Annotated in this window: 50 protein-coding genes and 1 tRNA gene (2 of these 51 only partly in view); 26 read left to right on the forward strand and 25 right to left on the reverse strand. The window is 71.9% G+C overall.

Features of this window, described 5'->3' with window-relative positions; genetic code table 11:
- The 8 genes from BM127_RS12530 to BM127_RS12565 all read right to left on the reverse strand — a co-directional run.
- Window positions 1–492: the beginning of a sodium/solute symporter gene (locus tag BM127_RS12530; protein WP_231263425.1), read on the reverse strand. Its footprint begins 1,023 nt before the window's first position; 492 of the gene's 1,515 nt are visible here — the first part of the coding sequence; the start codon lies at window positions 490–492; its stop codon lies beyond the left edge, outside the window.
- Complete coding sequence (locus tag BM127_RS12535; protein ID WP_175507391.1) at window positions 489–923, reverse strand: hypothetical protein; 435 nt, start codon at window positions 921–923, stop codon at window positions 489–491. Before BM127_RS12535 ends, BM127_RS12530 begins: the two co-directional genes overlap by 4 nt.
- A 10-nt stretch (window positions 924–933) precedes the next feature.
- A complete protein-coding gene (locus BM127_RS12540) occupies window positions 934–1,662 on the reverse strand; it encodes a LytR/AlgR family response regulator transcription factor (RefSeq protein WP_091199007.1) in 729 nt (242 codons plus the stop codon).
- Window positions 1,659–2,786, reverse strand: a complete 1,128-nt coding sequence (locus BM127_RS12545; RefSeq protein ID WP_091199008.1) for a sensor histidine kinase — start codon at window positions 2,784–2,786, stop codon at window positions 1,659–1,661. The genes BM127_RS12540 and BM127_RS12545 overlap by 4 nt, the downstream gene beginning before the upstream one ends.
- 16 nt (window positions 2,787–2,802) lie before the next feature.
- Complete coding sequence (locus BM127_RS12550; protein ID WP_139227726.1) at window positions 2,803–3,747, reverse strand: calcium-binding protein; 945 nt, start codon at window positions 3,745–3,747, stop codon at window positions 2,803–2,805.
- Window positions 3,744–5,216, reverse strand: a complete 1,473-nt coding sequence (locus BM127_RS12555; RefSeq protein WP_091199010.1) for a calcium-binding protein — start codon at window positions 5,214–5,216, stop codon at window positions 3,744–3,746. The genes BM127_RS12550 and BM127_RS12555 overlap by 4 nt, the downstream gene beginning before the upstream one ends.
- A gap of 68 nt (window positions 5,217–5,284) precedes the next feature.
- Entirely contained in the window at window positions 5,285–6,136 is an 852-nt protein-coding gene (locus BM127_RS12560; RefSeq protein ID WP_091199011.1) for a class I SAM-dependent methyltransferase, read from the reverse strand.
- A 36-nt stretch (window positions 6,137–6,172) separates the two neighbouring features.
- A complete protein-coding gene (locus BM127_RS12565) occupies window positions 6,173–7,447 on the reverse strand; it encodes a hypothetical protein (RefSeq protein ID WP_091199012.1) in 1,275 nt (424 codons plus the stop codon).
- 92 nt (window positions 7,448–7,539) lie between these two features.
- Between BM127_RS12565 and BM127_RS12570 the strand changes: the two genes are divergently transcribed.
- Window positions 7,540–8,256 (forward strand): Fic family protein, encoded by a 717-nt coding sequence (locus tag BM127_RS12570; RefSeq protein ID WP_091199013.1) that lies wholly within the window; start codon window positions 7,540–7,542, stop codon window positions 8,254–8,256.
- A gap of 277 nt (window positions 8,257–8,533) precedes the next feature.
- Here the strand turns inward: BM127_RS12570 and BM127_RS12575 are convergent, their stop codons facing one another.
- Window positions 8,534–9,331, reverse strand: a complete 798-nt coding sequence (locus BM127_RS12575) for an HAD family hydrolase (protein WP_091199014.1) — start codon at window positions 9,329–9,331, stop codon at window positions 8,534–8,536.
- A 134-nt stretch (window positions 9,332–9,465) separates the two neighbouring features.
- Here BM127_RS12575 and ssd point away from each other — a divergent pair, with 134 nt between their 5' ends.
- From ssd to BM127_RS12610, 7 genes are all read left to right on the forward strand, one after another.
- Window positions 9,466–10,479, forward strand: a complete 1,014-nt coding sequence (ssd, locus tag BM127_RS12580; protein WP_091199198.1) for a septum site-determining protein Ssd — start codon at window positions 9,466–9,468, stop codon at window positions 10,477–10,479.
- The gene (locus BM127_RS12585) at window positions 10,476–11,639 is read left to right on the forward strand and encodes a TadA family conjugal transfer-associated ATPase (RefSeq protein ID WP_091199015.1); all 1,164 of its coding nucleotides are present in this window, start codon (window positions 10,476–10,478) and stop codon (window positions 11,637–11,639) included. Before ssd ends, BM127_RS12585 begins: the two co-directional genes overlap by 4 nt.
- On the forward strand, window positions 11,636–12,307 hold the full coding sequence (locus tag BM127_RS12590) for a type II secretion system F family protein (RefSeq protein WP_139227727.1): 672 nt from the start codon (window positions 11,636–11,638) through the stop codon (window positions 12,305–12,307). The genes BM127_RS12585 and BM127_RS12590 overlap by 4 nt, the downstream gene beginning before the upstream one ends.
- Window positions 12,304–12,990, forward strand: coding sequence for a type II secretion system F family protein (locus tag BM127_RS12595; RefSeq protein ID WP_091199017.1), 687 nt, complete (start codon window positions 12,304–12,306; stop codon window positions 12,988–12,990). The genes BM127_RS12590 and BM127_RS12595 overlap by 4 nt, the downstream gene beginning before the upstream one ends.
- A 140-nt stretch (window positions 12,991–13,130) precedes the next feature.
- Window positions 13,131–13,307: a DUF4244 domain-containing protein gene (locus BM127_RS12600; protein ID WP_091199018.1), complete on the forward strand. Its 177-nt coding sequence runs from the start codon at window positions 13,131–13,133 to the stop codon at window positions 13,305–13,307.
- 5 nt (window positions 13,308–13,312) lie between these two features.
- Window positions 13,313–13,729 carry a TadE family protein gene (locus BM127_RS12605; RefSeq protein WP_231263424.1) on the forward strand — a complete coding sequence of 139 codons (417 nt, stop codon included), beginning with the start codon at window positions 13,313–13,315 and terminating at the stop codon, window positions 13,727–13,729.
- The gene (locus BM127_RS12610; protein WP_091199019.1) at window positions 13,726–14,079 is read left to right on the forward strand and encodes an Rv3654c family TadE-like protein; all 354 of its coding nucleotides are present in this window, start codon (window positions 13,726–13,728) and stop codon (window positions 14,077–14,079) included. Before BM127_RS12605 ends, BM127_RS12610 begins: the two co-directional genes overlap by 4 nt.
- Window positions 14,080–14,098: 19 nt before the next feature.
- Here the strand turns inward: BM127_RS12610 and BM127_RS12615 are convergent, their stop codons facing one another.
- Together BM127_RS12615 and BM127_RS12620 are read right to left on the reverse strand one after the other, a co-directional pair.
- Window positions 14,099–14,407 (reverse strand): hypothetical protein, encoded by a 309-nt coding sequence (locus BM127_RS12615; protein ID WP_091199020.1) that lies wholly within the window; start codon window positions 14,405–14,407, stop codon window positions 14,099–14,101.
- 18 nt (window positions 14,408–14,425) lie between these two features.
- Window positions 14,426–16,765: a DEAD/DEAH box helicase gene (locus BM127_RS12620; RefSeq protein ID WP_231263423.1), complete on the reverse strand. Its 2,340-nt coding sequence runs from the start codon at window positions 16,763–16,765 to the stop codon at window positions 14,426–14,428.
- Between the two features lie 181 nt (window positions 16,766–16,946).
- Between BM127_RS12620 and BM127_RS12625 the strand changes: the two genes are divergently transcribed.
- Window positions 16,947–17,282: an STAS domain-containing protein gene (locus BM127_RS12625; protein WP_091199022.1), complete on the forward strand. Its 336-nt coding sequence runs from the start codon at window positions 16,947–16,949 to the stop codon at window positions 17,280–17,282.
- A 184-nt stretch (window positions 17,283–17,466) separates the two neighbouring features.
- Window positions 17,467–19,806, forward strand: coding sequence for a sodium-translocating pyrophosphatase (locus tag BM127_RS12630; protein ID WP_091199023.1), 2,340 nt, complete (start codon window positions 17,467–17,469; stop codon window positions 19,804–19,806).
- 324 nt (window positions 19,807–20,130) lie between these two features.
- Here BM127_RS12630 and BM127_RS12635 read toward each other — a convergent pair whose 3' ends face one another.
- The gene (locus BM127_RS12635; protein ID WP_091199024.1) at window positions 20,131–21,456 is read right to left on the reverse strand and encodes a sensor histidine kinase; all 1,326 of its coding nucleotides are present in this window, start codon (window positions 21,454–21,456) and stop codon (window positions 20,131–20,133) included.
- Window positions 21,453–22,136 (reverse strand): response regulator transcription factor, encoded by a 684-nt coding sequence (locus tag BM127_RS12640; RefSeq protein WP_091199025.1) that lies wholly within the window; start codon window positions 22,134–22,136, stop codon window positions 21,453–21,455. Before BM127_RS12640 ends, BM127_RS12635 begins: the two co-directional genes overlap by 4 nt.
- A gap of 92 nt (window positions 22,137–22,228) precedes the next feature.
- Here BM127_RS12640 and BM127_RS12645 point away from each other — a divergent pair, with 92 nt between their 5' ends.
- A complete protein-coding gene (locus BM127_RS12645; RefSeq protein ID WP_091199026.1) occupies window positions 22,229–22,768 on the forward strand; it encodes a hypothetical protein in 540 nt (179 codons plus the stop codon).
- A 127-nt stretch (window positions 22,769–22,895) separates the two neighbouring features.
- Here BM127_RS12645 and BM127_RS12650 read toward each other — a convergent pair whose 3' ends face one another.
- Complete coding sequence (locus tag BM127_RS12650; protein ID WP_091199027.1) at window positions 22,896–25,034, reverse strand: MMPL family transporter; 2,139 nt, start codon at window positions 25,032–25,034, stop codon at window positions 22,896–22,898.
- Between the two features lie 61 nt (window positions 25,035–25,095).
- Between BM127_RS12650 and BM127_RS12655 the strand changes: the two genes are divergently transcribed.
- Window positions 25,096–26,577: a DUF7059 domain-containing protein gene (locus BM127_RS12655; RefSeq protein WP_091199028.1), complete on the forward strand. Its 1,482-nt coding sequence runs from the start codon at window positions 25,096–25,098 to the stop codon at window positions 26,575–26,577.
- Here the strand turns inward: BM127_RS12655 and BM127_RS12660 are convergent.
- A complete protein-coding gene (locus tag BM127_RS12660) occupies window positions 26,564–27,361 on the reverse strand; it encodes a hypothetical protein (RefSeq protein ID WP_091199029.1) in 798 nt (265 codons plus the stop codon). The genes BM127_RS12655 and BM127_RS12660 overlap by 14 nt on opposite strands.
- 274 nt (window positions 27,362–27,635) lie before the next feature.
- Between BM127_RS12660 and BM127_RS12665 the strand changes: the two genes are divergently transcribed.
- The 7 genes from BM127_RS12665 to BM127_RS12695 all read left to right on the forward strand — a co-directional run bounded on the left by BM127_RS12665 (window position 27,636) and on the right by BM127_RS12695 (window position 38,039).
- Window positions 27,636–29,762 (forward strand): PQQ-dependent sugar dehydrogenase, encoded by a 2,127-nt coding sequence (locus BM127_RS12665; RefSeq protein WP_198554376.1) that lies wholly within the window; start codon window positions 27,636–27,638, stop codon window positions 29,760–29,762.
- An 89-nt stretch (window positions 29,763–29,851) separates the two neighbouring features.
- Window positions 29,852–30,886: a sugar phosphate isomerase/epimerase family protein gene (locus BM127_RS12670; RefSeq protein WP_091199030.1), complete on the forward strand. Its 1,035-nt coding sequence runs from the start codon at window positions 29,852–29,854 to the stop codon at window positions 30,884–30,886.
- A 167-nt stretch (window positions 30,887–31,053) separates the two neighbouring features.
- Window positions 31,054–33,795, forward strand: coding sequence for a type I DNA topoisomerase (gene topA, locus BM127_RS12675; protein WP_091199031.1), 2,742 nt, complete (start codon window positions 31,054–31,056; stop codon window positions 33,793–33,795).
- Window positions 33,796–33,849: 54 nt separating this feature from the next.
- Window positions 33,850–34,545, forward strand: coding sequence for a hypothetical protein (locus tag BM127_RS12680; RefSeq protein ID WP_091199032.1), 696 nt, complete (start codon window positions 33,850–33,852; stop codon window positions 34,543–34,545).
- A 148-nt stretch (window positions 34,546–34,693) separates the two neighbouring features.
- Window positions 34,694–35,332 carry a dTMP kinase gene (gene tmk, locus BM127_RS12685; RefSeq protein WP_231263422.1) on the forward strand — a complete coding sequence of 213 codons (639 nt, stop codon included), beginning with the start codon at window positions 34,694–34,696 and terminating at the stop codon, window positions 35,330–35,332.
- Window positions 35,329–36,486, forward strand: coding sequence for a DNA polymerase III subunit delta' (locus tag BM127_RS12690; protein WP_091199034.1), 1,158 nt, complete (start codon window positions 35,329–35,331; stop codon window positions 36,484–36,486). The genes tmk and BM127_RS12690 overlap by 4 nt, the downstream gene beginning before the upstream one ends.
- Window positions 36,483–38,039 (forward strand): alpha/beta hydrolase, encoded by a 1,557-nt coding sequence (locus BM127_RS12695; protein WP_091199035.1) that lies wholly within the window; start codon window positions 36,483–36,485, stop codon window positions 38,037–38,039. The genes BM127_RS12690 and BM127_RS12695 overlap by 4 nt, the downstream gene beginning before the upstream one ends.
- A 196-nt stretch (window positions 38,040–38,235) precedes the next feature.
- Here BM127_RS12695 and BM127_RS12700 read toward each other — a convergent pair whose 3' ends face one another.
- Window positions 38,236–38,679, reverse strand: a complete 444-nt coding sequence (locus tag BM127_RS12700; RefSeq protein ID WP_091199036.1) for an OsmC family peroxiredoxin — start codon at window positions 38,677–38,679, stop codon at window positions 38,236–38,238.
- A gap of 132 nt (window positions 38,680–38,811) precedes the next feature.
- On the opposite strand from BM127_RS12700, the gene BM127_RS12705 reads away from it, so the two are divergent.
- A tRNA-Thr gene (locus tag BM127_RS12705) sits at window positions 38,812–38,884 on the forward strand.
- A gap of 110 nt (window positions 38,885–38,994) precedes the next feature.
- Here the strand turns inward: BM127_RS12705 and BM127_RS12710 are convergent.
- From BM127_RS12710 to BM127_RS12720, 3 genes are all read right to left on the reverse strand, one after another.
- On the reverse strand, window positions 38,995–40,218 hold the full coding sequence (locus tag BM127_RS12710; RefSeq protein ID WP_091199037.1) for an MFS transporter: 1,224 nt from the start codon (window positions 40,216–40,218) through the stop codon (window positions 38,995–38,997).
- Window positions 40,215–41,237 carry a LacI family DNA-binding transcriptional regulator gene (locus BM127_RS12715; RefSeq protein ID WP_091199206.1) on the reverse strand — a complete coding sequence of 341 codons (1,023 nt, stop codon included), beginning with the start codon at window positions 41,235–41,237 and terminating at the stop codon, window positions 40,215–40,217. The genes BM127_RS12710 and BM127_RS12715 overlap by 4 nt, the downstream gene beginning before the upstream one ends.
- A 117-nt stretch (window positions 41,238–41,354) precedes the next feature.
- On the reverse strand, window positions 41,355–44,093 hold the full coding sequence (locus tag BM127_RS12720) for an alpha-L-rhamnosidase C-terminal domain-containing protein (RefSeq protein ID WP_175507393.1): 2,739 nt from the start codon (window positions 44,091–44,093) through the stop codon (window positions 41,355–41,357).
- 227 nt (window positions 44,094–44,320) lie between these two features.
- On the opposite strand from BM127_RS12720, the gene BM127_RS12725 reads away from it, so the two are divergent.
- The gene (locus tag BM127_RS12725; protein WP_231263421.1) at window positions 44,321–45,388 is read left to right on the forward strand and encodes a LacI family DNA-binding transcriptional regulator; all 1,068 of its coding nucleotides are present in this window, start codon (window positions 44,321–44,323) and stop codon (window positions 45,386–45,388) included.
- Between the two features lie 69 nt (window positions 45,389–45,457).
- On the opposite strand, the gene BM127_RS12730 is transcribed toward BM127_RS12725, so the two are convergent.
- The 4 genes from BM127_RS12730 to BM127_RS12745 all read right to left on the reverse strand — a co-directional run bounded on the left by BM127_RS12730 (window position 45,458) and on the right by BM127_RS12745 (window position 51,237).
- Window positions 45,458–48,358, reverse strand: coding sequence for an amidase family protein (locus tag BM127_RS12730; RefSeq protein WP_091199040.1), 2,901 nt, complete (start codon window positions 48,356–48,358; stop codon window positions 45,458–45,460).
- Between the two features lie 154 nt (window positions 48,359–48,512).
- Window positions 48,513–48,860: a MarR family transcriptional regulator gene (locus tag BM127_RS12735; protein WP_091199208.1), complete on the reverse strand. Its 348-nt coding sequence runs from the start codon at window positions 48,858–48,860 to the stop codon at window positions 48,513–48,515.
- The gene (locus BM127_RS12740; RefSeq protein ID WP_091199043.1) at window positions 48,850–50,319 is read right to left on the reverse strand and encodes an APC family permease; all 1,470 of its coding nucleotides are present in this window, start codon (window positions 50,317–50,319) and stop codon (window positions 48,850–48,852) included. Before BM127_RS12740 ends, BM127_RS12735 begins: the two co-directional genes overlap by 11 nt.
- A 102-nt stretch (window positions 50,320–50,421) precedes the next feature.
- A complete protein-coding gene (locus BM127_RS12745; RefSeq protein WP_091199210.1) occupies window positions 50,422–51,237 on the reverse strand; it encodes a MerR family transcriptional regulator in 816 nt (271 codons plus the stop codon).
- Between the two features lie 78 nt (window positions 51,238–51,315).
- On the opposite strand from BM127_RS12745, the gene BM127_RS12750 reads away from it, so the two are divergent.
- Both BM127_RS12750 and BM127_RS12755 read left to right on the forward strand, forming a co-directional pair.
- Window positions 51,316–51,672: a nuclear transport factor 2 family protein gene (locus tag BM127_RS12750; RefSeq protein ID WP_091199045.1), complete on the forward strand. Its 357-nt coding sequence runs from the start codon at window positions 51,316–51,318 to the stop codon at window positions 51,670–51,672.
- 76 nt (window positions 51,673–51,748) lie between these two features.
- Window positions 51,749–52,441 carry a GAF and ANTAR domain-containing protein gene (locus BM127_RS12755; protein WP_091199046.1) on the forward strand — a complete coding sequence of 231 codons (693 nt, stop codon included), beginning with the start codon at window positions 51,749–51,751 and terminating at the stop codon, window positions 52,439–52,441.
- Between the two features lie 506 nt (window positions 52,442–52,947).
- On the opposite strand, the gene BM127_RS12760 is transcribed toward BM127_RS12755, so the two are convergent.
- Complete coding sequence (locus tag BM127_RS12760) at window positions 52,948–53,448, reverse strand: hypothetical protein (RefSeq protein ID WP_091199047.1); 501 nt, start codon at window positions 53,446–53,448, stop codon at window positions 52,948–52,950.
- 89 nt (window positions 53,449–53,537) lie between these two features.
- Window positions 53,538–53,816: an excalibur calcium-binding domain-containing protein gene (locus BM127_RS12765; protein ID WP_091199048.1), complete on the reverse strand. Its 279-nt coding sequence runs from the start codon at window positions 53,814–53,816 to the stop codon at window positions 53,538–53,540.
- Window positions 53,817–53,965: 149 nt separating this feature from the next.
- Here BM127_RS12765 and BM127_RS12770 point away from each other — a divergent pair, with 149 nt between their 5' ends.
- The 3 genes from BM127_RS12770 to BM127_RS12780 all read left to right on the forward strand — a co-directional run.
- The gene (locus BM127_RS12770; protein ID WP_091199049.1) at window positions 53,966–54,694 is read left to right on the forward strand and encodes a thermonuclease family protein; all 729 of its coding nucleotides are present in this window, start codon (window positions 53,966–53,968) and stop codon (window positions 54,692–54,694) included.
- Between the two features lie 90 nt (window positions 54,695–54,784).
- Complete coding sequence (locus tag BM127_RS12775) at window positions 54,785–55,780, forward strand: hypothetical protein (RefSeq protein ID WP_139227729.1); 996 nt, start codon at window positions 54,785–54,787, stop codon at window positions 55,778–55,780.
- On the forward strand, window positions 55,777–57,107 hold the 5' portion of the coding sequence (locus tag BM127_RS12780) for a WXG100 family type VII secretion target (protein WP_091199056.1). The gene runs 310 nt beyond the window's last position; 1,331 of the gene's 1,641 nt are visible here — the first part of the coding sequence; its start codon is at window positions 55,777–55,779; the stop codon falls past the right edge of the window. Before BM127_RS12775 ends, BM127_RS12780 begins: the two co-directional genes overlap by 4 nt.

Here is a 57,107-nt window from a genome sequence, read left to right on the forward strand (position 1 = left end):
CACCAGCGCGACGACCAGCGAGCCGGCCCACGGCGGCGCGCCGATCGTGGCGCGCAGGGTCACCCCGGCGCCCTGGAACTGCGGCAGCAGGTAGAGCCAGCCGATGCCGACCACCAGCACCGAGCACAGCTTGCGGACTCCCCGCGAGCCCAGCCGCGCCTCGGCGAAGTCCGGCAGCGTGTAGGCGCCCGAGCGGCGCAGGGGAGCGGCGACGAGGACCAGCAGGACGAGGTACCCCGCGGTCCAGCCGACGGGGTACCAGAGCATCTCCGCGCCAAAGGTCAGCAGCAGCCCGGCGACCCCGAGGAAGGAGGCGGCGGAGAGGTACTCCCCGCCGATCGCGCTCGCGTTGAGCCGCGGGCGCACGGTGCGCGAGGCCACGAAGAAGTCGCTCGTGGTGCGTGAGATCCGCAGCCCCCACGTGCCGATCACGAGCGTCGCGAGCGAGACCAGGACGACGCCGACGACACCGGGAAGCACGCTCATCGTCATTCGGGGCCCCCGCGGCGTTGTTCGGAGGAGCGCAGCGGGGGAGAAGAACGTCGTGGGGAGCTCTCGACCAGGTCGGCGAAGTCGCTCTCGTTGGCCTCCGACCGCCGGATGTAGAACCAGCCGAGCACCACCAGCCACGGGTAGGTCAGCACCCCGAGCAGCACCCACGCGACCGGCACCGGCCCCCACCGCACCTCGCCGAGCGAGGGGAGGAGGTGGAAGGCCAGGGGCAGCACGCCGACCGTCAGCGCCAGCGCGATCAGCACCCGGATCGCCAGCATCAGCTGCTCGCGCAGCAGCGAGCGCATGAAGACCTCACCCAGCGCGGTCTCCGCGTCGATCTCCCGCGTGCCGGCAGACCGTACGACGTCCGCGCGCCGCCGCGGCGGCCCGGTGACCCGCACCCGGGGCGGGGGCTGGTCCTGGGTCACGGGCGCGGCCTCACGAGTCGCGCCGCGTCAGCACCGACCGCAGCTCGCGCGTGTGCCGCCGGCTCACCGGCAGCTCGGTCCCGCCGATGACGACACTGACCCGACCGCCCTCGCTGCGCACCTCCTCGACGTGGGGGAGCGCGACCAGCACGGAGCGGTGGATCCGCACGAAGCCGGCCGCCGCCCACTGCTCGGCGAGCGAGGTCAGCGGCGTACGGACCAGGTGCGAGCCCTCGGCGGTGTGCAGCCGGGCGTAGTCGCCCTGCGCCTCGACGTGGGTGATCTCGGAGCGGTTGATGAAGCGGGTGACGCCGCCGCGCTCGACGGGGATCTGCACGTCACCGGACGGCGCCGGGCCGCCGGCCTCGACCACGCGGCGTACGGCCTCGGCGAGGCGCTCCTCGCGCACCGGCTTGAGGACGTAGTCGACCGCGCGCAGCTCGAAGGCCGCGACCGCGTGCTCCTCGTGGGCGGTCACGAAGACGACGGGCGGCGGGTTCTTGAAGCGTGACAGCACCTGCGCCAGGTCGAGCCCGGTCAGGCCGGGCATCTGGATGTCGAGGAAGACCGCGTCGACCTCCTCGGCCTGCAGCACCCGCAGCGCCTCGGTCGCGGAGTCGGTGCCGCGGACCTCGCCGATGCGCGGGTCGCGACCGAGCAGGTAGGTCAGCTCGTCGAGGGCGGGGCGCTCGTCGTCGATGACGAGCACCGTGAGCTGCGCTGGTGGCTGCTGCGTCATACCTGGACCCCCGGGGCGAACTTCGGCACCCGGACGATGACCTTCGTGCCGGCGCCGGGTGCGGTCTCGACGACCAGACCGTAGTCGTCGCCGTAGGCGTTGCGAAGCCTCGCGTCGACATTGCCCAGTCCGACGGAGTCCATCGACGCGTCGCCGGCGAGCGCCTGGCGTACGCGCTCGGGGTCCTCGCCGCTGCCGTCGTCCTCGACCTCGAGGACGCACTCCTGGTCGAGGTCGCGCGCAGTGATGGACAGGCGTCCGACACCGTCGGCCTTGTCGGCGCTGGCCTCCAGCCCGTGGCGCACGGCGTTCTCGACGAGCGGCTGGATGCAGAGGAACGGCACCGCCACGGGCAGCACCTCGGGCGCGATCTGCAGCGTCACCTGCAGCCGGTCGCCGAAGCGCGCCTGCTCGAGGAGGAGGTAGCGCTCGACGGAGCGGAGCTCCTCGGCGAGCGTCGTGTACTCCCCGTGGCGGCGGAAGGAGTAGCGGGTGAAGTCGGCGAACTCCAGCAGCAGCTCGCGCGCGCGATCGGGGTCGGTCCGCACGAAGCTGGCGATCGCGCCGAGCGAGTTGTAGATGAAGTGGGGGCTGATCTGGGCGCGGAGCGCGCGCACCTCGGCCTCCATCAGGCGGGTCCGCGAGGCGTCGAGCTCGGCGAGCTCGAGCTGGCCGCTCACCCACGACGCCACCTCGTCGGCGGCGCGGACCAGCCCGCCGGTGGTGTGCGGCGCCCCGACGACCAGCGCCCCGACCAGGGTGTCGTCGACGACGAGCGGGCTGACGATCGCCTGCCGGACCTCGCAGCCGCCGTCGTCGCAGACCAGCGTCCGCTCGTCGACGATCATGGTGCGGCCGGTCTCCGCGACCTGGCTGATCGTGGGCGGCAGCTGGCTGCGGTGGTGGCCCCCGAGGCCGTCCCACGCCAGCAGCCCGCTGCTGTCACCCAGCCCGGCGGCCGGGGTGCCGAGCAGTGCGCGCAGGTGGCGCACGGACCGCTCGGCGCTCGCCGACGTCAGGCCCTCGCGCAGCGCGGGGCTCGCCAGCGAGGCGTTGTGGAGTGCCCGGAAGGCGGCGCGGTCGGCCTCGCCACCCAACGACGTACGCCTCCACCTCCACGCCATGCCCGGAGAGTAGCCCTCAGCTGCGCTCGCAGCGCCGCTCGTGCTCGGCGGCACACAGGTCGCGCCCCGGTCCGCCGTTGACGAGATCGGTGCCTCGCCTGCCGAAGACCCGGTCGTTGCCCGGGCCGGCACGCAGCTCGTCGTCGCCCTTCGTGCCCTGGATGGAGTCGTTGCCAGCACCGCCGAGGGCGATCATCCGGCGGTTGTGGCACTCGCGCTGGGGGGTGGCGCGGTCGCCGAGCGCGACGATCTGGTCGCCACCTCCGCGTCCGTTCATGACGCTGGTCCCGCACGCGGCGGTGCCGAGCCGGTCGAAGCCGGGCGTGCCCACGAGCGTGACGCGCTGGGCGACGCCGAAGAGCATCCGCGGCGAGACGGCGAAGGTGGTGACGACCACGCCGGCGAGGTTGACGTTCCCCCTGCTCCCGTCGATGGTCAGCCGCCGGCCGGGTGCGGTGACCTTGATCCAGCCCTCGTCGCGCGACATCGTTGCCGTGCCGACCACCGACGGCAGCGGCTCGTCGCGCGCGATCGAGTAGTTGAGGAAGTCGTCGCCCGCGTCGGCGACGATCGTGTCGTCGAAGCTCGCCTCGATGCGGTCCTCCCCGCCGCCCCCGACGAACGAGTCGCGCCCGGGACCGAGGTCGGTGAAGGCGTTGTTGGTCCCGCCCTCGGACACCACCGAGTCGTCGCCTGCGCCGGCGTCGACCTCGACGACGTTGCCGCCCACGACCGGACGCAGGCAGACCAGGTCGTCACCGTCGCCCGCGTCGACGGTGAAGTCCCCGTAGGACACGATCACGTCGGCACCCGGCGTCCCGACCAGCCGGCCACCCGGCGTGCCGACGATGGTCGCGGTGCGTCCCTGGCAGGTCTCCTCGGCTGCGCTCGCGCCCTGCGTGGGGGCCAGCAGGGCCAGTCCCGTCAGGGCTGCGACGGCCAACGACGTCGTACGCCTCATCGCTCGCACCGCGCCTTGCGCTCGGCGACGCAGCGGTCGCGCCCGCGGCTGCCGTCGACCTGGTCGCGACCGGGCCCGCCGACCAGGACGTCGTCCGCGCCGCGGCCGTTGAGCACGTCGTTGCCGGAGCCGCCGCTGACGCGGTCGCGTCCCTCGCCGGCGTCGACCTTGTCGTTGCCGCGGCTGCCGCGGACCCGGTCGTCACCGCCGCGTCCCTCGATCCTGTCGTGGCCGCGTCCCCCGATCAGGAGGTCGTCGCTGCCCGAGCCCCGGATCGAGTCGCGTCCGTCGCCGCCGTTCATCGTGACCTCGCCGGAGCAGTCGAACTCGTAGGCCTCGAAGATGTAGTCGAACTGCCACCGCAGCGAGTCGTCGCCGAGGCCGCCGCGCAGGTCGGCCTCGCACCCGTTCCACACGAGCTCGTCGTCGCCGTCGTCGCCGTTCATCATCACCGTGGGAGCCATCAGGAAGGCGTCCTCGACGCCCACGGCAGTCGCGTCGACCGCCCCGACTCCGAGTCGTCGGGCCGCCAGGTCGAGCGCCAGCCGGCCGGTGTCGGTGGCGGCGACGAGGTCGTCGGTCCCGGCGCCGAGGTCGATGCGGCTGCCGGCGCCGATCGCGGTGGCGGGCTCGAGAGTGAGCTCGTCGTCACCGCCACCGGTGGTCACGTCGAGCGTCGGTACGCCCTCCGTGGGCCGCAGCGTGAGGTCGTCGTCCCCCTCGGTGCCGCGGTAGGTCACCCGGCCGGTCCCCACCTCGAGGCTGGCGAAGTCGAAGCCCGTGAAGCGTGCCGTGCCCCGGGGCGAGGTGAAGGTCCCCTGGGGCATGTCGAGGGTGACGTCGCCGGACCCGCCCTCGAGGCTCAGGCCGTCCTCGCCGTCCCCGCCGTCGAGGACCGCGTCGGACGTCACGTCCGACGTGCCGAGGTAGAGGGAGTCGGTCCCCACCCCGAGCGTGACCGCGTCGGGGTTGGGAGAACCGACGGAGCCGGTGAACACCGAGTCGCCGCCCTCACCGGTGTCGATGGTGTCCTTCTCGGTGTCGGTCCCACCGGCGTAGCCGCCGTTGGGTGTCCGCACCTGCTCACCCGCGTACGCCGTGTCGCTGGTGCGACCACCGATGAACGTGTCCGCGCCCGCACCGAGCACGGTCTCGACGTAGTAGCCGCCGCGGGCCGCCGTGGTGTCGACGACGTCGTTACCGGCGCCGGCCTCGACGCCGATCAGGTTGGAGTTGCTCCCCGGACCGTCTACGCAGATGAGGTCGTCGCCCCCCAGTCCGAAGACGTCACCGGCGGACCCGGTCACGATCACGTCGCGCCCCTCGGTGCCGGTGAGGGTCGGCGTCGTACCGACGATCGTGGCGGCCTCGCCTCGGCAGGTCTCGCCGGCGGCGCTCGCCGCGGTGGTGGGCGCGAGCAGGGCCAGGCCCAGCAGGCCCGCAACGGTGAGTGGCGTCGTACGACGCATGGTTCCCCCAGGAGATCGGTGTCGTCGGTCAGGGGTGTGATGCAGCGCGCGCCCGGAAGGTTGCGGGGTCAGCGGAAGTCGATGAGCAGCATGTCCGTGTCGGTGCCGTCACTCACCGTCGGACGGTCCGCGTCGGACCCGTCCGCGGCGTCCGACTCCTCGCGCAGGTCGCGCACCTTCGCGCGGAAGCACTCGGTGACGTAGGGCAGCTGCATGCCGTCGTGACCGCGGCCGTACTCGTCGTAGAGAGCGCGTACGGCGTCCAGCTTGGCGTCGCGCTCGGCCTCCGGCAGCGAGGCGACGTAGGAGCGGGAGGCGACGATGTCGACGAGCGTGTCGCGGGTGACGTCCTGCCAGAAGGTGAAGGTGGTGCGCTCGGCGGGCTCGAAGAGCTCGTGGTCGGCCAGCACCTCGGAGGACGCGTGCGAGGAGGCCGCGTGCTCGCCGACGACGTTGACGAGGCGGCGCACCCACGGGATGCGCTGGTCGAAGAAGTTCCACACCAGCGCCACGTGGCCGCCCGGCTTGAGGACGCGGGCGATCTCGGGCAGCGCGACCTCGTGGTCGAACCAGTGGAAGGCCTGCGCGACCACGACGACGTCGACGGAGCGGTCGTTGGCGGGGATGTCCTCGGCGCTCGCGACCTTGGCGCTCACCTCGGGCACCCGGTCGTGCAGCACCGCGAGCATCGCCTCGTCGGGCTCGGTCGCGAAGACCGCGTGCCCCTGGTCGACGAGCTCGCGGGTGAGCTTGCCGGTCCCCGCGCCCAGCTCGAGGACGACCTTGGCGTCGCCGCCCATCAGCCAGGCAGCCGCCTCGGCGGGATAGCCCGGCCGGCCCCGGTCGTACGCACCGGCGACCGCACCGAAGGCACGTGACAGGTCGGCAGGGGTGGGGCTCTCGGCAGGTTCGTCGCTCATCGGGGCAAGGCTACAAGCGCGACGCCGGCGTGGGACTCAGCGGCGTGCCTCGCAGCTGGTCCGCTGCTCCGCCCGGCAGGTGTCGCGGCTCTGGCGGCCGTTGGCGCTGTCGCGGCCCGGGCCACCGACCAGCACGTCGCGACCCGCCGAGCCCACGAGGGTGTCGTTGCCGGGACCGCCGAGGAAGTGCGTGCGACGACCGTTGCCGCACTCGACGCGCGCTCCGTCGGGGGTGTTGATGAAGGCGGTGATCTCGTCACGTCCACCGAGCCCGCGCACGGTGGCACGGCAGGCGTTGACCTCGAGGTCGTTGGAGCGGCCGCTGCCCCGGAGCGTGACGACCGACGAGGCGATCCGCGCGTCCTCGAAGCTGTTGGCCTCGACGCGGACGGCCTTCCTGCCGGAACCGACGGTCAGCTTCTCGCGGGCGAGGTCGAGCCCGATCCGCGACCGCGCACCGGCGACGATCTCGTCGGCACCGTCGCCACCGCTGAAGCTGCTCCTCCTCGAGAAGACGCCGATGCTCAGCCTGTCGTCGCCGCCGCGGAGCGCGACCTTCTGCTTCACCCTCCTGCTCGTGTTCCATCCGAGACTGACGCTCTCGTCCTGGTTGCTTCCGAGGACCGTGACCCGGCGCAGGGCGCCGTAGCCACGCACGGAGAACCCGGTGAACCCGCTGAGGTCGAGCCTCGGGCCCGAACCCGTCGAGAGGTAGCCGGCCCCGGTGTCGATCTTCAGGCGGGCGACCCTGTTGTTGTAGAGCATCTGGAACGTGCTGCCCGCGCCACCGTGCGCAGCGCTCGACCCCGCCGGGACGCCGCTCCAGAAGAGCTGCATCTCGCCGTCACCACGGATCTCGTCGGCGTTCGGCTCGCCACCCTCGCCGGAGGAGACGCTGTCGAACCCGCCGCCGACGGCGATGACGTCACGCTCGGTGTCGCTGTCGTCGTCCTCCCCGGCGGTGACGTCCTCCCCGGCCGCGGAGCCGAGGTAGGTGTCGGCGCCGGCTCCGAGCACCGTGCTCGCGCCGGTGGCGAGCGTCGCGTCGACGACGTCGTCGCCGGCTCCTGCGTAGACGGAGGTGTAGGCGTCGCCCGTGACGCAGACCAGGTCGTCCCCGCCCAGCGCGTTCACCGTGAGCGCGGTGTCGGCGACGATGACGTCGTCGCCCTCGGTGCCCGTGACGGTTCCGGTGCCGGTGATCGTGGCGACCCTGCCCTGGCAGGTCGCAGCGGCAGTCGCCGGAGCGGCGGGCGCGAGCAGCGTCACGCCGAGCAGGGCGGCAGCGGACAAGGTGGTGGTGCGGAGCATGCGGTTCCCCCGGATGGTGTCGGCTTCTGTTCCACGTTGCAGGGTGGGATGCAGCGACCGGCGGAGAAGTTGTCGCGGCTACCGTCCTCCCCATGACCGACCCGCTCGCCTGGCTCACCGACCTCGAAGGGGTCCGCTCGGCCTACGCCGGCACCCGCGACGGGATCGACGTGATGCTGAGGGACCGCGGCCTGCGCAAGACCTCGTCGGGCATGACCGCCGAGTCGTTGCTGCGCGGTGCCCACGCGAGCGCCGTCCTCGAGGGGTCGGGCTCCACGCTGGAGCAGGTGCGGACCGGGGAGACCGACGAGATCGCCACCGACGCCGTACGCCTCTCCGCCACCATGCTGGCGCTGGCCCCGTTGCTCAAGACCGCGCCCCTGCAGGCGATCGCGCGGCTCCACGCCGTGGCCGGGTCGGGTGCGCTGTCCGCCGACGAGCTCGGTCGGCCGCGTGACGCCGCGTCGGCCGACCGCCTGCGCGGCGTCGCCGAGCTGCTGCTCTCCGGCACCGAGGCGCCCGCCCTGCTGGTCGCCGCGATCGCCCACGCGGACGTCGCGACGGCCGCGCCGTTCGCCTCGCACAACGGGATCGTCGCCCGGGCGCTGGAGCGGTTGGTGCTGGTCTCGCGCGGGGTCGACGCCAAGTCGCTGGTGGTGCCCGAGGCCGGGCACCTCGCCCACCGTGCGGCGTACGAGTCCAACCTGCGGGCCTACCGCGACGGCGGGCCGAGCGGGGTGCACGCCTGGGCGCTCTACGGGGCGGAGGCGTTCTCCGCGGGGGCCGAGGCCTCGCCGCTGCGGGGGTAGTCCAGCCGGTCGACCATCCCTCGACATGCGAGCGGCACCCGCTCACGAGGATCGGGTGCCGCCGCTGACACGTGTCCGGGCTACCAAGCGTGCACTCTCTAGTCGCCGCCCTCGAGAACATCTCGAATGGCTAGCACCCCATCGGATGGGTGGATCGCCGCGTGGGTACCTGGATCACGTGCTGTCTGTGGAGTTGTTGCCTCTGTTCTAGTCCTGCCCGGTGGCGTCCACAAGGCTTGACTTTGGCGGTGGCCGGTGGGTGCCGTCCCGGGCACGCTCAGGCGCCGAGGTCCCGCTTGCGGCGGTTGGCCCAGATGACGCCCCCGGCAGCGACCGCACCGCCGACGGCCAGCGCGGCCAGCGTCGGCCTGGCCGGGGGCAGGTGCACGCGCGGGCGCAGCGCGACCGGACGGACGAAGCTGAGGACCGGCCAGGCCCTGCTGGTCGCGATGCGGCGCAGCTCGCGGTCGGGGTTGACCGCGAAGGGGTGGCCGACCACGTCGAGCATGTGCACGTCGGTGACCGAGTCGCTGTAGGCGAAGGACTCGGCGAGGTCGTAGCCGACGGTCTCCGCGAGGGACTCGATGGCGCGGGCCTTCTCCTCGGCGTACGCGTAGTAGTCGATGTTGCCGGTGTACTTCCCGTCCACGATCTCCATCCGCGTCGCGATCACGCGATCGGCGCCGAGCAGCTGGCCGATCGGCTCGACGACCTCGGCCCCGGACGCGGAGACGATCACGATGTCGCGGCCCGCGGCGCGGTGCTCCTCGATCAGGCTGACCGCCTCGTCGTAGACGAGCGGCTCGACGATGTTGTTGAGGGTGTCGTGCACGATCTCGCGCACCGTCGCGACGTCCCACCCGGCGCACAGCTGCGACATGAACTCGCGCATCTTGTCCATCTGGTCGTGGTCGGCGCCGCCGGTGAAGAAGACGAACTGGGCGTACGCCGAGCGCAGCATCGCGCGCCGTGAGATGAGTCCGCCCGCCTGGAACTCCTTGCTGAAGGCCAGCGTGCTCGACTTGGCGATGATCGTCTTGTCGAGGTCGAAGAAGGCCGCGGTGGGGCGGGTCATGGGTTCATCGTAGGGGCCTGCGCGGACCGGTTCCGGCCCAGCAGCCGTCCACAGGCGGGCTTGGACGCCGGTTGTCCACACCCTGCTCGCCTCCCGGGTGCCCGTCGTCGGTGGTGGAGCCGAGGCTGGACGGCATGCCCGTACTCCTCCTCACCTCCGCCACCTCCCTCCACGACGCCGTCGTCCCGCTCTGTGCCGCTGCGGGCGTCGAGGTGCAGGTGTGCGCCGAGCCCGACCTCGCCCTCGCTGCCTGGGGCGAGGTCGACCTGGTGCTGGTCGGGGTGGACCTCGCCGAGCGGGTGGTCGCGCTCGCGCCGCCGCGTCGACCGGGGGTCCACGTCGTCGGGGTGGCGCCCGGAGACACGGTCTTCCGGGCTGCCGTCGAGCTGGGTGCTGTGTCGGTGGTCGACCTGCCGCAGGGGGCCGAGTGGCTGGTGGACGCGCTCGCCGACGTCGGCGAGCGGGCCTCGCCCGGGCGGACGATCGGGGTGGTGGGCGGCGCCGGGGGTGCCGGAGCGACGACCCTGGCGTGTGCGCTCGCGCAGTCGTACGCGGCCCGGGCGCCCACGCTGCTCGTGGACGCCGACCCGCTCGGGCCCGGCCTCGACCGGTTGCTGGGGATGGAGGACCTGCCCGGCGTGCGGTGGGAGGGGCTCGGCGAGACCGCCGGTCGGCTCGGGGCGCGGGCGCTGCGGGAGAGCGTGCCGCGCCGCGAGCTCCTCGGCGTCCTCACCTGGTCCGGGCTCCGACGACGGCTCGACGTGCCGACCGCGCGGCGGATCCTGCCCGCGGCGGTGCGGGGCCACGACCTCGTGGTGCTCGACCTGGCCCGGCAGGGTGGTCCGGCCCTCACCGAGCTGGTCGACCGCTGCGACGACCTGCTGGTGGTCACCCCGTCGACGGTGCCGGGGCTGGCCGCGACCGCCCGGCTGGTCGCCGACCTCGGTCGGTCGGGTCGGGCGGGGCTGGTCGTGCGGCCGGGAGGCCTGAGTGACGCCGACGCCGAGCAGGTGACGGGGCTGCCCGTCGTCGCGGCGGTGGCCGACCAGCGCGGGCTGGCGGCGTCGGTCGACCGGGGGCTCGGTCCGCTCGCCGGTCGCGGGCCGCTGGCGCGGGCCGCCCGGGACCTGTTGGCAGCCGCGGCATGAGTGCGCCGGTGCCGGCTGCCGTGCTCGACGACGTACGCCGTCGGTTGGCGGGCTCGGCCGGTGAGCTCACTCCGCACCGCGTGGCCGAGGCACTCCGGGCGACCGGGTCTCCGGTGGGGGACGCGACGGTCCTCGCGGTCCACGACCTGCTGCGGCGTGACGTGCTCGGGGCCGGGCCGCTGGAGGAGCTCCTCCGGCTGCCGGACGTCACCGACGTGCTGGTCAACGGACCCGAGGACGTGTGGATCGACCGCGGCGGCGGGTTGGAGCGGGTCGCGGTCACCTTCCCCGACGACGCCGCTGTGCGCCGGCTCGCGCAGCGGCTCGCCGCCACCGCCGGACGCCGGCTGGACGACGCGTCCCCGCACGCGGACGTACGCCTCCCCGACGGCACCCGGTTCCACGCCGTGCTTGCGCCGGTGGCCCGGTCGGGCACCGTGATCTCGCTGCGCGTGCCGCGAGGTCGGGTGTGGACGTTGCCCGAGCTCGTGAGCGCCGGAGCGCTTCCGCCGGACGGCGCCTTCCTGCTCGAGGAGGTGGTCGACTCGCGGTGCGCCTTCCTGGTCACCGGCGGCACCGGCACCGGGAAGACGTCGGTGCTGTCGGCGCTGCTGTCGCTGGTCGATCCGGGCGAGCGGATCGTGCTCGTCGAGGACGCCAGCGAGCTGAGGCCCGACCATGCGCACGTCGTCGCGCTGGAGGGTCGTCCGGCCAACATCGAGGGCGTGGGCGAGATCTCCCTGCAGACGTTGGTGCGGCAGGCGCTGCGGATGCGACCCGACCGACTGGTGGTGGGGGAGGTCAGGGGCGCCGAGGCCGTCGACCTCCTCGCAGCGCTGAACACCGGTCACGGAGGGGGCTGCGGCACGCTGCACGCCAACTCCGCCGCGGACGTGCCGGCCCGGATCGAGGCCTTGTCGTTGGCCGCCGGGCTGCCGCGGGAGGCGGCGCACAGCCAGCTCGCTGCAGCGCTGGACGTCGTGATCCACCTCGGTCGGGGTCGTGACGGTCGGCGTCGCGTCCTCGAGCTCGGGGTGCCCGAGCGCGACGGGACGGGGCTGGTGGTGCTGCGCACGGCGGCGACCTTCGAGCCCGACCGGGTGGTGCGCGGACCTGCCGCCGGCGCCCTGGCGGCGCGGCTGGGTTCGGTGGCGTGGTGAGTGACGGGGTGACGGCGCTGCTCGTCGCCGCAGCACTCGCGGTGTGGATGCCGGGGCCCCTCGCCCGGTCCCTGTCCCTGCCCACCGGTCGTCCCCGCCGCGCCGCGCTCCACGTGCTGCGCCGGCGGCGCCAGGTCGCGGCCGACCAGGCGGCCGTGCTGGAGGTGTGCGACCTGCTGGCCGCCGAGCTCGCGGCCGGCCGTCCGCCGGGTGCCGCCCTGTCCGCGGCGAGCGAGAGGTGGCCACCGCTCGTGGCGGCCGTCGAGGCCGTACGCCTGGGTGCGGACGTGCCGGAGGCCCTGCGCCGGCTGGCCGAGGTCCGTCCGGGCGCCGCCGACCTGCGGTGGGTGGCGGGGGCGTGGCAGGTCGCGCAGCACTCCGGGCACGGCCTGTCGGCTGCCCTGGAGCGCACGTCCTCCGGCCTGCGCGCGCGACGGCGCACGCGACGTCTCGTCGACTCCGAGCTCGCCTCGGCACGGGCGACGGCCCGACTGGTCGCCTGCCTGCCGCTTGCCGTGCTGGTCATGGGCTCGGGTGCCGGGTCGGACCCGTGGGCGTTCCTCCTCGCGACCCCCGTGGGCTGGATCTGCCTGTCGGCCGGGCTCGGACTGATCGGGCTCGGGCTGTGGTGGATCGAGCGGCTCGCCGACCGGGCAGCGGCGCCGTGACCTGGCTCAGCGGCCTGTGCGCTGCGGCCGCGGTCCTGTGGTGGTTCCCCTCCCTCCCGCGTGCACCCCGCGACCGCGCGCGGTCGGGCGTCAGCCTGCGCCCGGTGGCGGCGGTCGGCGTCGGGGTCCTGGCGTGGTTGTTCGTCGGCGGGGCGCTGGCGCCGGTGGCGGGAGTCGTCGCATCGGTGCTGTCGTGGCGGGTGCTGGCCGGAGCGGAGGCACCCACGTGGCGTCGCGAGCGGGAGGAGCTCGAGCGCACGCTGCCCCACCTGATCGCCCTCTTCGCCTCGACCCTGAGGTCCGGCGCCGAACCCGTCGCCGGGTTGGCGCAGGTGTGCGCGGCGCTGCCCGGTCCCGCCGCTCGGCGACTCGCACCCGTGGTCGAGCAGGCCCGCTGGGGTGCGTCCGGGGTGGAGGCGTGGTCGGCGGTGGCCGCCGACGAGGCGCTCGGGCCGTTGGCGCGCGTGATGGTGCGCTCGCAGACCTCCGGCGCGTCCGTGGTCCAGGCCGTGGAGCGCCTCGCCGACGAGATCGAGCGCGAGTCGCTGGCCACCGCGGAGGACGCCGCCCGCCGGGTCGGCGTGGCCGCCGCGATCCCGCTCGGTGTGTGCCTGCTGCCCGCCTTCCTGCTGCTCGGCGTCGTGCCGACCGTGGCGGCACTCTTCGGGTCGGTGGCGCCGTGACGGGCCCCTGTGCGTCCACAGGTGCCGCGATCCGGGCCTCGTCCACAGCCGGAGAAGGCCCCGGGTGCGGCCACGCCACAGCTCTCCGAGGGTGGGTGAGGACGGGGTTCATCGGGAGTCCCGCAGCGACAGGAGGACCCATGACCACGACCACCCAGCACGACGAGTCCGGCATCACCACCGCGGAGTACGCCGTCGGCACGGCAGCCGGCGCGGGCTTCGCCGGCCTGCTCTACAAGCTGCTCACCGGCAGCTTCGGCGACCAGCTGTTGGGGCGGCTCTTCGACCACGTCATGGGCCTGCTCGGCATCGGCTGATGGCGGTGCGGCAGCGAGACCAGCAGCGGGCCCAGCAGCGGGCCCGGCGCCGGGAGCAGCGCCAGGAGCAGCGCCGGGGCCACCGGGGCGCTGCGACGGCGGAGCTCGCGCTGGGCATCCCGCTGCTGGTGGCCCTGACCGCGGGCCTGGTGTGGATGCTGGCGGTCGGCGCAGCCCAGGTGCGGGTCATCGACGCGTCGAGGGAGGCGGCGCGCGCGGTGGCCCGGGGCGACGAGGTCGCCGCCGCGGAGGCCGTGGCCCTCCGGATCGCGCCCGAGCGGGCCCGCGTGAGGATCGCGGTCGGTGACAGCCAGGTGGTGGTCACGACCAGCGTCCGGGTCACCGGACCCGGAGGGCTGCTGGCCTCGCTGCCGGGCGTGACGGTGTCGGCCGACGCCGTCGCGCTGGTGGAGGTGTCATGAGGTGGCGGATCGGCCCGCGGCGCGCCGACGACGGGGGCGCGACGGTCCTGGTCGTGGCGATGGCGGGGGTGCTGATGTTCGTGACGCTCGGCCTCGCTGCGGCCGGCGGGCTCGTCACTGCGCAGCGGCGGGCACAGTCGGCGGCGGACCTGACCGCGCTCGCCGCGGCGGCGTCTGTGGAGGCCGACGCCTGCGCCGAGGCGCTGCGGGTGGCGGGCGCCAACGCGGCGGCCCTCGACAGCTGCGAGCTCGTCGGCACTGACGTGCTCGTCACCGTGTCGGTCGCGGGTCCGGCCACGCCCGGGCGCGACCTGCGGGTGAGTGCCGAGGCGCGCGCTGGTCCGGGCTGAGTGCCCGGCGGCAGCGGTGTCAGACGCGGCTGGTGTCGGTCTCGGGGTTGTCGTCGCGGCGCTCGGCCTCGACGCGCTCGAGCTTCTCGTTGAGCTTGGTCAGCTCCTTGCGCTCCTTGCGGTGCGCGAGACCGCGACGCGTGCCCCACTTGAGGATCGAGAAGCCCCAGAGGATGGCCGCACCCGCGGCGACACCGACGAGGAAGGACTCAAAGGTCGTCACGCCGAAGCCGAGGAGCTCGCCCCCCGTGCCGGGCTCGCTGACGAAGAGCGCGCTGAGGATCGCGATGCCGCCGAGGATCATGAGTGCCAGACCGAGGAAGACCATGCCGCGAATGTAGCGCCACTAGCCCCCGCGCGGTGCACCCGCGAGGAGGGCATCGAGCAGGGCCACGGCACCGTCCTTGTCGAGGGGGTTGTTCTGGTTGCCGCACTTGGGTGACTGGATGCATGACGGGCACCCGCTGGTGCACTCACAGCCGGCGATGGCCTCGCGGGTCGCGGCCAGCCAGTCCGGTGCCGTGCGGTAGCCCCGCTCGGAGAATCCGGCGCCGCCGGGATGACCGTCGTACACGAAGACGGTGAGCACCCCGGTGTCGGCGTGGCGGGCGGTCGAGACGCCGCCGATGTCCCAGCGGTCGCAGGTGGCGAAGAGCGGAAGGAGGCCGATCGAGCAGTGCTCGGCGGCGTGGGCCGCGCCGGGGACGTCGAGCGCCGCCAGGCCCGCCTCGGCGAGGACGTCGTCGGGGACGGTCCACCACACGGCCGTCGTCCGCAGCGCCCGCTCGGGCAGGTCCAGTGGCTCCTCCGACAGCACCTCCCCGCCGGGCTGGCGCCGCTTGAGGAAGGAGACGACCTGGTGGGACACGTCGACCTCGCCCAACGACAGCTCGCAGCCGCCCCACGACCGGCGTTCGCGGGTGGCGACGATGCTGATGTCGGTGACCTCCCGAGCGGTGGTGCTGTAGGCCGGCTCGTCGCGTCGCATGGTCGCGACGTGGTGCTCGAGGTCGAGGTCCTCGACCAGCCAGGTCTCGCCCTGGTGGACGTAGACCGCGCCCGGATGGGCCTGGTTGTGGGCGCCGCCGGCGTCGACGGTGCCCACGACGCGACCGGTGTCGGCCTCGATCAGCTGGACCGGCGACCCGCCGGCGGACCGGATGTCGGCGAGGTCGGCGGCCCGGCCGCTGTGGGTCCAGAACCATCCGCGCGGCCGCCGCCGCAGCAGTCCCAGCGTCGTCAGCTCGTCCACCACCTCGCGGGCCGTCGGGCCGAAGAGCGGCAGGTCCGCCTCGACCAGCGGCGACTCCTGGGCCGCCGCACACAGGTGGGGGCCCATGACGTGAGGGTTTGACGGGTCGAACACCGATGCCTCGACGGGCGCCCCGATCAGCGTCTCGGGGTGGGTGACGAGGTAGGTGTCGAGCGGGTCGTCCTTGGCGACCAGCACGCCCAGCGCATCCTGGGCGCCGCGGCCGGCCCGGCCCACCTGCTGCCAGAAGGCCGCGCGGGTGCCGGGGAAGCCCGCGATGAGCACGGCGTCGAGCCCGCTGATGTCGATCCCGAGCTCCAGTGCGTTGGTCGCGGCCAGGCCCATCAGGTCGCCACGGCGCAGCGCCGCTTCCAGGGCCCGCCGCTCCTCGGGGAGGTAGCCGCCGCGGTAGGCCGCGACCTTCCCGGGCAACGACGGGTCGACCTCGGCGAGCAGGTCGGCGGCGGTGAGCGCGACCTGCTCCGCACCGCGGCGGGACCGGATGAAGGCGAGGGTGCGGACGTCCTCCGCGACGAGGTCGGCGAGCAGGTCGGCGACCTCCGAGGACGCGGCACGCCGTACCGGTGCACCGTTCTCACCGGCGTGGGAGGTGAACGGCGGCTCCCACAGCAGCAGCGAGACCCGGCCACGCGGCGAGTCGTCCTGCGACAGCGCGACGACGTCGAGCCCGGTCAGCCGGGCGGCGGTCACCTCCGGCTGCGCGACGGTCGCCGAGGCCAGCACGAACGTCGGGTGCGCGCCGTACATCGCGCACACCCGCCGCAACCGGCGCAGGACGTGGGACACGTGCGCGCCGAAGACCCCGCGGTAGTGGTGGCACTCGTCCACCACGACGTACTGCAAGGAACCGAGGAACCGCGACCACCGGTGGTGGGAGGGGAGCAGGGAGCGGTGGAGCATGTCGGGGTTGGTCAGGACGTACTCGCCGTAGTCGCGCGTCCAGTCGCGCTCCTCCCGCGAGCTGTCGCCGTCGTGGGCCGCGAGGCGTACGTCGAGGCGCAGCGACCCCAGCCCGGCGAGCTGGTCGTGGGCGAGCGCCTTGGTGGGCGCGAGGTAGAGCACCGATGCCCCGCGCTGGCCGAGCGAGCCGCGGGCGCCGCGGATCGCCGAGAGCGCCGGGAGCTGGTAGGCCAGGGACTTTCCCGAGGCCGTCCCGGTCGAGACGATCACGTGGTCGCCGGCGTGTGCGGCGTCGGCCGCCAGCACCTGGTGGCGCCACGGACGGGCCACCCCCTGGGCGGCGTAGGCACCGCGTACGTCGTCCGGCACCCACGACGGCCAGTCCTCGTGCACCGCCTCGCGGGCCGGCAGCACCTCGAGGTGGCGGAGCCGGTCCTCACGCCCCGGGACGCCCGTGAGCCGACGGATCAGCGCCTCGACCGGGGGCAGCACATCGGGGCGGGAGGGACTCACCCGCGAAGTCTGGCAAACGGGGACGACACCGGCGTCCGGGGAGAAGCGGTGGAGAAGTGCTGGGGACTCCTGCGGAACGGGTGGGACTCGTGGTTTGATACCACCCGGAACGAAGAGTGGGTCACGAGGTGTGCCCCGCAGACGTACTGTCCGAACTGATTTCGGGGACCGGGGAGCAGTCGTGGATCTCACCCTTGCCACACGCGAGGAGGATGGTCGCGCCATCGTGGCGGTCGGCGGGGAGATCGACGTCTACACCGCACCCAAGCTCCGTGACTGCATCACCGAGCTCGTCGGCGCTGGCACCTACGACATCGTCATCGACCTCGAGGCGGTCGAGTTCCTCGACTCCACGGGCCTCGGCGTGCTCGTCGGCGGCCTCAAGAAGGTCCGCGCCCACGACGGCTCGCTCGACCTCGTCTGCACGCAGGAGCGCCTGCTCAAGATCTTCCGGATCACCGGCCTGGCCAAGGTGTTCGTCATCCACGACGCCATCGGGCTCGCTCCCGGCGCCTGATCGCCGCCTGCTCCACCCCTCTGCTCCACCACCCCGGACGTGCTGGTGACGTCAGCGGGGGCGCTTCGCCGTACCCGCGCGCAGAACACGGATGTGGCGTAGGTCACCCTGCCCCGTGATCTGGATCACCTCTGCGTAGACTCCGGCGCGTTCATGGATCTTTTCCAGTCCTAGGAGGACACGCATGACGGGGATCTTGCCCGCGGTCGTGAAGCCGGAGCTCGAAGGTGGAAACCTGGTCCTGGTCGTCGTCGTCGCCCTGATCGCACTTGGTGCGCTCGGGATGGCCGCGATGTTCAGGTCCCAGGTGTTGGCCGCAGGCGAAGGCACCGACAGCATGAAGACCATCGCCCAAGCAGTGCAGGAAGGCGCCAACGCCTACCTGACCCGGCAGTTCCGGACCCTGGCCATCTTCGCGGCGATCGCGTTCTTCGCGCTTCTCGTGCTGCCGGCCGACGACATGACCGTGCGGATCTTCCGCTCCGTGTTCTTCATCGTCGGCGCGGGCTTCTCTGCTGCCGTCGGCTATCTCGGCATGAACCTCGCCGTACGCGCCAACCTGCGCGTCGCGGCGGCCGCCGAGACCACCGGTCGCGAGACGGCCATGACGATCGGCCTGCGCACCGGTGCGATGGTCGGCATGCTGACCGTCGGCCTCGGCCTGCTCGGCGCCAGCCTCGTCGTGCTCCTCTTCCAGGACTCGGCGCCCGACGTGCTCGAGGGCTTCGGCTTCGGTGCCGCGCTCCTCGCCATGTTCATGCGAGTCGGCGGCGGCATCTTCACCAAGGCCGCCGACGTCGGCGCCGACCTGGTCGGCAAGGTCGAGCAGGGCATCCCCGAGGACGACCCGCGCAACGCCGCGACGATCGCCGACAACGTCGGCGACAACGTCGGTGACTGCGCCGGCATGGCCGCCGACCTCTTCGAGTCGTACGCCGTCACGCTGGTCGCCGCGCTGATCCTCGGCTCGCAGGCATTCGGTGACAAGGGCCTCGTCTTCCCGCTGCTGATCCCGGCCATCGGTGCACTCACCGCGGTCGCGGGCGTCTACCTGACCCGGCCCAAGGCGGGTGAGAACGGCCTGACGACCATCAACAAGTCGTTCTACATCTCCTCGGGCATCGCCGCGGTGGCGAGCGTCGTGCTCTCCTACATCTACCTCCCGAGCAGCTTCTCGGAGTTCACCAACATCTCCGACAGCCTCGTCGGCGCCGACGGTGACCCCCGCTTCATCGCTGCCTCCGCCGTCGTCATCGGCATCGTGATGTCCGCGGGCATCCTGGCCCTCACGGGCTACTACACCGGCACCGAGTACCGCCCGGTCAAGGACGTGGGCAAGACCTCGCTCACCGGTGCGGCGACGGTGATCCTGTCGGGCCTCTCGGTCGGCTTCGAGTCGGCGGTCTACACCACGCTGGTCATCGGTGCCGCGGTCTTCGGCGCCTACCTCCTCGGCGGCGCGGCCCTCACGGTGTCGCTCTTCGCGGTGGCGCTGGCCGGCTGTGGCCTGCTGACCACCGTCGGCGTCATCGTCGCGATGGACACCTTCGGCCCGGTCTCCGACAACGCGCAGGGCATCGCCGAGATGTCCGGCGACGTCAGCCCGGAAGGCGCGCAGATCCTCACCGAGCTCGACGCCGTCGGCAACACCACCAAGGCGATCACCAAGGGCATCGCGATCGCCACTGCGGTGCTGGCCGCGACGGCGCTCTTCGGCTCCTACGCCACGTCGGTGTTCGACTCGCTCGCGGAGGCCAACGTCGCTCCTGACGAGGTCTACCTCCTCGACTTCAGCGTCTTCAACCCGGCCGTCATCGTCGGTGTGCTGCTCGGTGCGGCCGTGGTGTTCCTCTTCTCCGGCCTCGCCATCAACGCGGTCGCCCGCGCTGCCGGCGCCGTCGTGATGGAGGTCCGCCGCCAGTTCCGCGAGATCCCCGGCATCATGGAGGGCACCGGCCGTCCGGAGTACGGCAAGGTCGTCGACATCGTCACCAAGGACTCGCTGCGCGAGCTCGTGACGCCCGGCATCCTGGCCGTCCTGGCGCCGATCGCCGTGGGCTTCGGCCTCGGCGCGACCGCGCTCGCCGGCTTCCTCGCCGGCGCGATCGGCACCGGCACCCTGATGGCCGTCTTCCTGGCCAACGCCGGTGGTGCGTGGGACAACGCCAAGAAGCTGGTCGAGGACGGCCACCACGGTGGCAAGGGCTCGGCCGCCCACGAGGCCACCATCATCGGTGACACCGTCGGCGACCCGTTCAAGGACACCGCAGGCCCGGCCATCAACCCGCTGATCAAGGTGATGAACCTCGTCTCGCTGCTCATCGCGAGCGCGGTCGTCTCCCTGAGCGTCGGCGACGACCAGAACGACCTGCTGCGCATCGTGATCGCGCTCGTCTGCGTTGCGATCATCGCGGGCGCGGTGATCATCTCCAAGCGGCGCGAGGTCGCGATCAACGACGACGGTGACAACACCGGCTCGTCGTCGTTCACCCCGCACCACACGCCCGACCCGCACAACGCCTGACCCGCACCACGCCTGACCCGCACAGCCTGACCACTGCGTCACCAGCGGCCCGTCACTCCCTCCGGGGGTGGCGGGCCGCTGTCATGCCCCCGCCGGCCTGACGCTTGTGTGCACCGGGAGGTTGCCGAGTTGACGCTTGTGCGCACCGCGAGGCTGCCGAGTTGACGCTTGTGTGCACCGCGAGGCTGCCGAGTTGACGCTTGTGCGCAGGGTCGGCGTCCACAGGCGTCAACTCGGCAGGGCTGGCGTGTGCGCAAGCGTCAGCTCGGCAGGACTGGCGTGTGTACAAGCGTCAGGTCGGCGGGGCTGGCGTGCGCACAAGCGTCAACTGGGCGGAAGGGCGATCGTGAAGGAGGCCCCACCCTCCGGGGCGACGCCGGCGGCGATCGTGCCGCCCATCCGGCGTACGAGCCCGGCAGCGATCGCGAGCCCCAGGCCCTGTCCGCCCGTGGTTCGGCTGCCGCGGTAGCGCTCGTGCAGCACCCCCGGCTCGAAGACCACCGCCAGGTCCTCCGGCGCCAGCCCGGGCCCGGAGTCGCGCACCTCGACCACGCCACCCGCCCGGGTCGCGAGGACGACCGTCCCGCCGCGCGGCGTCACGCGGAGCGCGTTGTCGAGGAGGGCGTCGAGCACCTGCCGCAGCCGGGCCGGGTCGGCACGTACGACGTCCGGCGCGGCGTCGGCCACCACTGTGATCCCGGCCGCGCGGCCCCGGGACTGCCATGCCTCCGCGGTGGCGGTGACGAGGGCAGCCAGGTCGACGTCGGCGACGGCGATCCGGAAGTCGTCGGCCTCCAACCGGGCCAGGGCGAGCAGGTCGGCGACGTACGCCTCGAGCCGGTCCGCCTCGCCCACCAGCGTGGCGCCGACCTCACGCGCGTCCTCGGGTGGCACGGTCCCGTCGGCAAGCCCCTCGGCATAGCCGCGGACGGCCGTCAGGGGTGTGCGCAGCTCGTGGGAGACCGACAGCAGGAACCGACGCTGGCGTTGCTCGCTGGTGGTGAGCGCCGCGTCGAGCTGGCCGAGGGCCTCGGCCACCGCGACGACCTCGACTGGCCCCCTCGTCGGCACCGTGACGCCGCGCTCGCCGGCTGCGAGCCGCCGGGCGGCGGTGGCCGTCTGGGTGAGGGGCGCCGCCAGCCGCCGCGCCAGCCACGCCGCCAGGGCCAGCGCCACGAGCGACCCGAGGGCGAGCGCGAGCACCACGCGACGGCGTACGGACGTGAGCGCCGCATCTGCGCTGCCGACGTCGGCTGCGAGCACGACGGCGCCACCGCCGCGGGACGGACGGGCCTCGACGAGGACGGGTACGCCGTCGAGCTCGCCGCTGGTCGACACCGGGTCGCCCGCACGCAGCCGCCCGACCTCCTCCGGGGTCAGGGCGGCGCCCGCCCCGGAGACACGGGCGGGCGTGACGACGCCGATGGTCAGGCCGGACACCGCGGTCACGCGGTCGAGCCGGTCGGAGCGGAGGGTCAGTCGCGGCAACCGGGCGAGCAGCTCCACCTGGCGGGCGAGGGGGGCGCGGACGGCCTCCTCGCGGGCGCCGGAGAGCAGCGGCGCCACGAGGACGCCGGAGAGCAGCGCCGAGACGACGGCGACAGCCGCCATGGCGAGCGCCAGTCGCGCGGTCAGGCCGGTGGGCCTCACGTCCGCCTCCGCGCCCGGTAACCGATGCCACGCACGGTCTCCACCGGACAGTGCTCGCCCAGCTTGGCGCGCAGCTGTGCCACATGGACGTCGACGGTTCGGCTGGAGCCGTAGTCGGCCTGCCCCCAGGCGCGCGACATCAGCTCGGCGCGGTCGAACACCTTGCCCGGTGAGGCCATCAGCACCTCCAGCAGGTTGAACTCGGTCGTCGTCAGGTGGCAGACCTCCCCGGCGACGGCCAGCGTCCGCGACCCCGGGTCGAGGGTCACGTCGCCGTCGCGGACCACCTTCGGACCGCTGGGCGCGCTGCTGCGCCGGACGACGGTCTTGACGCGCGCAACCAGCTCGCGCGGCGAGAAGGGCTTGGTGACGTAGTCGTCGGCGCCCAGCTCGAGGCCCAGCACTCGCTCGACCTCGTCGTCGCGGGCGGTCACGAAGAGGACGGGCGTCCAGTCGCCCGCGTCTCGCATGGCGCGGCACACCTCGGTCCCCTCGCCGTCCGGCAGCCCGACGTCGAGGAGCACGGCGGCAGGACGCAGGCGGCGTACGGCACCGAGACCGTTGGCGACGGTGGTCTCGATGTGGACGCCGAAGCCGGCGGCGGTGAGGTAGCGGCGGACGAGGTCGCTGATCGCAGGCTCGTCCTCCACGACGAGCACGAGCCCACGCGTCTGGTCCACGGGACGAACGCTAGTGGGCTGAAGCCGCCTCGACCGGCAGTCCGCGGACGCCCTTACCGAACCCGAACACCACGCTGACGCTCCCGCCACCCGTGCAGACCACGGTCGACCCACGAGCCGGCACCAGCCGGCGCACCGACAAGGAGATCGACATGCCCCTCATCCAGACCGCCGGCCTGTTCGCGGCCGGGCTCCTCACCACCTCCGGCCTCTTCACGGGCGCGGCCCCGTCCACCTCGACCGGCGACGGGCCGCAGGTCCCGTGCGGCGCGGTGTGGTCGCATCTCCCCGAGGACCTCCGGGCCGACCTCAGGGGCGTACGCGCGCTGCCGGTCAGTGAGAAGGCCGATGCGCTGCGGGCGATCCGCCGCGACGCCCTCGACGGCGACTACGGCACGCAGGTGCAGCGCTTCGCCGAGCGCCGAGTCGAGCGGATCCGTGCGATCCGGCGGGCGCTGCCGGACGAGATGAAGGCGGACCTCCACGAGGCCCGTCGCCTCACGGGTGCTGACCGCCTGGAGGCCTACCGCGAGATCCGGTCCGGGGCGCTGGCCGGGGAGTACGGCGACCGGGTGCAGGAGGTCGCCGCCACGGTCCAGGAGCGGCGCGAGGCCTGCCGTCCGCCGAGCTGACGCTTGCGTGCACGCACGACGTGCCGAGCTGGCGCTTGTGCACGCGAGGGATGTGCACAAGCGTCAGGTCGGCGGGGTCCGGATGTACGTAAGCGTCAGCTCGGCGGGGGCCGGGTGCGCACAAGCGTCAGGTCGGCGGGGTCCGGCGCCAGCGCCACCAGTTCCGCTCGCCCAGCAGCGTCATCGCGGCGGGGAGCAGCAGTCCTCGTACGACCGTGACGTCGAGGAGGATGGCGACGGTCATGCCGACACCGACCTCCTTGACCGCGACCAGCTCGCCCGCGGCGAAGCCGATGAACACCACCGCGATCGCCACCGCGGCCAGGGTCACCACCGGGCCGGAGGCGGTGATGCCGGTCAGCACCGCACGGTCGTTCGCCTCACGGGCGTCCAGCGGAGGGAGGGATGCCTTCGCGCCGCCGGGGCGCAGCGCCTCCCACTCCTCCTTGATGCGCGCCACGAGGAAGACGTGGTAGTCCATCGAGAGCCCGAACGCGAACATGAAGAGGAGGGCCGGCGTCGTGAGATCGAGGGTGCCGGTCGCGGTGCCGCCGAGCAGCGGACCGCCCCACCCGTGCTGGAAGACCAGCGTGACGACGCCGAGGGTCGCTCCCAGTGACAGCAGGTTGAGCAGCAGCGTCTTGACCGCGATGACGGGGGAGCCGGTGAGCCGCAGGAGCAGGAGCCCGGAGACCAGCACCACCGCGCCGATGGCCAGGGGCAACCGGTCGGCCAGCGCAGCGCGGGCGTCGACGAGCTCGGCCGCCGGACCACCGACCTGGACGGTCAGGCCCAGCTCGCTGCCGAGGGCTCGTACGTCGGTGACGACCCGTTGCGCCGTGCGGCCGCTCGTGGGGCCGTCGGGGAGCACGGTGAGACGGCTCCAGCCGTCCGGCAGGCCGTCGCGCAGGACGACGTCGTCGACACCGGCCAGCGCGATCATCTGCTCCTGAAGCGCGGTGAGCCGGGGGTCGCCGACGGCGCCGTCGACGAGCACCTCCACCGGAGCGGTCGCGATGTCGGGGTAGTCGCGCTCGACCACCTCGACCACCTCACGAGCCTCGCTGCCGGGGGGCAGCGACCGGGCGTCCGAGGCGCCGAGCTGCAGCCCGAGCAGCGGTGCCGCCAGGGCGACGAGCAGGCCGGCAGAGACGAGCAGCACCGGCCACGGCCGTGCCTGGGCGAGACGGGCCAGCCGCGCCAGCACGGATCGCTCGGGTGACCGCGCCGGGCGGCCGAACGCGCCCCGGTCCGCGGGAGGGATCCTCCGGTGACCGACCGACAGCAGCGCGGGGGCAAGGGTGAGCCCGGCGGCCGTCACGACGCTCACCGCGACCAGGCCACCCACCGCCATCCCGGTGAGCAGCGGGTCGCCCAGGAGGAGCAGTGCCGCCAGGGCGGAGCCGACGGTGACACCCGAGACCAGCACCGTGCGGCCCGCCGTGTCGAGGGTCCTCCCGAGGACGAGGGCCAGGTCGGGATCGCGTCCGGCCGCCGCCCGTTCCTCGCGGAACCGCGCCAGCACGAGCAGGCAGTAGTCGACGCACAGCCCGAGCCCGAGCACCGTGACCACGTTGACCGCGAAGTCGCTCACCGACGTCACGCGGGCCGCCCCTGCGAGGGCCAGGAGCGAGACGGCGACCGCGGCGAGTGCGGAGACCACGGGGAGGAGGCCCGCGACGACGCTGCCGAGCGCGAGGGCGAGCAGCACCACCAGCACGACGAGGGCCGCGCCCTCGCCCCGGGCGGCGTCCTGCACAGCCTGGTCGGTGAAGGTGCGCTCGGCGAGGAGGTCGCCGCCGAGGGCGACCTCGGGGAACGGAGTCTCCTCGAGCGCCTCGCCGATGCGGTCAGCGACGGCGAGCGCCTCGTCGTCGGTGAGGGCCGGGTCGAGGTCCACCTCGATGAGGGCGCTGGTGCGGTCCTCGGCCACCAGCTCGTAGGCACTGGTCGTCCACGGGTCCCGGAGGTCGACGACACCCGGCAGCTCGCGCACCGCGAAGACCGCTGCACTGGTCGGGTCGAACGTCTCGGGGGCGAGCGGGTCGGTGCCGGACAGGAGCACCACGACCTGCTCGCCCTCCGTGTCCAGGGCGTCGAGCCGCTGCTCGACGGTGGTCGACTCAGCGCCGGCGCGCCCGCCGAGGTCCTCGGCGGTGTCGAAGACCGACCCACCGAGCACGGCTCCGGCGACCGCCAGCACCGCCCACGTGGCCAGCACCACCGCGCGCTGGCGGTGCACCCATCGGCCCAGCCCGTCCAGCACGGGGCGACTCTAGCCTCAGGCGGGCAGGGGTTCGGGGCTCCTCGTCTGGGACGCTGGGGCCATGGACTTCACCGGGCCCCTGCGCGAGGCGCTGCTCGCCGCCGACTTCACCTACGACCGCGTGGCGGAGGCGATCGGCGAGGACGCGCACCGCGCCCTGGGTCGCAACGAGACGCTGCCCGCGCTGCGTCGTACGACGTCGGGCGGGCCGCTCGACTCCCTGGTGCGGCTCTTCCTGCTCCAGACGCTGGTGACGCGCGAGGAGGCGGACCGGGCCCTGCCCGGGCTGGTCGACCAGCTCTGCAACGCCGGCCTGCTGGAGCAGAGCATCAGCGAGGTCGCCGCGCGGATGGACTGCCGGCCCTACGCCACCTCCGAGGCAGGCCAGGACCGCGACCTCTGGGTGGTCTCGGACCTGACGCCGGGCCTCGACGGCGCACCCGTCGCGGTCGGGCCCGACCACGTCCTCGGCATCTCCAGCGCGTCGACCAGCCTGGCGCAGCTGACCATGCGCGAGCCGGTCGGTCGTGCGCTCGACCTCGGCACCGGGTGTGGCGTGCAGGCACTCCACCTCGCGGGCCACGCCGACCACGTCGTGGCGACCGACGTGAACTCGCGCGCGCTCTGGATGACCCGCCTCAACGCCGAGCTCAACGGCGCCGAGGTCGACGTGCGCGACGGCTCGTTCTTCGAGCCCGTGGCAGGGGAGCGGTTCGACCTGATCTCCACCAACCCGCCCTTCGTGATCTCCCCGGCCACCGGCGAGCGGCTCGTCTACCGCGACTCCGGACTCCCCGGCGACCGCGTCGTCGAGCACATCGTGCGCACCGGACCCGACCACCTCACCGACGGCGGCTGGCTGCAGGTGCTCGCCAACTGGGCGATCGCGGACGGAACCCCGTGGGACGAGCGGCTCGGCTCCTGGCTGCGCGCGGACTGCGACGCCCTGGTGGTGCAGCGCGAGACGCTCGACCCCGCTGCGTACGTCGAGCTGTGGCTCAAGGACAGCGGTCACCACGGCGGTCCCGACTACGCCCACCGCTACGACACCTGGCTGTCGTGGATGGAGGAGTCCGGGATCGAGGGCGTCGGCTTCGGCTGGATCAGCGTCCGGCTGGGGGCCGGTGCCTCCGGTCGGCACGAGCTGATCGAGTGGCCGTACGACGTCGAGCAGCCCGTCGGCCCGGCGATCCACGGCTGGGGCACCGCGGTCGCCGCCCTCCGCGACCTCACCGACGACGCGCTGATGGGCAGCACCCTGCGTGCCCGCGAGGACGTCCAGCAGGAGACCGTCGGGCGTCCCGGTGCTGAGGACCCCGAGGCGATCGTGCTGCGCCAGCAACGCGGCTTCCGCCGGGCCCGCACCGCCGACACCGTCGAGGCCGCCTTCCTCGGCGCGTGCGACGGCGACCTCTCCGTCGGTCAGCTCCTCGGTGCGTTGGCCCAGCTCACCGACACCGGTGCCGACCAGCTCCGGAGCACCTACCTCCCCGTCGTGCGCGAGCTCGTGGGCGAGGGCTTCCTCGAGGTCACCGGGGGATAGCTCCGTCCGCGTGCCGGCACGCGTGCTCCTCGGCGAGTGACTGGTCCCGCAGCTCGACCAGGTCGCGCCGGACCGTCGCCGACAGCAGCTCGACGCGCCCCACGGCGGTGAGCGCCGGGGCGTGGGCGGACCACGGACGGGCGCTGACCCAGCCGAGGCGGCGTACGTGTCCGAGCACCTGGTTGCCGCACGCGTTGAGCGACGTCGTACCGAGGTGGTCGGCGATGCGGATCTGGGTGACGGGCCCCTCGGGGCCGATCGCTGCGTTGGCCTTGCCGACGACCCAGGCGACGCCGGCTGCCAGCCGCACGGGCGTCATCCGCTCGGCGAGCTCCGGGAGCCGCTCGCGCGCCAGCAGCAGGCACTCGCGCAGCGGCGGAGCGAGGTCGGCAGGAAGCATCGTCTCGCGCAGGTCGCCGAGCAGCTCGTCGGCCACCAGCCACGCCTCGTCGGCCACGGGGTCGAGGTGGTCGCGCAGCCGCGGGAGGGCGACGGGGGAGGAGGTCATCGCCAGCAGCTCCTCGCGACTGCCGGCGACACGGTCGAGCCAGTGCAGTGCCTGCACGTGGCGGGGCGGTGGCGGCGGGCTCTGCACCACCTGCGGTCGGCGGTCCTCGTCGTGGCGGTCCGCCACGTCGGCGTAGGCGCTCGTCTCCACGCGCTCGCTCCAGGCGTCGACGAGGCGGCCGTCGACGAACACGAGGTGGCTGAGGCGACCTGCGTCGGTGAGCCGTTCGGTGCGGTCGTGCCAGAGGTGGTCGTCGTGGTAGCGGTGGTCGAGCATCGGGTCCTCCAGGGGTCGTGGGGCGTGTCACGTCCACGGTCGGGACGACCTCCGACACCGCGTCGCCCCTGTCCACAGCCGGGGCGGGCGACGCCTTCGTCCACAGTGCCGCGCCCGCCAGGTGGTCCGCGACGGCAGGCGCGGTCTGCGCGGTGACCATCGGGCACGTACTTCTGACGAAATTCAGACAAAAGTCGAATGACTGTTGACGTGATTCGCATCACATGCATACGTTGCGGGGGCTCCTCGTCATCTCGGGAACAGGAGAAACCCCATGCCCCACCCCTCACGCACAGGGCTCACGGTCGCCGTCGGCGCCGCCCTCTGCCTGCCCATGCTCGCCGCGACCACGACCGCCACCGCCCACGAGGGCCATGGCGACACGCCCCCGCCCCCGCCAGCCGGCGCCTTCCAGAAGGTCACCCTCAACGACCGTCCGGGCGAGGCCATCGACCTCGCGGTGCTGCCCGACGGCGATGTCCTGCACACCACCCGCGCCGGCGTCATCTGGCACAACGACGCCGAGACCGGCGTCAACAGCGTCGCGGGGCGGATCCCGGTCTACCTGCACGACGAGGAGGGACTGCAGAGCATCGCCCTGGATCCGGGCTACGACGGCAAGCGGAACACGTGGATCTACCTCTACTACTCACCCCCGCTCGACACCCCGGCAGACGACCCGGCGACCGCATCGATCAACGAGGGCGACGCCCCGGAGACCGGCACCGCGGCCGACTTCGCGCCGTACAAGGGTCACCTGACGGTGTCGCGGTTCCGGTTCACCGGCGGCCAGGTGGACGTCGGGTCGGAGCAGAAGGTGCTCGACGTGCCCGTCGACCGTGGCATCTGCTGCCACGTCGGCGGTGACATCGTCTTCGACTCCGCAGGCAACCTGATCCTGTCGACCGGTGACGACACCAACCCGTTCCAGTCCGACGGCTTCGTGCCGCTCGACGAGCGCCCCGACCGCAACCCGGCGTTCGACGCCCAGCGCACCTCCGCCAACACCAACGACCTGCGCGGCAAGATCCTGCGGATCACGCCCAAGGCCGGCGGCGGCTACACGGTCCCGGAGGGCAACCTGTTCGCCCCTGGCACGCCGAAGACCCGTCCGGAGATCTACTCGATGGGCTGGCGCAACCCGTTCCGCATCGAGATCGACCCCGACACCGACGACCTGTGGGTCGCCGACTACTCGCCCGACGCCCGCACCGCCAACCCGGACCGCGGCCCGGCCGGGCACGGCAAGTGGGCGGTCGTGACGGAGCCGTCCAACTACGGCTGGCCCTACTGCGCCACCGCGGAGCTGCCGTACAACGACTTCGACTTCGCCGCCCGCACGAGCGGCCCGAAGTTCGACTGCGATGCACCCGTCAACGACTCGATCCACAACACCGGCCTGCGCGAGCTACCGGCCGTCGAGCAGCCGGAGGTCTGGTACTCCTACGGCCTGTCGCAGGAGTTCCCCGAGCTCGAGACCGGCGGGATCGGCCCGATGGCCGGCCCGGCCTACCAGTACGACCGCAAGGCCACCCGCGGCCGCAACCCGGTCGCCTGGCCCGAGCGCTACGACGACACCCCGCTGTTCTACGAGTGGACCCGTGACTACATCAAGGGTTTCCACGTCGACGACGGCGAGGTCGCGGCGATCGAGGACGTGGTGGCGGACATCGTCACCGACAACCCGATGGACATGGAGTTCGGCCCCGACGGCGCGCTCTACGTGCTGGAGTACGGCGACGGCTACTTCGCCGAGAACCCCGATGCCCAGCTCTCCCGGATCGACTTCGTGGGCGCGGACGGGAACCGCAGCCCGGTCCCCGCGATCGAGGCGGAGCCGACGGCCGGCCAGGCCCCACTGACGGTGGTGTTCACCAGTGACGGCACCACCGACCCGGACGGCGACACCCGGCTCCGCTACGCATGGGACTTCGACGGCGACGGCAGGGTGGACAGCCGCAGGGCCGACGGGTCCTACACCTACACCGAGGACGGCAGCTACCGGGCCACGTTGACCGTGACCGACCAGGGTGGGCGCCGCGCCTCGGCCGACGTCGACATCGTCGTCGGCAACCAGGCGCCGGTCGTCGAGTTCGTCACCCCGGTGGACGGTCAGCCCTTCAGCTTCGGCGACACCGTGACGTACGAGGTCACCGTCACCGACGACGAGCCGGTCGACTGCAGCCGGGTCACCGTGACCTACGTGCTGGGACACGACACCCACGGCCACCCGCAGTCCACGGCCAGCGGCTGCACCGGCTCGCTCACCACTTCGGTGCCCGAGGGCCACGACCCCGCGATCGACGACCTGGCCGCCGTCTTCGTCGCGGAGTACACCGACGCCGGCTCCGAGCCTCCGCTCAGCGCGTCCGACGAGGTCGTCCTCGAGCCGGCCGGCTGACCCGTTCGAGGCGGGCCCGGTCGCCCCGGGTCCGCCTCGACACCTCGCCATCCCGAGTTACCCCCGAGAAAACCAGGAAGAAGGCACCCATGTGTTTCGGATATGACGGCGACGCTGCCCTGCGCGAGTCGCTCGAGAGGAAGGGCGCCAGCCGGCGCGGCCTGATGCGAGGCGCCGTGGCCGGAGCCGCGGGAGCCACCATGCTCACCGCCGGGTCACCGGCGTTCGCCGCGAAGCCCGGCAAGGGCCCCGGTCACGGCCACGGCCACGGACGCCAGAGGGAGGTGCCGACCGACCTCATCAGCATCCAGCTCTACACGCTGCGTGCGGCGATGACCTCCGACGTCTCCATCAAGCAGCAGCTCGACCAGCTCGCCACGTTCGGCTACCAGCGCGTGGAGCGGGCCGGGCTCTACCCGGCGGCCACTGGTCTGGACACGGCGGCCAAGCTCAAGGCGGAGTTCGACGCGCGGGGGATCTGGGCGTCCTCGAGCCACGACGGGATCAGCACCACCACGCCCAACGGCCCCGTCCTCGACCCGGTGGCGCTCAACAAGAAGCTCGACGACGCGCAGACCTTCCGCCAGAAGTACATCAACGTCCCCTACCTCAACTCGCCCAACAAGAGCGACTGGCAGATGTGGGCCGAGCAGATGAACACCGAGGCACGGGTCGCACGCCAGCGTGGGCTGCGCTACGGCTACCACAACCACGCCCACGAGTTCACGATCAAGTTCCCCGACGGCACGACGCCGTGGGACGTGCTCACCAGCGAGCTCGATCCCCAGCTCGTGCACCTCGAGGTCGACCTCTACTGGGCCTACACGGCCGGGGTCAACACCGGGGCGGTCGACCCTCTGGCCTTCGCCAACGAGGTGATCCGTACGGCGCCGCAGGCGGTCCGCCAGTACCACGTGAAGGACCGCCACGGCGCCGACGCCGCAGTGCTCTACGGGCAGACCCCCGGCGACATGGCCGACCTCGGTCTCGGCGTCATCGACTTCCCGGCCATCTTCGACAAGCACCAGGTCGAGGAGTACATCGTCGAGAACGACACCCCGGACTTCAAGCCGGCTGCGACCGCCAACACGGGGTTCCGCTACCTGGAGGGTCTCGACTTCTGACCCGTCCGGCAGCCTGACGCGCTCGGGTCCCACGTCGTCACGGCGTGGGGCCCGAGCCGCGTTCGCGGGGAGTCCCCGTGGACGGTGAGGGGTGATGATCTCGGGATGTGGCGCTACGGTTGCGGCGCTGAGCAACACGGGGCAGCACATAGAGGGAGCAATCTGAAGTGGCAAAGCTCGTCATCGTCGAGTCACCGGCCAAGGCCCGCACCATCGGCGGCTACCTGGGCAAGGACTACGTCGTCGAGTCCTCGATCGGTCACATCCGCGACCTGCCCAACAACGCCGCGGACACGCCGGCCAAGATCAAGGACAAGCCTTGGGGCCGCCTGGCGGTCGACGTCGACAACGGCTTCGAGCCCTACTACGTCGTGCCGCGCGACAAGAAGAGCCACATCGCCAAGCTGAAGAAGCTGGTCAAGGAAGCCGACGCGCTCTACCTCGCCACCGATGAGGACCGCGAGGGCGAGGCCATCGCGTGGCACCTCCTCGACGAGCTCAAGCCCCCGAAGGGCCTGCCGGTCCACCGGATGGTGTTCCACGAGATCACCAAGGCCGCGATCCTCGCCGCCGTCGAGAACCCCCGCGAGATCAATGACGACCTCGTCGAGGCCCAGGAGGCGCGCCGCATCCTCGACCGCCTCTACGGCTACGAGGTCTCCCCGGTGCTGTGGAAGAAGGTCATGTCCGGCCTCTCCGCCGGCCGCGTCCAGTCCGTCGCCACCCGGCTGGTGGTCGACAAGGAGCGGGAGCGGATGAAGTTCCGCGTCGCCTCCTACTGGGACATCGACGCCACCTTCGACGCCGGCACCGGCCACGACCCGCGGATGTTCCCCGCCAAGCTCTACAGCGTCGACGCCGTCCGCGTCGCCCGCGGCTCCGACTTCGACAACACCGGCGTCCCCAAGGGCAAGGGCGAGCGCGTCCACCTCTCGCGCGCCGACGCCGAGTCGCTGGCCTCGGGCCTCAGCGACACGACGTACGACGTCCGCTCGGTCGAGTCCAAGCCCTACCGCCGCTCGCCGTACGCCCCCTTCCGCACCACCACGCTGCAGCAGGAGGCCAGCCGCAAGCTCGGCATGAGCGCGAGCGTGACGATGTCGGTCGCGCAGCGGCTCTACGAGAACGGCTTCATCACCTACATGCGCACCGACTCCACGACGCTCTCGGGCGGCGCGGTCGGTGCAGCGCGTGACCAGGTCCGCGAGCTGTACGGCGCCGAGTACCTGCCCGACGCGCCGCGGACGTACGCCTCCAAGGTCAAGAACGCCCAGGAGGCGCACGAGGCGATCCGTCCCGCCGGCGAGTCGTTCCGCACGCCCGCCCAGACGGGGCTGTCAGGCGAGCAGTTCCGCCTCTACGAGCTGATCTGGATGCGCACCGTCGCCTCCCAGATGAAGGACGCCGTCGGCAACTCGGTCACGATCCGCATCGGTGGCGCCGCCGCCGACGGGCGCGACGCGGTCTTCAGCTCGAGCGGCCGCACGATCACCTTCCACGGCTTCCTCAAGGCCTACGTCGAGGACATCGACGACGCGTCCAAGCGCAAGGACGACGCCGAGGCCCGCCTGCCCAACCTCACGCAGGGCGCCGCGGTCTCGGCCGCGACGCTGAGCCCCGAGGGCCACGAGACCAAGCCGCCCTCGCGCTACACCGAGGCGACGCTCATCAAGGAGCTCGAGGACCGCGAGATCGGCCGCCCGTCGACGTACGCCTCGATCATCGGCACCATCCTCAACCGCGGCTACGTCTACAAGAAGGGCACCGCGCTCGTCCCGGCGTGGCTGGCGTTCTCGGTGGTCCGGCTGCTGGAGGAGCACTTCCCGCGCCAGGTGTCCTACGAGTTCACCGCCTCGATGGAGGACGTGCTCGACGAGATCGCCGGCGGGCGCAAGGACCGCGCCACCGAGCTCGGCGAGTTCTACTACGGCGCCGGCGACGTCGTCGGCCTCAAGACGCTGGTCACCGACCTCGGCGACATCGACGCCAAGGAGATGGCGACCTTCCCGATCGGCACGCCGGAGGACCAGATCAACCTCCGCGTCGGCCGCTACGGCCCGTACGTCGAGGGTCCGCCGTCCGAGGAAGGCCCCGATGGAGAGGCTGGCGCCCCGGTGCGGGCCAACGTCCCCGACGACCTGCCGCCCGACGAGCTGACCGTCGCCCTGGCCCGGGAGCTGCTGGCCAACCCGGCCGGCGAGGAGCAGGTCGTGGGCAACCACCCCGACACCGGCCTGCAGATCGTCGCCAAGAACGGTCGCTTCGGCCCCTACGTCACCGAGCTCCTGCCCGAGGACGCGCCCAAGAGCGCCAAGCCGCGCACCGGCTCGCTCTTCAAGTCGATGACCCTCGACACCGTCTCGCTCGAGGAGGCGGTCAAGCTGCTCGACCTGCCCCGCGTCGTGGGCACCGACGAGGACGGCACCGAGATCACCGCGCAGAACGGTCGCTACGGGCCCTACCTCAAGAAGGGCACCGACTCGCGCTCGCTCACCAGCGAGGACCAGATCTTCGACATCACGCTCGACCAGGCCAAGGCGATCTACGCCCAACCCAAGGCGCGCGGTCGCGGTGCGGCGACCCCGCCGCTGAAGGAGCTCGGCAACGACCCCGTCTCCGGCCAGCCGGTAGTGGTGAAGGCGGGCCGCTTCGGCGAGTACGTCACCGACGGCGAGTACAACGCCACGCTCCGCAAGGACGACTCGGTCGAGGCGATCACCCTCGAGCGCGCCGCCGAGCTGCTCGCCGAGCGGCGTGAGCGCGGCCCCGCGAAGAAGGCGGCCAAGAAGGGCGCGAAGAAGGCTCCCGCGAAGAAGACGGCCGCCAAGAAGTCACCGGCCAAGAAGACCGCCGCCAAGAAGACTGCTGCGAAGAAGACGACGAAGAAGGCTGCGGCCAAGAAGTCCTAGCGGCGCGCGTCCCCGCTCCCGACTACGCTGCGGCGAGGAACGGGGGTCAGGGACGTGACGATCGCAGCGACGGAGCCGCAGGCGTCGTACGACGAGTGGCGCACGCGCCGCTGGCGGCTGACCAGTCTCACCTTCGGCCTCCTGTGGCTGGTGACGGCCGTCGCCGTCGTGCTGGTCGGCGAGAAGCAGTCCGACCTCAGCAGCCTTGCGGGGTCGCTCGCCAACGGGTCGGTGACCCGGGTCGAGGTCGTCGGACTCCCGCAGGACCCCGACTGGCGCGGCCGGCAGCAGGTCACCTTGAAGTGGCGTGAGTCCGTGCTGTCGCGCTACGCCGTGGTCACCGTGGACACGCGCCGCAACCCGAGCGATCAGTGGGACGGCGACCAGGTCAACGGCGACCTGGAGGTCCACCTGCGCGGCTTCGGGCCGGAGCCGGACATCACCTACTCCGAGGCCACCGGGTTCCAGGAGTGGCGCGGATATCGGGGTCCCGGCTGGGTGGCGCTCCTCGCCTTCGCGGCATGGCTCGGGACGGGCCTCCTCGTCATCGGCGGCCCCGAGCCGTGGCGCGCGACCCGCTGGGCGTGGGGGTGGTTCGTCCTCATGGCAGGTCCGCTCGGCAGCCTGGGCTACCTGCTCCTCGGCGGCCCGCTGAGCCTGGCGAGGCCGAAGGACGTCCGCCAACGCCTCACCGGCGGATGGGCCTTCCTGATCGCGCTGGTCTTCTTCGGCGGCGCCAACGCCGGCTGACCCGGCGCCGTCGTCGTACGGACCGACCAGCTCCTACGCCGCCTCCCGCACGCGGTGCCGCACGCGCGACGTCGCGTTGGGTCCGTACGACCACGAGGCGACGACGGTCGGGCCTGAAGTGTGGGCGCTCGCCCGTAGGGTGTGCGACGTGAGCGCCGGAGTCTTCTCAGAGCACGGACTCTTCGTCTGCTTCGAGGGCGGCGAGGGGGCCGGCAAGTCCACCCAGTCGACGCTGCTGCGCGACTGGCTGGTCGAGCAGGGCCGGCCCGTGCTGCTGACCTTCGAGCCCGGCGACACCCCGGTCGGCAAGGAGCTGCGGCGCATCGTCCTCGACCCGGCGACCGGCGAGCTCTCCGACCGCACCGAGGCGCTGCTCTACGCCGCCGACAAGGCCGAGCACGTCGACCACGTCGTGCTGCCCGCACTGGACCGTGGCGAGATCGTCATCACCGACCGCTACGTCGACTCGACCCTGGCCTACCAGGGCGCCGGGCGCACCCTCGACGTCGCGGAGGTGGAGGCCGTCGCCCGCTGGGCGACGGGCGACCTGCGTCCGCACCTCACCGTCGTGCTCGACCTGGCGCCGGAGGCCGGCCTCGGCCGCTTCGACGAGCGCGACCGGATCGAGGGTCAGTCGCTGGAGTTCCACCAGCGGGTGCGCCAGGGGTTCCTCGACCTCGCGGCCGCGGACCCCGACCACTACGTCGTGCTGGATGCGCGCGCGGCCATCGACGAGATCGAGCACGCCATCCGGGAGCGCGTCGCGCCGCTGCTGGAGGAGCGATGAGCGTCTGGGACGACCTGGTCGGGCAGCAGTCGGTCCTCGAGACGCTCCGCCACGCCGCCGCCGGTGAGGGGATGACCCACGCGTGGTTGTTCACCGGCCCGCCCGGGTCCGGTCGGTCCAACGTGGCCCGGGCCTTCGCCGCGGCCCTCCAGTGCGAGAGCCGCACCGGGTGCGGTCACTGCGAGGCCTGCCGCCTGGGCATCAGCGGCTCCCACCCCGACATCAAGTGGGTCAAGTCCGAGACGTCCGTCCTCTACGTCGACGACATGCGCGACCTGGTGCTGTCGGCCTCGAAGTTCCCCTCCGTCGGCCGGTGGCAGATCGTGGTCATCGAGGACGCCGACCGGCTGGGCACGCCCGAGAACCCCCGGACCGGCAACGCCCTGCTCAAGGCGATCGAGGAGCCGACACCCAAGACGGTGTGGCTGCTGTGCGCGCCGACCCGCGCCGACGTGCTGCCGACGATCGTCTCGCGCTCGCGCTCGGTCACCCTGGCCACGCCCACCGGCGAGCAGATCACCGACTTCCTGGTCCGGTCGGGCATCGACGCCACCGTGGCGTCCTTCGCGGCGCGCGCCAGCCAGGGGCACATCGGCCGCGCCCGTGCCCTGTGCGTCGACGAGGGAACGCGGCACCGGCGCCGCGAGATCGTGTCGCTGCCGGCGAGGTTGACGAGCATCGGCAGCTGCATGACGGCGGCCACCAACCTCAACGAGCTCGCCAAGGAGGAGACCGAGGCGATCACGGCCGAGACCGAGGAGCGCGAGCTCAAGGAGCTGCAGGCGATCTTCGGCAGCGAGCGCAAGGACCTCGCCAGCCGCTCCTACCGGGCAGCCCTCGCCTCGCTCGAGAAGCTCCAGAAGCAGAAGGCCAAGCGCCGCGTGCTCGACGTCATCGACCGCGCCCTGATGGACCTCGTCTCGGTCTACCGCGACGCCATCGCGCTGTCGGTCGGAGCCCCCGGGATGCTCGTCAACGAGGAGCTCCGAGGCGACGTGCAGTCCCTCGCGCGCGCCGCCTCGCCCGAGGAGCTGCTGCGGATGATCGACGCCATCTTCACCGCCCGCGAACAGATGCTGGAGTTCAACGTGCCCCCTCAGCTGGCTCTCGAGTCGATGTCGGTCGCGCTGCGACTGCCCGGAGGTCGTCAGTGAAGAAGGTCCTCGCGCTCGTCGCGGTGTTCGCCCTGGCGCTGTCGGCCTTCCTCGCCGTCGGCCTCGCGCTGCAGGGCTCCTCGGACTCGCCCAGCACCGCCCGGCCGACGCCGTCGCCGACGACCCCGCCGCCGCCCACCGTGACCGAGGCGCCCGAGCCTGTGCTGGCCGACCTCTACTCCCAACGCATCGACTGGGCGCCCTGCGACAGCAACGCCGACAACGACTGCGGCACCCTCACCGTCCCGGTCGACTACGCCGACCCGACGGGCGAGACGTTCGAGCTGGCCCTGCTGCGGGTGCCCGCGTCCGGCGCCCGTGTCGGCTCGCTCGTGGTGAACCCCGGCGGCCCCGGCGCGCCCGGCACGTCGTACGCCGCTGCGGCGGGCGCGGTCTTCCGCGAGCCGCTGCTGCAGGCCTTCGACCTGGTCGGCTTCGACCCGCGTGGCACCGGCCGGTCCGACCCGGTGGACTGCCTCAGCGACTCCGAGCTCGACGCGTACCTGAGCGGCGACCCGACGCCCGACGACCTCGGCGAGGTGGCGTCCTACCGGGAGATGGTGCTGTCCTACGGCGCCAAGTGCGTGGCCAACTCGAGCGCGGTCCTCGGCCACGTCACCACGATCGAGGCCGCGCGCGACATGGACGTGCTGCGGTCCGCGCTCGGTGAGGAGAAGCTCACCTACCTCGGTGCGTCGTACGGCACCAAGCTGGGCGCGACCTACGCCGAGCTGTTCCCCGACAAGGTCGGCCGCCTCGTCCTCGACGGCGCCGTCGACGTCGCGCTCGACTCGACCACCATGGCGATCGACCAGGCGGCGGGCTTCGAGACCGCGCTGCGCGCCTACGTGCAGAACTGCCTCGACTCCACCGACAACTGCTTCCTCGGCGACACGGTCGAGGAGGGGCTCACCACGATCACCGACCTGCTGGCCGAGATCGAGGAGGAGCCGCTGCCGGCCGGGGACCGCGAGCTGACGGTGGGCAATGCGTTCTACGGGATCGTCACGCCGCTCTACAACCGGGACTACTGGTTCCTGCTGAGCACGGCGCTCGCCTCCGCGCTCGAGGGCAAGGGCTCCGCGCTGATGCAGCTCGCCGACGCGTACGCCTCGCGCAACCCCGACGGCTCCTACGCCGACAACTCGACCGAGGCCAACTACTCGATCAACTGCCTCGACGACCCGACGTCGGTCCCGTTCGCCAAGGTGCCGACGCTCTTCTCGGACTTCGAGGAGGCGTCACCGACCTTCGGCCGGATCTTCGCCTGGGCGATGACCACCTGCCGCGGTGTCGAGGTGACCTCCACCGAGGAGCCGCTCGACATCCGGGGCGAGGGTGCTGCCCCCATCCTCGTGCTGGGGACGACCCGCGACCCGGCGACGCCGATGAAGTGGGCCGAGGCGCTGGCGGCCCAGCTCGAGTCGGGCGTGCTGATCGAGCGCGACGGCGACGGCCACACGGCGTACAACTCCGACAACGCCTGCATCGACGCGATCGTCGAGGACTACCTCATCGAGGGAACGGTCCCGGACAACCCGACCCGCTGCTGAGGGCCAACCCCCGCCGCTGGTTGAGCAGCGAGCGAAGCGAGCGTGTCGAAACCGAGGCCTCACGACCGCAGGCCCCGCCAGGGTGCGGAGTCCACCGGAGGCGGGCGATGGCAGCTCCGGACATGACGCGAGACCCGCCCCGCCGCAGGATGACCTGCGGGCGGAGCGAGCCTCGGGCGTGGTGCGGTGCGGGTGCTCAGCTCTCGAGCGCGGCGTCGAGGGTGATCTCGACCCCGGTGAGCGCCTTGCTGATGGGGCAGCCGGCCTTGGCCTTCTCGGCCGCGTCCTTGAAGCCGGCCTCGTCGAGCCCCTCGACCTCGCCGCGGACGGTGAGCGTGATGCCGGTCAGCTTGAAGCCGCCGGCCTTCTTGTCCTCGCCGAGCGAGACGTCGGCGGTGATCTCGAGGGCCTGCGGGGTGCCGCCGGCCTCGGCGATGAGGGCCGAGAGCTGCATGGCGTAGCAGGACGAGTGGGCAGCAGCGACGAGCTCCTCCGGGCTGGTGGTGCCGCCGGCCTCCTCGGCTGCGCGCTTGGGGAACGAGACGTCGAAGGTGCCGGCCTTGGAGCTGGAGAGCTCGACCTGGCCGGAGCCGTCCTGGAGTCCGCCGTTCCAGGCAGTGCGTGCGGAGCGAGTGGGCATCGTGTCTCCTGAGGTGTGGTGGTTGCGTGCGCTTTCGAACGTATCCGGTGCCACCCACCCCCCGGATTTCGGTCCGAGGCTGCGCTCTCCGTATAGTTGCCCGCGGTCCATCGAGCACGCTCGGCAGGCCACGCCGCCTTAGCTCAGTCGGTAGAGCGAGTCACTCGTAATGACTAGGTCGTCAGTTCGATTCTGACAGGCGGCTCTGACTCCCCCGGGGACCCGAGACCCTGGGGGAGTCTTCTGCGTTGCGGCGTCGATCGATCGCGCGCCGAGTCGCCCATCGCTGGATTGCCGTGTCGCTCCGGACAGCACTCAGGACGAGTGTCCGCGACCGGCTCTGACGACGGTGTGACCCGTGAGGACGGCCGCCGCCGCGCACCCGGCGAGCAACCAGAAGAGCAGCGCAGGGTCGCGGCTCAACAGCGAAGGGGTCACGAGCGCGAAAAGCGCGGCCCCTCCGCGCGCAGCCGCGATGGTCGAGCCCTGGAAGGTGGCGCGCCGGCTGGGGTCGGTGGACTCCTGGGCCCACACCTTGTAGAGCCCCTCGCCCACATAGGGGTAGGCAAGGGCGTACACGAGCAGGGACGCGACCGTCGCCACCAGCGACTGGCCGACGGTCAGCGCGAGGGCGACCTGGGACGCCACGAGCGCGATGCCGGCAGGCAGGTAGGCCCGCCGACGCCACGGGGAGTCGGCAATGGCGCTGAACACGATGGTGCCGACCAGACCGACCAAGGTCACGCCGAACGAGATGGCGGTGGCCGTGGACTGACCGACACCGCCCACCGTGACCAGGAGGTAGGTGCGGAAGCTTCCGTAGGTGTTGGCGACGAGCGTGTAGAGAACGTAGAAGAGAGCGATGCTGGCGAGCACTCGCACTCCGCCCGCCCGCCCTCCGTCCGGCGATACGCCTGATGATGCGGTCGTCGATGGGTGGTCGCCACCGTGGTTCGGGTTCACGTCGGGCAGGGCCCGGTGGCGCGCCAGGAGGGTCATGAGTGCTGTCACTGCCAGAACCGCGAACACCGCCCGCATGCCCGGCAGGCCCCACGGGGACACGGCGAACGCGGCTGCGCTCGCCATCACGATGCCGATCGTCCACATGACGTGGGTGGTGGCGACCATCCGCCCGCGCAGGGCGGCAGGAGCCCGGTCGGCGACCAAAGCGATCGACGCGGGCAGGTCCGCCCCCGACCCGAGTCCGAGGACCGTTGCCCCGACGGCGAGTGAGGCCCAGCCGGTGGCCCACGCGACCACCAAGGCGCCCACGGCGTAGAGCCCGAGCGTCGCGGCGAAGACCCGACGACGGCCGAGCCGGTCCGCCAGGTGGCCGCCCACCAGAGCGCCGAGCGCGATCGCGATCGTCATGCTCGAGCTGATGACCCCGGCCCCGAGGTCGCCCAGGTCGAAGGCGGTCCTCCAGAGGGGGAGGGCGGAACCGACCGAGATGATGGCCGCGCTGTCGAGCAGCGACGCCGATCCCGCCACCAGCACCACGCGACCGGCCGGGCTTCCCGGTCCGATCCGGAGTGTCATCGCGACGACGCGCGCACGACGAGTCGCGGCTCGAGCTCCACCTGCCGTACGCCGGTCGCCGGGGTGGTCGCGTCGGGCACGATCTCGCTCAGCAGGAGCTCGGCCACCGCGACGCCCATGTCCTCCTGGGGCGTGCTGATGGTCGTGAGCGGCACGACGCCGAGGCGGGCGAACTCGATGTCGTCGTAGCCCACAACTGCGAGCTCGTCGGGAATGCTGACCGCGTGGCGGAGGCCGGAGCACAGCCCGAGCGCCACGAGGTCGTTGACGCAGAAGACACCGTCCGGACGGGTCGCCGGGGTGCGGTCGAGCAGCTGTGCCGCCACGTCCTCACCGCCCGCTACCGAGCGTGAAGGCGCGGAGACGACCTCGAGCGTCGCGCCCGGGTGCTCGGCGACCGCGGCCATGGCGCCCTGGAAGCGGTCGGCGATCTGGTGGAGCTCCAGGGTGTCCGTCACGAAGGCGAGGCGCCTGCGGCCGGTCGCCAGGAGGTGCTCGGCGGCCAGTCGGCCGCCGCGCCGGTGGTCGACCGACACTGAGGGCTGCTCGGTGCTGGTGGCGCGCTGCGCGCTGAGCACGCTCGGGAGTCCGGCGCGGCGCAGCCGGGCCAGGTCGGGTTCGAGGTCGGTCACGGGCGTGATGACCAGCCCGGCGACTCGCTGTCTCTCGAAGAGGTCGAGGTAGGCCCGTTCGCGGGTGGGGTCGCCACCGTCGATCGCGGACAGGAGGTGCATCCCGGCGGTCGCGAAGCGCTCGCTCATGGCCGTGGTGATCGCGGGGGTCCGGGCGCTGGCGAGCTCGAACGAGATGTAGCCGACGACGGTGCTGCGCCCGCTCCGCAGGCTGCGGGCTGCGTCGCTGGGCGAGAAGTTGAGAGTGAGCACGGCGGACTCGACGCGGGCGCGTGTGGCCGCGGTCATGCGTTGGGGATGGTTGAAGAAGTTGGACACCGTCGTGATGGAGACCCCGGCGAGCGCGGCGACGTCGCGGATGGTGATGGGACCGCGGGCGTCTGACATGGCGAGCACATCGTACGGTCGGAGCCTCCTCTGCGAGTGGGGTTCGTTGGGCGGGGCGAGGACCCGGGCACGCAGACGGCGGCGAGGGCACGTGCCCCCGCCGCCGTCCGGGCATGACTACCTGGTGCGGCGCACGACCTTGACGGTCGCCTTGCCGCGGCTCCCGGTCGTGGCGGAGTCACCCGAGTAGATGACTACCACCTTGTGCTTGCCGCTCTTCAACCGCGGCAGGCGGCCTGTCGCACGACCCGAGTCGTCGAGCTCCAGGCGCTTGACGAGGCGGCCGTCGACGCGGACCTTGACCTTGCCGCTCGGCTCGCCGGTCGAACGGACCTTGATCCTCAGCGACGCGCGCTGCGAGGCAAGGACCTTGCCGGGCTTCACCTTCACCGTGACCTTGGTCGCGGCCTTCTTCTTCTGGGGCGAGACGGAGATGTCCAGTGCCCCGCCCGCGGCGTCGAACGTCACGTAGCCGTCGGCCGACGTCGCGTTGCGGGCACGGGACTTGCCCGCCACCCACACCCGCTGGCCGTTGACCCGCACGACGGAGTCGGCGTTCGCTGGGACGGCGACGGTGCCGGACGTGCTGGCCGGGGAGGTCACCTTCATCTCAAAGGTTCCGGCTGCCTTGTCCGAGGTCCACGACGTGTCGATCGTCCCCGTCTCGGTCGGGACCACGCCCCGGCTGAAGGCGAGGTCGCCGGGGTGCGGCTTGATCGTCCAAGTGGAGTAGCCGGGGCCGACCGGACGGACACCGAGGACCGACTCGGTGAGCTGGACCGTGGGCGAAGCCGCCCAGCCATGCGCCAGGCTCGCCGTGGTGCGGTTGACGCCGCCGGTCGAGTTCTTGAACTCCCAGAAAGCGCCGGTGTAGAGCGGGTTGGCGGGGTCGATCATGGTGCCCCACGTGCGGCGCATCAGGTCGAAGGCACCCGCGGTGTCGTTGACGGCCAGGCGGCCCCCGGTCTCCATGCCGATGCCGAAGGGCTCGATGGTGTGGCCCGTCGGGTCGATCAGGCCCTCGCCCATCGTGGCGCCGTAGGGGTTCCAGTTGACCTTGAGTGCCTCGAGGACGCGCGGCTCCTGGCCCTTCGGCACGAAGCCGTACTGCAGGGCGAGGCCGTTGACGTCACCGGCGATGACGTCGGGCTTGAGGTCGCTGAGGCTGAAGAAGCCGCCCTTCTGGTTCCACAGGGTGGAGGTCACGGCCTGCTTGATCCTGTCAGCCGTGGCGTCGTACTCCGCGGCCTTGGCAGCGGTGCCGACTTGGCGCTCGTACCAGGCCATCTCCCGGAGCAGGATGTAGTAGTCGATCGAGTACTTCGTGTAGTAGCCGGGCTGGTAGGACTGGAAGTAGTCGCGGTCGCCGCGGGTGTAGTTGGGGTCCGACGGGTTGGACGGGTTGCGCGGCGCGATGAGGTTGCGGTCGGTGTCCAGGAAGGCCTGGTTGTAGGCCACCGCCTTCTCGACCTGCGCCAGCGTCTGTCGGGCGTAGTCGTCATCACCGGAGTAGCGGTAGTAGTCGATGATCGACCGTGCGCCGTAGCCGGAGTAGTTCACCGAGTAGTAGAGAGGTGCACCCTGCCCCACGGCGTACGGGGCGTTGGGGCCGCTGGTGGGGTTGGTGTTGAGTCGGCCCTTGTTGAAGTCGGGCGATCCGGGAATGTGCCCGTCGGCCCGCTGCTCGCGCAGCAGCTCCTCCAGTGACCACTTCACGTACTGCTCGCCGACGTCGCCCAGCGTGTTGATCGCGGTGGGGCCCTGAATGATCAGGTCGCCGGTCCAGATGCTGCCGTCGCGCTTGGCGCCGTCGTAGATGCGCCCGTCAGGGAGTCCACGCAGGCCCGGCAGCTTGAGGTTGGTCTGCAGCGTGTAGGCGCCGGCGTACCAGAGCCGGTTGAGCTCGTCGTCGCTCGACTCGAACCAGCCCTTGTAGTCCTTGGCGGTCGCTCGGTAGGCCTGGAAGTCGACGCCGAGGTCACGGATGGTCATCGTGCCGGGCGTGGTGAGCGTGAGGAGGGCGAAGCGGAACCCGGGGTGCACCCCGGTGTCCAGTCGGCCCGGTCCGGTCGGCGTCAGCAGGTCGTTGCCGCCGACCAGTGCCTGGCCGGGGTTCTCGTCGGACGAGGGTCCCTCGGCAGAGCTGGTCACCGGGGTCGCAGGCACTGCCGGCACCGGGGGCGGACCGGGTTGGGCCGGGGCGGAGCGGAAGACAGGTGCAGTCAGCGCGGCGTCGAGCGTGATGGTGCCCGCGCCGTTGCCGGTGCCCGCAGTCGGGGCAAAGGCCACGACCTTGCGGCTCTGCCCGCTGTCGCCGGATCCGATGACGATCGTGCTATTCACCTCGATGTTGTTGGTCGAGGCGACCGGGATGGTGGTCGCTCCGGTCGGAGTGTCAGCGGTGATGGTGGTGGCAAGCGGACGACGGATGAACGACCGGGCCTCGCCGGTCGCCACCTGGAGGGTGGGGTTGGCGCCGCCGCTCGCGGGTGCCGTCGTGCGGACGAGGTCGGCGAACAAGGGACCGCTCATCTCTTGGCCGAAGTCGACCAGGACCGAGGCGGGGGTCTCCCCGGGGCGGGTGGTCAGCGTGACACCGCCGTTCCGCTCGACCAGGGCCGCGGCCCGGCTGACGTCTCCTCGCGTCTCGGTGACCGCGACCGGGTAGACCTGCGGAGAGTCAGGGCCGAGGACGTACTTCTCCCAGCTCGCCTCGGGAGCGGCGGGGGTGGCGGCGTCGGCTGTGGGCACCAGCGACGTGCCGCTGGTGACGAGGGCCCCTCCGACGGCCAGGGCCGCCGTCGTGGCAAGTGCGATCAGGCGTCCGCCGTGGCGGGCCCGTGAGTGTGCGTGCATGTCCATCCCATCGTTGAACCGTTCCACTAACTCCGCATGACGTGCCCCGGAGTCGGCCCTGGGGTCCGGGCCGGTGGTGTGACGCCGTTCACATTAGGGCTGAATTGAAACGTTGTAAATGAGCGTGAGGCGATGACATTTGCCCTGGAGGGAGTTCGGACGAGGTCGACGGAGATGCGGCGGGCTCGGGAGGAATGACTCTTATGTATCGTTCAAGTGCGGGCGCCGTGAACGGCCTTGCGTCGAGGAGGCGGACCATGACGGAGGCGTTACGCCGCGTGATTCACGGCCAGGCGTCGGTCAAGGACGTGGCCCGGCGCGCGGGCGTGTCGGCGGGCACCGTCTCCAACGTGCTGAACCGTCCGCAGCTGGTCCATGAGGTCAGTCGGCGCAGGGTGGAACAGGCCATGGTCGATCTCGGTTTCGTGCGCAACGAGTCAGCTCGACAGCTCCGCGGCGGGCTCAGCCGGACACTCGGCTACGTGATGCTGGATGCCGCCAATCCCTTCTTCACCGACGTCGCCAATGGCGCCGACCACGTCGCCGAGGAGCGGGGCCTGTCCTTGTTCCTGTGCAACAGCCGCAACACCGCCGCGAGGGAGCGGGCGCTGCTGAGGCGGCTCGAGGAGCAACGCGTCCAGGGCGTGCTGGTGACTCCGACGGACTCGGACTCCCCGTGGCTGGCGGAGCTCGCGGGGCGCGGCACCCCACTCGTGATCGTCGATCGCACACCCACCAGCGGGCGGTTCTGCTCCGTCTCGGTGGACGACGTGCGCGGCGGTCGACTCGCTGTCGGTCACCTCGTGGCCCTGGGCCATCGTCGCGTGGCGTACGTGGGCGGTCCGGACTCCCTGGGGCAGGTGCGCGACCGCCTCGTCGGCGCGCGGCTGGCGTGGCAAGAAGCCGGACTCCGAGCTGGTGATCTCCGCGTCATCCGGACGTCGGACCTCGGGGTCGCAGACGGACGGTCAGCGGGGGAGCGCCTGGCGGGACTGCCGCGCGACGGCCGACCCACGGCTGCCTTCTGTGCCAATGACCTGGTCGCACTCGGACTGTTGCAGCAGGCGAACCTGTCAGGGCTCCGGGTGCCGGAGGACCTCGCGATCGTCGGCTACGACGACATCGACTTCGCCGCCGCGGCAGCGGTGCCGTTGACGTCGGTGCGTCAGCCGCGCCTGGAGATGGGCCGTACGGCGGCGCGCATGCTGCTGCTCGAGGCCGAGGAAGACCAGCACCAGCACGAGCAGGTGGAGTTCGTCCCGGATCTCGTGGTGCGTCGCTCGACGAAATCGTGATGTGACGGCCGTGGCGCGTACGAAAGGCGGCACCACACCCCGAGGTGCGGCGCCGCCTCCTTGCACGGGTCAGCGTCGGACGGTGACCTTGACCGACCTCGTGACTGACTGAGTTCCCCCGGTGCCGGTGAAGGTGATCGCGAGGACCACCTTCTTGCCGCGCAGGAGCTTGCGCTTGGCCTGCTTCGGCAGCGTGACGGCGACCTGCTTCTGGGCGCCCGCCCGGACCCGGACCGTCGTGGTGTCGACGACCTTGCCGCGGATCTTCACCTGGACGGTGCTGGTGCAGGCCTCACCCGAGCTCGCGCAGCCGAGGCGCAGGACCGCCGTGGCCGGGCGCTTCTCCCTGATCCGTGCCGTGGCCGTATCCGACATCACGGTCGGACGTCGGACCGACTCCGGGGTCGGGGTCGGCGTCGGTGTCGGGGTGGGGGTGGGGGTGGGGGTGGGGGTGGGTGTCGGAACCGTCGGGACGATCGGTTCCAACGGCTCGACCGGGTGGGGGATGGCGTCGGCGTCGTACTCCAGGGCCGGCAGCACGGACGGGAGGACCCGTCCCTCGCGCACGGTCTTGAAGGCGTAGACGAATCCCAGGAGCTCCGCGTCCTGGAAGGCCTTGCCCTGCAGCTGGAACCCGATCGGCGTGCCGTTGGCGTTCATGCCTGCGGGGAAGATCGCCGTGGGCACACCCGAGGCGGACGACTGCGGGTCGAGGCGCCCGAAGCTGTTGCCGGTCGAGTCGTTGAGGTGGATGTCGCTCAGTCCCTCGGGATAGAGCACGGCGTCGACGCCGTTGTCGTCCATCCACGTCTCGAGCACGTCGCGGTACGACGCGCGCCAGGCCTCGAAGTCCCGCTGCTGCTGGTCGGTCATCTCAGCAGTGCCGGGGGACACCTGCTGGATGTCGACGGGGGCATCGGGGTGTGCCTCGAACCACTGGATCCAGCCTTCGCGGCCCGTGCTGCCGAAGTTCGGGCGCGTGGGTGCGGCCGGGGCGGCGGGGATGTCCGTGATGGTCGCGCCGGCCGCTTCGAACGTCGCGAACTGTGCCCGGAGGGCGTCGCTCGTCCCCGTGGTGCCGAACGGGTCGGTGAAGGCGCCGGCGGGGATGCCGATGACCTTGCCCTGCAGGGCGGTGGGAGTGAAGTACTCCGTCCAGCCCTCGGGCCGGTTGCCGTTGGCCACGTCGTCGAGGACGTCGTCGGGGTTGTCGATGGCGGCCACCTCGAGCAGCGCGGCGAGGTCCTCGACCGACTGCGTCATGAACCCGACGTAGTCCTGGATGATCGTCAGTGGCATCGTGCCGGCGCTGGACTGCATGCCGTCCGTGCCTCGCAGCGAGTAGAGGCTGCCGGCCCACGACGGGCCCCACAGGGAGTCGCCGGTCTGGGTGCCCATCGCCGCTGCACCGAAGCTGGCAGCGATGGATGCGCCGGAACCGCCGCTGGAGCCGATGGTGCTCTTCGAGGGGTCGAAGGCGTTCCACACCTGACCGAAGTGGCTCTGGCTGAAGTGACCGCTCTGGGCGAACCGCGAGAGGTTGGCCTTGCCCAGGATGATCGCGCCGGCTGCCCGGAGCTGCTTCACCTGGAAGGAGTCGTCGGACGGCGTCCAGCCGTCGAAGAGGAGCGAGCCACCAGTGGTCGGCATGTCCTTGGTGTCGATGATGTCCTTCACCAGGATCGGCACACCCAGGAGGGGACGGGTGTTGCCGGCCTTGCGGGCAGCGTCGGCAGCACGGGCCTGCTGCATGGCGTCGGGCGCCACGGACAGCACGGACTTCAGGCCGAACGGGCCACGGTCATAGGCAGCGATCCGGTCCAGGTAGGCACGGACGATCTGCTGCGAGTTCGTCGTACCCGCGTCCAGGGCGGCCAGCTGGTCCGTGAACGACTTCCCGATCGGGTCGTAGGTCGAGGTCGTCTTGACAGTCTCGGCCTGCACGGCGCCGATGACGTCGTTCTGGATCGGCTCGGTGGCCGCCGCCGCACAGGTGGCGGGGTCGGTGGTGCCGAGCAGGAGGGGCGTGAAGTTCACGACCGAGCAGATCTCGCTGGTGCGCAGGTCGCCCAGGTCGGGTGTGGCGGCGAGTGCCGTCGCGGTGTCCTCGACGAAGTCGACCTCTGATCCCGCCGCCGGCACGGGGTTGCCGGCCAGGGCGCGGACCTCGGATCGACCGGCCACGACGTAGCGCAGCAGTGATGCCGTACGGCCCGGCTGGATGGTCAGCTCGGTCATGAACGCCGGGTGGTTGGCTTCGTCGCCGGCAGTGGCCATGTCGTTGGCGAAGGGGTCGCGGAGGAAGTTGCCCATGCGGGTCGTCGCGCCCGGAGTGCCGGGCTCGCCGGCCACGGTCGCCGACGGCCCGTTGTTGCTTGCCGACCCGGCTCCGGCGGACGGGGAGTACCAGGATGCCCAGCTGTCGGCGCCCGTGATGGCCGCGTCCCCGGAGGAGGTGCCCGCGATCGCGGTCTGGTTGGCGCCGGTGTTGTAGCCCAGCTGGCCACCGAAGGCCACGTCCACGGTGACCGGCACGTGCAGTGTGTTGGTGAACGAGTCGAGGAACCGGCCGTAGTTGTCGGCCTTGTCGATCTTCAGCTCGCGCTGGACGACGACGCCGTCGAGCTTCACGCCCTGCGTGGTCGAGAACGTGTCGCGCCCGTCGTACGTCATCCCGAAGCCGCGCAGCAGGATGCCGTTGAGGCGGCTCGTACCACCGTCGACCTCGACCCGGAGGCCGCCATAGCCCTGGAGCGCCAGCGCGTTGGTGCGCGTGATGCTGCCGGTGTCGATCCCAGGGATCGCGGCGTCCTGGACCTGCCAATTGTCACCTCTGGCTACGGCGACCGTGTTCAGGGCGTCCGCAGGCACGGCGACGAGCGTCGACAGTGCGAGCCCGGCCACCATGGCCGGCGGGATGAAACGGCGCGCGTGGCGCTGCCGCGAGCCGTTCTCCGTGTTGTCTCTCATGAAATCCTCGGATCCTCATACAGGGGTGGGGGAGGCCCGGGCGGGCCGCCGCGACCAGTAGATCGACGGCGGATCACGTGGTGGTTCCCCCTGCGTGAAGACCTCGTGGGTCCAAACGAGACAGCGTGTCCGACGGGTCGTGGTCGTGGATCGGCTACTGGCCGGGGCCGGGGCCGGAGCCGGAGCCGGAGCCGGAGCCGGAGCCGGAGCCGGAGCTGTCCCTGGCGCTGCTCACCAGCGGGTCGACCGCAGTCGGCCAGGACAGTGCCCGGACCCGCTCGCCGATGACGAAGCCACGCAGGTCGGGGGTCCGGACTAGGTACTCGTTGCCGACGAGGTGCTTGATGATCCGGTAGACGCTGGCGCGTGACATCGGCAAGGCTTCTGTGAGCTGCCGAGCAGTGACTCCGGGGCCCAGCCGGGCCACCGCTTCGAGGACTGCGAAGGCACTGTCGACGGCCGCTGGCTGGCGCGCGAGGAACTCGTGGGACTCAGTCGACATGGCCGTCACCCGGTGTGGCGGGTGCCAGGATGACTGCTCCGGCCAACGCCTCGTCGTGCATCCCGACGTAGCGGTCCGCCGGCGTCGAGCCTCGTCCGGTCTGGACCCACATGCCCAGGCCGACCGCGAAAGCGACCGCCAGCAGCGCGAGGCCCAGCGGGTTGCCGTCGCGAAGCTCGCGCACGAGCTCGTTGGCAGCCACCGCGGCGGCGCCGATGCCACCGATGACGGCGGCGAGCACGGGTCCGTGGGTGACCTCGTCGATCGATCGCAGGAACAGCGGGAGCGATGCTGCGGCAGACGCGTACGCGACACAGAGGACGACGCTCGCGGAGAGCTTGAGCTGCCACGAGAAGCCGTCGAGTCCGACACCGGCCAGCATCGCGAACACCGGCGGAGTCACCACCAGCGGCAGCACGGCGAGGGTCGCGACCACCGGGATCCCACGAGTGTCGACCCGTCCGAGTGCTGCGGGCAGGATCCCCTCGCGCGACATCGAGAACAGCAACCGCGCGAGTGCCGACCACACGCACATGGCGAGAGCGACCAGGGACCACGCGAGCACCACCAACACCAGCGCGTCGCTCACTGACCGGTCGGCGCCGGGAGACAGCCATCGCCATGTCCAGATCGACGGCGCATCCGCAGGCCGCGCCGTCGCGACGACGTTGGCGATCACGAAGAGGACCGCAGCCAGCGCCAGGCTCGACTTCAGCGCGAGCGGGACCTCCCGGAACGGTCTCCGTGTCTCGAGCCCGAGCGACGCGGAACTCTCGAACGCCAATGTCAGCGTCACGATCGTCGCTGCACCCAGCAGGATCCGCCCCGGCGATGCGCCCTGCAGCGAGAACGCCCCTGTCGACGGCAGGCCGTACCGAAGCGTCCAGACGACGAGGACCGCACCGAGGATGACGAAGCTGGCCGCCTCGGCGACGAGCGCGGCGCGCGTGGACCAGTGGATGCCTCGCGTCATGGCGTAGAGGCACATGATCACGCCCACCAGGAACAGTGCTCCGATCCGCCAGGGGCCGGCCCCGCCCAGCCCGGACGCGTCGAGCGCGGCGTCTGCCCGCCCGGCCGCGTCAGTGAGTCCGAAGCCGATCATCGCGGCGTAGCCCACGACCAGGCAGCCAGCGACCACGAGTGCGGGTGCCGGGCCCAGTCCCTTGGCGACAAACGTGTAGAGCGTTCCGGCCGATCGGAAACGTGTGGAGAACTCCCCGAACGTCGACGCCAGGAGGAACACCACTCCGAAGCCGAGGAGGGTGCTCAGCCAGAAGCCCGGGCCGATCATTGCCGGGAACGCCAGTCCCGTCCCGAGTGCCGTCAGTGACGGGACCAGGACTGCGACCGAGTGCGCGGCGAGGTCGACGGACCCGACCTCCTGGCGGGCGACTCCGTCGAAGACCGAGCGGTCACGGAACCGGAGAGATGGCCGGGGGCCGTCGGATGCTGACACGCAGCGAGCGTAGGAACGGATCGTTTCAGGGGGATGTCGACCGATGGCTTCCCACGTCAACTCCACGGAGCCCAACGTCGCGCAGCAGGCCCACCGAGTCTTCTACGTCCTGGCCGACCCCGCCACCGCGAACACCGGCCACCCGATCTCCGTACGCCACTGCGACACGTCAGCGGTGTCGCGAGGTCCCACGAGGTAGGTCTCCCGGACCGGTCCGGCCACGCTGAGCGCGTTGGCCACGACCCACGCGCCGACCTCCCCGTAGGTGACGTCGATGTCGTCGTGGTCGCCTACATGGGTCGCGACCGCCAGCTCGACCGCCGGCAGCTCCACCGGGTGCACCCGGCCCCTGGTCGGAGGGTCATCGCTGGGCAGGTGCACCAGCACGTGTCCGCGGCCGACCTCGAAGAGCGCGTTGTCGTACACGCCTCCCGGCGTCCCTCCGGTGTCAGTGAGGGTCGCGTCGAGCTCGGCCATCGCGCCGGCGTACCAGCTCAGGACGTCGTCGAGCGCGACGTCGTCCTCGACGGCGGCGACGCTCACGCGTGGAACGGAGCGCACCTCCACGTGCACCGGGGCGGGCTCCGGCGCCAGCAGCCGCCGCAGCGAGCGCACGGCAGCGCGGGTCCGGTCCAGCTCGGACTCGAGGTGCTGGAGGTGCGCGGCGACGAGCTCCGACCGGGTCGTGGTGTCCGCCGTGTCGAGGATGCGTCGGACGGTGGCCCGCGGGACGTCGAGGTCCCGCAACCGGTGGATGACCTGGGCGGTGGGGATCTGGTCCGCGGCGTAGTAGCGGTAACCGGTCGACCCGTCTACCTCGGCCGGGACCAGCAGGCCTGCCTCGTGGTAGCGCCGCAGCGTCCGCACGCTCAGGTGGGTCAGTCGGGCGAAGTCGCCGATGCTCAGGCCGGTCTGCACCTGCGCAGTCTGCACTCTCTCCCCGGGGGAGGGTCCAGTGCTTGACCCTCCGGTGCGGGGAGGAGCGAGGCTCGTGGCATGACCACTCACACCGCCTTCCGCGACATCCGCGCCGACGACCTGCCCGCCACCATCCGCGCGTTCCTCGCAGCCCACGCAGCCAGGGAGCCCGACGCGGCCGTGCGTACGTTCACTCGTGACGCCGTCGTCGTGGACCAGGACGAGACTTTCCGCGGCACCGAGCAGGTCCTCGACTTCCTGCGCCACGCCGGCAGCGAGTTCACCTACACCACCGAGCTCGTCGCTGCCCGGCGTGACGACACCCAGTGGGTGGCCGTCAACCGCATCGAGGGCGACTTCCCCGGCAACGTCGCCGACCTGACCTACCGGTTCACCCTCACGGACGACCTGATCAGCGCGCTGACCATCCGGTGAGACGTCGGCCGAGCAGCTGTGGCTACGCTCTCCATCGAGGTTCGGGTCGCAGTCGACCCGAAGGGGGAGCGCGGACATGAACGACGCGAAGCACTGGGCGGGCGAGTTCGTCCAGCTGATGCAGGAGCTGAGCTCGGCCAAGGACGAGATGGCCCGCCTGCAGCTGGCCGTGGACTCTGCGGTCCGCCTGGTCGATCGGTGCAGCCACGCGGGCTACACGATCAACGAGAAGAACGGGATCACCACCCGCCTCGGCAGTGACGAGATCGTCAAGCGCGCCAACGAGCTGCAGTTCGAGATCGGTGAGGGGCCCTGCATCAGCGTCAACCGCCAGCAGGTGACCCTGATCTGTCGCGAGCTGGACCGGGAGCGGCGCTATCCGACCTGGGCGTCGCGCGTGCACGCCGAGCTCGGCGTCGGGTCGATGATGTCGATCCTCGTCTACCACGACGACCACTCCTACGGCTGCCTCAGCTTCTACACCGACATCGGCGAGACGTTCGATGCCGACGATGTCGCGGTCGCCGAAGCCATCTCTGCGCACCTCGCCGTCGTCATGACCAGCGGCCGCGAGATCGACCACCTTGGCATGGCCCTGCGCAACCGGCTCGCCATCGGTCGCGCCGAGGGGATCATCATGGAGCGCCTCGACCTCACCGCGGAGAGGGCCTTCGACTACCTGCGGCGGGTGTCGTCGCACACCAACCGCAAGCTGGTCGCGGTCGCGACCGAGATCGCCGAGACGCGCCAGCTGCCGACGTACGAGTAGCGCGGGCGCCTCAGGAGCGGCAGGCCTACCGCAACCGGGACTGCGGGAAGGGCGCCGCCTGCGGAACGTGGTGGACCGTGAGGCTCGGGACGACCCGCAGCCGCCACGGCGGTGACCCCACGTCGACGGGCACGCGCGGCGACGGCACAGCCAGGGGCGCGGTCTGCCGGGTCGGGCAGGTCTCGAGGCACGGTCGGTCTGCCGAGGCGTCACAGTCGCTGCACGGGCTGGAGTATCGGGCGGTCACGATCATGCGGGCGGCCCCTTCGGGGTGCTGGGAAGGCGAGGCACACAGAGAGGCGCTCACCACGACCTGCAGACCGCCGCGGACCCGATCCTGGGTCGCGCGGTGCGTGCCCTGTACCCAGCCCCGCGGGAGATACGCGGATCCGTCCGCTTGTTCTGGATCACATGACGGCCGGGCCCGGGATCGCGGAAGACACTTCGGTACGCGCAGAAGGGGCCACGACCGATCACGGTCGTGGCCCCTGCATTCGCGAGCCGGACTACGCGCAGACGGCGTACGCCCACACATCCACGGGGATGGAGTTGTCGCTGTTGTTGATGACCGCCCCCCACGAGACCGCGCTGGTGCCCGGCTGGCTGCTTGCCGCGATGGCGATGCTGCTGAAGTAGCCACCTCCAGTGACCTTCTTGCCCGCAGGGCAGAAGGCGATGACCGTCCCGATGTCGTAGGCCGCCACCGTCACGGTGGGGCTCTGGACGACGACCGAGCTGGCGGACGCGCTTGCGCCCGCAGGACCGATCGCACCCATGGGGCCGGTGGCTCCCGGAGCGCCAGGTGCGCCCACGAGCTTCGAGCGCTCGCTGGCTTTGAAGTCCTTGAGCGTCAAGGTTCCGTTCTTGACCTTGCCGGTCGTGACGGCGCTGTCCTTGATCTGCGCCGTGGTGATGAGTCCACCGGCGACGGCGGTGCCGGTGCTTGACAGCGCCGCCACCAGGACCGCAGCGCCTACAAGCCCAGCGGTCTTCTTGTTGATCTTCATACGGTTGTCTGTCCCCTTGACGTGTGTGGATGTCGAGATGGTTCTCGCCCCCGAGAGACGGATGCTGTGATTCCCGCGCCGGCGGAGTGTCAGCCGTTCTCGCAGGCGGTGCCGTCCTTGTCGCGGTCCAGGTTGGCGTTGTTCACCCAGTAGACCTGGACCGCGAGCTTCGTGGTCGCAGGGCGGGAGTAGCCGTCGCGGACCGCCTTGGCAGCAGCGACCGGACCCTTCGCGACCCCGTTCGGCCACTTGGCCGTGAGGGCGTCGCACGAGGGGAACTTGGGTGCCGCGGCGTCGGCGGGGGTCATGGTGAGCAGGGGAGCGGCGAGGGCGAGAGCGGCAATCGCTCCGCGGAAGGTCGAGGTCATGGCGAGACCGTAAGCGGGGCCGGAGTGCCGCGTCCGGCGAACGTCAGGATCGCCTTGACCGATTTCACGCGTTCGGCAACGGACGCCGCGTCCCGGTGAAACGGGTGTCGACGTCAGCAACACCACGAACACCACGGGGAAGAACCACCATGATCCCGCACGTCGCCCGAGCGCTCGCCCTGATCCTTGCCGCCATCGGTCTCGTCGGCCTGGCGCAGACACCTGCGAGCGCCATCGTCGACCGCGACTGCGGTGACTTCCCCACCCAGGCCGCTGCGCAGGCGTTCATGCTGGCCTCCGGCGCGGGTGACCCGCACGGACTCGACGGCAGCGACAACGACGGCCGCGCCTGCGAGTCCAACCCGTGCCCCTGTGGGACGGTCGCGCCCCAGCCCTTCGTCGGGAACACCGGTGGCACCCAGGACAACACGCCGACCGGCACCCAGACCGACGCCGACGTCGTACGTCGCAATGTCGGCAACGTCGTGAAGGTGACCGACGGCGACACCCTCAAGGTGCGCATCCGCGGCATCGGCGTGCGCGACATCCGGATCATCGGCATCGACACGCCCGAGGTCTACGGAGGCACCGAGTGCGGCGGCAGGAAGGCCAGCCAGCGGATGCGCGAGCTGGCGCCGGTCGGCTCGACGGTCACCCTGGTCAGCGACCCGAGCCAGGCCGATCGTGATCGCTACGGTCGCCTGCTCCGCTACGTCGAGCGCAAGGGCAAGGACGTCGGCCGCGCCCAGGTCAACCTCGGCCAGGCGACGGTCTACGTCTACGACCACACGCCGTTCCGACGGACCGCCGGCTACAAGCGCGTCGAGCGCAGCGCCCAGAGCAGTCGCCGCGGCTCGTGGAACACCTGCTGGCGCTGACGATCCGTCACCGGAGCCGGCACGACGGCGGCCACGGACCCATCAGCCGTCCCAGGTGTAGCCACCCGCCTGCTGGGGGAGGATGAGGGCATGCGGGTGAGTCGGGGGATCGCAGCTGTGGCTGCCGTGGTGCTGTCCGTCGCGCTCGCCGCGTGTGGTGAGGACGGCTCGTCCGTCGGCACCGGCGAGCCCGGCAACGAACCCAGCGCGTGGGGCACGAGCCAGGACCCGGTGGCCACCGCGCCGCTGGTCTGGGAGTCCGACGGCGTCGTGCACCTGTCCGACGGCACGGAGGTCGAGCTGGGCGGACCCACGTCGTCCTACGTCGTCGCCGGCGACGGTGTCTTCTTCGTCCCCTCGGCGAGCGAGGACGCGGCCGCTGCCGAGGACGTCGCGAGCGGTGAGGTCCACTTCGCCGCTCCCGGCGGGGAGGCCACCGACACCGGGCTGCGCCTGCGGGCCGACACGCTGCGCGCCTCGACCGATGGCCGGTACCTCGTCGGCATCGACGTGGAGTCCGGGGACGAGGACGAGTACGGGACCCCTGTTGCCGAGCTCGTCGTGCTCGACCTCCGCGAGGGCGTCGAGGTGGCCCAGACCTCCCAGGGCCTCGGCGACACCGGCGACGACCTGGCCGACCTCTACGAGGATGCCGAGATCGGCGTCGTCGCGGTCACGGACGACACGGCGTACGTCGACGCGGTGGACACGACCCTCGCCGTCGACCTCGCCGGCGGTGGGACGACCGACGCCGGTGACGTGTCCGTCCCCGTCCCGGGCGCGCCCGAGAGTCCCGACGGCGCATGGACGATCCGCCAGGACGGCGACCGCGCGGCGGTGCTCGGCAAGGACGGCACGGCGGTGCGGCTCGACGTACCGACGCCGCGGTGGACGCTCGACTGGTGGGCCGATGCGGAGACCGCGGTGGGGGTCGCGGTCGCCGACGACGGATCCTCGGCGCTGCTGACCTGCCGTGTGCCGGACGGCGCCTGTGAGGTGCCCGAGGAGTCGACCGGTGCCGTGGTGCGCTTCGCCACGGGCGCGACCGACCAGCTCGTCGTACGACTGCTGGGCGTCGAGGGATGACCGATCCGGAGGGCGAGTACCAGCGACTGGTCTCGGGTGACGCGGGCGTCATCGCCGCCGCGACCGAGGCGCTGCACAGCGCCCTGCTCGACGTCGACCGCGCGCAGGAGGACCTCGCCGGCTGTGGCGTACGCGACTGGTCCGGGCTCGGCGCCGACGCCTACGCCTCCCGCCTCGAGGTCCTGCGCACGGGCGTCGCGCGGGCCCACGTCGCACTCGGCGTGACGCACTCCGCCGTCGCAACCGCCGAGGACGCCTACACCTGGTGCGACGACACGGCCACCTACTTCATCCGCCACTGGCGCTCCCGCCCTGCCGGCCTGCCGCCCGTGGTCGAGGAGCTCTTCGCTCGGCTCGTCAACGGGCTGCTCCTCGCCACCGGGACGACGTACAACGCGCGCCTGGCCGGCGTGACCGCGGTGCTCACCGGCGACGACGAGGACCTCGACGAGCTCAGCGACGAGGCCCGCGCATGGGTCGAGCAGGGGCTCGCGCGCAACCAGGAGTGGCTCGACGACTACGGCAGCACCCTCGGTCCGCGGATCCCGAGCATCGGCGCCTGGGGCGACGGACGCGGGCGGATCCCGCAGGGGTTGGGCTACGACCCCAGGACCGGGCTGCTCCTCCAGGGCTTCTACGACCAGGACGACGGCGACCCGTCGGTGATGGCGCTGATCGACGAGGTCACCGGCGAGAAGGTGGGCGAGGTGAAGCTGGGCGGCGTGACGCCCGGTGCCCTCGGCCAGGAGGACGTCGACCACGGAACACCCGGGCACGCCGGAGGGGTCACGGTCGACGGCGACACGGTCTACGTCACCGACAAGGGCAAGGTCTACACCTACTCCCTGTCGGACATGCGTGACTCCGGACCCGGCGCGACCGTCCAGCCGCAGTCGGTGCAGACCGTGGACAACGGCGGGTCCTACTCGGCGATGAAGGACGGCCTGCTCTACCTCGGCACGTTCACCGAGAAGTCCGAGGGCACGCTGCACGTCTACCAGCCCGATGGCCGGGGTGGCTGGGTGGAGATGCCCGACCGTGCCGTCACCACGCCGCCGCGCTGCCAGGGCGTCATCGTGCGCAACGGCGAGTACGTCTTCAGCACGTCCTTCGGGCGCGACAACGAGAGCGCGCTCGTGGTGCAGGACCACGACGGGTCGCGGGAGTCCTACGCGTTCCCGAACATGTCCGAGGGCCTCGTGGAGGTGGACGGCAACGTGCTCGTCACCTACGAGTCCGGGGCGACGAAGTACGGCGGGGACGAGGACGACCTGTGGCCCACCCCGAACCTGACCAGCACGCCCCTGTCCGGTCTGGGGCTGTCCGG

It is taken from the genome of Nocardioides alpinus (genome assembly GCF_900112035.1).
Taxonomy (GTDB): domain Bacteria; phylum Actinomycetota; class Actinomycetes; order Propionibacteriales; family Nocardioidaceae; genus Nocardioides; species Nocardioides alpinus.

Bases quoted from the DNA above. Each gene is read 5' to 3' on its own strand.
- BM127_RS12540 (WP_091199007.1), bottom strand. From the start codon at position 1,662: ATGACGCAGCAGCCACCAGCGCAGCTCACGGTGCTCGTCATCGACGAC.
- BM127_RS12545 (WP_091199008.1), bottom strand. From the start codon at position 2,786: ATGGCGTGGAGGTGGAGGCGTACGTCGTTGGGTGGCGAGGCCGACCGC.
- BM127_RS12550 (WP_139227726.1), bottom strand. From the start codon at position 3,747: ATGAGGCGTACGACGTCGTTGGCCGTCGCAGCCCTGACGGGACTGGCC.
- BM127_RS12555 (WP_091199010.1), bottom strand. From the start codon at position 5,216: ATGCGTCGTACGACGCCACTCACCGTTGCGGGCCTGCTGGGCCTGGCC.
- BM127_RS12560 (WP_091199011.1), bottom strand. From the start codon at position 6,136: ATGAGCGACGAACCTGCCGAGAGCCCCACCCCTGCCGACCTGTCACGT.
- BM127_RS12565 (WP_091199012.1), bottom strand. From the start codon at position 7,447: ATGCTCCGCACCACCACCTTGTCCGCTGCCGCCCTGCTCGGCGTGACG.
- BM127_RS12570 (WP_091199013.1), top strand. From the start codon at position 7,540: ATGACCGACCCGCTCGCCTGGCTCACCGACCTCGAAGGGGTCCGCTCG.
- BM127_RS12575 (WP_091199014.1), bottom strand. From the start codon at position 9,331: ATGACCCGCCCCACCGCGGCCTTCTTCGACCTCGACAAGACGATCATC.
- ssd (WP_091199198.1), top strand. From the start codon at position 9,466: ATGCCCGTACTCCTCCTCACCTCCGCCACCTCCCTCCACGACGCCGTC.
- BM127_RS12585 (WP_091199015.1), top strand. From the start codon at position 10,476: ATGAGTGCGCCGGTGCCGGCTGCCGTGCTCGACGACGTACGCCGTCGG.
- BM127_RS12600 (WP_091199018.1), top strand. From the start codon at position 13,131: ATGACCACGACCACCCAGCACGACGAGTCCGGCATCACCACCGCGGAG.
- BM127_RS12610 (WP_091199019.1), top strand. From the start codon at position 13,726: ATGAGGTGGCGGATCGGCCCGCGGCGCGCCGACGACGGGGGCGCGACG.
- BM127_RS12615 (WP_091199020.1), bottom strand. From the start codon at position 14,407: ATGGTCTTCCTCGGTCTGGCACTCATGATCCTCGGCGGCATCGCGATC.
- BM127_RS12630 (WP_091199023.1), top strand. From the start codon at position 17,467: ATGACGGGGATCTTGCCCGCGGTCGTGAAGCCGGAGCTCGAAGGTGGA.
- BM127_RS12655 (WP_091199028.1), top strand. From the start codon at position 25,096: ATGGACTTCACCGGGCCCCTGCGCGAGGCGCTGCTCGCCGCCGACTTC.
- BM127_RS12660 (WP_091199029.1), bottom strand. From the start codon at position 27,361: ATGCTCGACCACCGCTACCACGACGACCACCTCTGGCACGACCGCACC.
- BM127_RS12665 (WP_198554376.1), top strand. From the start codon at position 27,636: ATGCCCCACCCCTCACGCACAGGGCTCACGGTCGCCGTCGGCGCCGCC.
- BM127_RS12670 (WP_091199030.1), top strand. From the start codon at position 29,852: ATGTGTTTCGGATATGACGGCGACGCTGCCCTGCGCGAGTCGCTCGAG.
- BM127_RS12690 (WP_091199034.1), top strand. From the start codon at position 35,329: ATGAGCGTCTGGGACGACCTGGTCGGGCAGCAGTCGGTCCTCGAGACG.
- BM127_RS12700 (WP_091199036.1), bottom strand. From the start codon at position 38,679: ATGCCCACTCGCTCCGCACGCACTGCCTGGAACGGCGGACTCCAGGAC.
- BM127_RS12710 (WP_091199037.1), bottom strand. From the start codon at position 40,218: ATGACACTCCGGATCGGACCGGGAAGCCCGGCCGGTCGCGTGGTGCTG.
- BM127_RS12715 (WP_091199206.1), bottom strand. From the start codon at position 41,237: ATGTCAGACGCCCGCGGTCCCATCACCATCCGCGACGTCGCCGCGCTC.
- BM127_RS12720 (WP_175507393.1), bottom strand. From the start codon at position 44,093: ATGCACGCACACTCACGGGCCCGCCACGGCGGACGCCTGATCGCACTT.
- BM127_RS12730 (WP_091199040.1), bottom strand. From the start codon at position 48,358: ATGAGAGACAACACGGAGAACGGCTCGCGGCAGCGCCACGCGCGCCGT.
- BM127_RS12735 (WP_091199208.1), bottom strand. From the start codon at position 48,860: ATGTCGACTGAGTCCCACGAGTTCCTCGCGCGCCAGCCAGCGGCCGTC.
- BM127_RS12750 (WP_091199045.1), top strand. From the start codon at position 51,316: ATGACCACTCACACCGCCTTCCGCGACATCCGCGCCGACGACCTGCCC.
- BM127_RS12755 (WP_091199046.1), top strand. From the start codon at position 51,749: ATGAACGACGCGAAGCACTGGGCGGGCGAGTTCGTCCAGCTGATGCAG.
- BM127_RS12760 (WP_091199047.1), bottom strand. From the start codon at position 53,448: ATGAAGATCAACAAGAAGACCGCTGGGCTTGTAGGCGCTGCGGTCCTG.
- BM127_RS12765 (WP_091199048.1), bottom strand. From the start codon at position 53,816: ATGACCTCGACCTTCCGCGGAGCGATTGCCGCTCTCGCCCTCGCCGCT.
- BM127_RS12770 (WP_091199049.1), top strand. From the start codon at position 53,966: ATGATCCCGCACGTCGCCCGAGCGCTCGCCCTGATCCTTGCCGCCATC.
- BM127_RS12775 (WP_139227729.1), top strand. From the start codon at position 54,785: ATGCGGGTGAGTCGGGGGATCGCAGCTGTGGCTGCCGTGGTGCTGTCC.